The 57,671-nt window shown below is 63.1% G+C and carries 48 protein-coding genes, 1 tRNA gene and 1 pseudogene (2 of these 50 running past the window's edge); 22 read left to right on the forward strand and 28 right to left on the reverse strand.

Annotated features, from left to right (window positions below):
- The 13 genes from NKH49_RS13145 to NKH49_RS13205 all read left to right on the forward strand — a co-directional run.
- Positions 1-376 carry the end of an N-formylglutamate amidohydrolase gene (locus NKH49_RS13145; protein ID WP_352612948.1) on the forward strand. The gene continues 449 nt to the left of window position 1, outside the view, so the window shows 376 of its 825 coding nt (coding positions 450-825); the start codon falls outside the window, past its left edge; it ends in the stop codon at positions 374-376.
- Between the two features lie 22 nt (positions 377-398).
- The gene (locus NKH49_RS13150; RefSeq protein WP_352612946.1) at positions 399-1,961 is read left to right on the forward strand and encodes an amino acid permease; all 1,563 of its coding nucleotides are present in this window, start codon (positions 399-401) and stop codon (positions 1,959-1,961) included.
- A 100-nt stretch (positions 1,962-2,061) separates the two neighbouring features.
- Positions 2,062-3,432 carry a glutamine synthetase family protein gene (locus tag NKH49_RS13155; protein ID WP_352612944.1) on the forward strand — a complete coding sequence of 457 codons (1,371 nt, stop codon included), beginning with the start codon at positions 2,062-2,064 and terminating at the stop codon, positions 3,430-3,432.
- 180 nt (positions 3,433-3,612) lie between these two features.
- Positions 3,613-5,001: an aldehyde dehydrogenase family protein gene (locus NKH49_RS13160; protein WP_352612942.1), complete on the forward strand. Its 1,389-nt coding sequence runs from the start codon at positions 3,613-3,615 to the stop codon at positions 4,999-5,001.
- 42 nt (positions 5,002-5,043) lie between these two features.
- Positions 5,044-5,529, forward strand: coding sequence for a DUF2569 domain-containing protein (locus tag NKH49_RS13165; protein WP_352612941.1), 486 nt, complete (start codon positions 5,044-5,046; stop codon positions 5,527-5,529).
- Positions 5,530-5,567: 38 nt separating this feature from the next.
- Positions 5,568-6,740, forward strand: coding sequence for an iron-containing alcohol dehydrogenase (locus NKH49_RS13170; protein ID WP_352612939.1), 1,173 nt, complete (start codon positions 5,568-5,570; stop codon positions 6,738-6,740).
- A gap of 242 nt (positions 6,741-6,982) precedes the next feature.
- Complete coding sequence (locus NKH49_RS13175; RefSeq protein ID WP_352539376.1) at positions 6,983-8,089, forward strand: ABC transporter substrate-binding protein; 1,107 nt, start codon at positions 6,983-6,985, stop codon at positions 8,087-8,089.
- A 64-nt stretch (positions 8,090-8,153) separates the two neighbouring features.
- A complete protein-coding gene (locus NKH49_RS13180; protein ID WP_023675356.1) occupies positions 8,154-9,068 on the forward strand; it encodes an ABC transporter permease in 915 nt (304 codons plus the stop codon).
- Positions 9,065-9,856: an ABC transporter permease gene (locus NKH49_RS13185; protein WP_352539375.1), complete on the forward strand. Its 792-nt coding sequence runs from the start codon at positions 9,065-9,067 to the stop codon at positions 9,854-9,856. Before NKH49_RS13180 ends, NKH49_RS13185 begins: the two co-directional genes overlap by 4 nt.
- A gap of 23 nt (positions 9,857-9,879) precedes the next feature.
- Complete coding sequence (locus tag NKH49_RS13190) at positions 9,880-10,944, forward strand: ABC transporter ATP-binding protein (protein ID WP_352612935.1); 1,065 nt, start codon at positions 9,880-9,882, stop codon at positions 10,942-10,944.
- Positions 10,945-11,113: 169 nt separating this feature from the next.
- Positions 11,114-12,664 carry a cation:proton antiporter gene (locus NKH49_RS13195; RefSeq protein WP_352539373.1) on the forward strand — a complete coding sequence of 517 codons (1,551 nt, stop codon included), beginning with the start codon at positions 11,114-11,116 and terminating at the stop codon, positions 12,662-12,664.
- Between the two features lie 89 nt (positions 12,665-12,753).
- On the forward strand, positions 12,754-13,668 hold the full coding sequence (locus tag NKH49_RS13200) for an endonuclease/exonuclease/phosphatase family protein (RefSeq protein ID WP_352926280.1): 915 nt from the start codon (positions 12,754-12,756) through the stop codon (positions 13,666-13,668).
- Positions 13,669-13,675: 7 nt separating this feature from the next.
- Complete coding sequence (locus NKH49_RS13205; protein WP_352539371.1) at positions 13,676-14,521, forward strand: EamA family transporter; 846 nt, start codon at positions 13,676-13,678, stop codon at positions 14,519-14,521.
- Here NKH49_RS13205 and NKH49_RS13210 read toward each other — a convergent pair whose 3' ends face one another.
- From NKH49_RS13210 to NKH49_RS13270, 13 genes are all read right to left on the reverse strand, one after another.
- On the reverse strand, positions 14,522-14,833 hold the full coding sequence (locus NKH49_RS13210; protein WP_352612930.1) for a Dabb family protein: 312 nt from the start codon (positions 14,831-14,833) through the stop codon (positions 14,522-14,524). It abuts the gene before it with no gap.
- A gap of 10 nt (positions 14,834-14,843) precedes the next feature.
- A complete protein-coding gene (locus NKH49_RS13215; protein WP_352612928.1) occupies positions 14,844-16,472 on the reverse strand; it encodes a GMC family oxidoreductase in 1,629 nt (542 codons plus the stop codon).
- Between the two features lie 12 nt (positions 16,473-16,484).
- Positions 16,485-17,246, reverse strand: a complete 762-nt coding sequence (locus NKH49_RS13220) for a 3-ketoacyl-ACP reductase (RefSeq protein WP_352612926.1) — start codon at positions 17,244-17,246, stop codon at positions 16,485-16,487.
- Positions 17,243-18,763, reverse strand: coding sequence for a GMC oxidoreductase (locus NKH49_RS13225; RefSeq protein ID WP_352612924.1), 1,521 nt, complete (start codon positions 18,761-18,763; stop codon positions 17,243-17,245). Before NKH49_RS13225 ends, NKH49_RS13220 begins: the two co-directional genes overlap by 4 nt.
- A gap of 5 nt (positions 18,764-18,768) precedes the next feature.
- Positions 18,769-19,884 (reverse strand): ABC transporter ATP-binding protein, encoded by a 1,116-nt coding sequence (locus NKH49_RS13230; RefSeq protein WP_023675366.1) that lies wholly within the window; start codon positions 19,882-19,884, stop codon positions 18,769-18,771.
- 4 nt (positions 19,885-19,888) lie between these two features.
- Positions 19,889-20,833 (reverse strand): carbohydrate ABC transporter permease, encoded by a 945-nt coding sequence (locus tag NKH49_RS13235; protein WP_023675367.1) that lies wholly within the window; start codon positions 20,831-20,833, stop codon positions 19,889-19,891.
- Positions 20,830-21,789 (reverse strand): carbohydrate ABC transporter permease, encoded by a 960-nt coding sequence (locus tag NKH49_RS13240; protein ID WP_352469510.1) that lies wholly within the window; start codon positions 21,787-21,789, stop codon positions 20,830-20,832. The genes NKH49_RS13235 and NKH49_RS13240 overlap by 4 nt, the downstream gene beginning before the upstream one ends.
- Before the next feature lie 143 nt (positions 21,790-21,932).
- Entirely contained in the window at positions 21,933-23,186 is a 1,254-nt protein-coding gene (locus NKH49_RS13245) for an ABC transporter substrate-binding protein (protein ID WP_031194023.1), read from the reverse strand.
- Positions 23,187-23,245: 59 nt separating this feature from the next.
- The gene (locus NKH49_RS13250; RefSeq protein ID WP_352539369.1) at positions 23,246-24,757 is read right to left on the reverse strand and encodes an aldehyde dehydrogenase family protein; all 1,512 of its coding nucleotides are present in this window, start codon (positions 24,755-24,757) and stop codon (positions 23,246-23,248) included.
- A gap of 15 nt (positions 24,758-24,772) precedes the next feature.
- Positions 24,773-25,549 (reverse strand): enoyl-CoA hydratase/isomerase family protein, encoded by a 777-nt coding sequence (locus NKH49_RS13255; protein WP_352612922.1) that lies wholly within the window; start codon positions 25,547-25,549, stop codon positions 24,773-24,775.
- The gene (locus tag NKH49_RS13260) at positions 25,542-27,143 is read right to left on the reverse strand and encodes an acyl CoA:acetate/3-ketoacid CoA transferase (RefSeq protein WP_352612920.1); all 1,602 of its coding nucleotides are present in this window, start codon (positions 27,141-27,143) and stop codon (positions 25,542-25,544) included. The genes NKH49_RS13255 and NKH49_RS13260 overlap by 8 nt, the downstream gene beginning before the upstream one ends.
- Complete coding sequence (locus tag NKH49_RS13265; RefSeq protein ID WP_352612918.1) at positions 27,140-28,156, reverse strand: Gfo/Idh/MocA family protein; 1,017 nt, start codon at positions 28,154-28,156, stop codon at positions 27,140-27,142. The genes NKH49_RS13260 and NKH49_RS13265 overlap by 4 nt, the downstream gene beginning before the upstream one ends.
- Entirely contained in the window at positions 28,153-29,208 is a 1,056-nt protein-coding gene (locus NKH49_RS13270) for a LacI family DNA-binding transcriptional regulator (protein WP_352612916.1), read from the reverse strand. The genes NKH49_RS13265 and NKH49_RS13270 overlap by 4 nt, the downstream gene beginning before the upstream one ends.
- A 241-nt stretch (positions 29,209-29,449) precedes the next feature.
- Here NKH49_RS13270 and NKH49_RS13275 point away from each other — a divergent pair, with 241 nt between their 5' ends.
- A complete protein-coding gene (locus NKH49_RS13275) occupies positions 29,450-30,604 on the forward strand; it encodes a dihydrodipicolinate synthase family protein (RefSeq protein WP_352612914.1) in 1,155 nt (384 codons plus the stop codon).
- 162 nt (positions 30,605-30,766) lie between these two features.
- Positions 30,767-31,729, forward strand: coding sequence for a GDP-L-fucose synthase (gene fcl / locus NKH49_RS13280; protein ID WP_352612912.1), 963 nt, complete (start codon positions 30,767-30,769; stop codon positions 31,727-31,729).
- A gap of 66 nt (positions 31,730-31,795) precedes the next feature.
- Here fcl and NKH49_RS13285 read toward each other — a convergent pair.
- Both NKH49_RS13285 and cpdR read right to left on the reverse strand, forming a co-directional pair.
- Positions 31,796-31,870 (reverse strand) — tRNA-Val (locus tag NKH49_RS13285).
- Between the two features lie 104 nt (positions 31,871-31,974).
- Positions 31,975-32,337: a cell cycle two-component system response regulator CpdR gene (gene cpdR, locus NKH49_RS13290; protein WP_006199474.1), complete on the reverse strand. Its 363-nt coding sequence runs from the start codon at positions 32,335-32,337 to the stop codon at positions 31,975-31,977.
- Between the two features lie 153 nt (positions 32,338-32,490).
- Between cpdR and NKH49_RS13295 the strand changes: the two genes are divergently transcribed.
- Together NKH49_RS13295 and hisN are read left to right on the forward strand one after the other, a co-directional pair.
- A complete protein-coding gene (locus NKH49_RS13295; RefSeq protein ID WP_352612910.1) occupies positions 32,491-33,432 on the forward strand; it encodes an N-formylglutamate amidohydrolase in 942 nt (313 codons plus the stop codon).
- Positions 33,433-33,760: 328 nt separating this feature from the next.
- On the forward strand, positions 33,761-34,534 hold the full coding sequence (gene hisN, locus NKH49_RS13300) for a histidinol-phosphatase (protein ID WP_352926284.1): 774 nt from the start codon (positions 33,761-33,763) through the stop codon (positions 34,532-34,534).
- A gap of 145 nt (positions 34,535-34,679) precedes the next feature.
- Here hisN and NKH49_RS13305 read toward each other — a convergent pair.
- The 3 genes and pseudogenes from NKH49_RS13305 to NKH49_RS13315 form a co-directional block, all read right to left on the reverse strand.
- A pseudogene (locus tag NKH49_RS13305) lies at positions 34,680-34,937 on the reverse strand (styrene oxide isomerase); the annotation flags it as partial.
- 15 nt (positions 34,938-34,952) lie between these two features.
- Positions 34,953-35,138: a hypothetical protein gene (locus NKH49_RS13310; protein WP_352612906.1), complete on the reverse strand. Its 186-nt coding sequence runs from the start codon at positions 35,136-35,138 to the stop codon at positions 34,953-34,955.
- 138 nt (positions 35,139-35,276) lie between these two features.
- The gene (locus NKH49_RS13315; RefSeq protein ID WP_352469521.1) at positions 35,277-36,251 is read right to left on the reverse strand and encodes an alpha/beta fold hydrolase; all 975 of its coding nucleotides are present in this window, start codon (positions 36,249-36,251) and stop codon (positions 35,277-35,279) included.
- A 476-nt stretch (positions 36,252-36,727) separates the two neighbouring features.
- Here NKH49_RS13315 and NKH49_RS13320 point away from each other — a divergent pair, with 476 nt between their 5' ends.
- The gene (locus NKH49_RS13320; protein ID WP_023675381.1) at positions 36,728-37,192 is read left to right on the forward strand and encodes an Hsp20 family protein; all 465 of its coding nucleotides are present in this window, start codon (positions 36,728-36,730) and stop codon (positions 37,190-37,192) included.
- 90 nt (positions 37,193-37,282) lie between these two features.
- Here NKH49_RS13320 and NKH49_RS13325 read toward each other — a convergent pair whose 3' ends face one another.
- Complete coding sequence (locus NKH49_RS13325; RefSeq protein ID WP_352612903.1) at positions 37,283-38,335, reverse strand: threonine aldolase family protein; 1,053 nt, start codon at positions 38,333-38,335, stop codon at positions 37,283-37,285.
- A gap of 475 nt (positions 38,336-38,810) precedes the next feature.
- On the opposite strand from NKH49_RS13325, the gene gltB reads away from it, so the two are divergent.
- Together gltB and NKH49_RS13335 are read left to right on the forward strand one after the other, a co-directional pair.
- Positions 38,811-43,541, forward strand: a complete 4,731-nt coding sequence (gene gltB, locus NKH49_RS13330; RefSeq protein ID WP_352612901.1) for a glutamate synthase large subunit — start codon at positions 38,811-38,813, stop codon at positions 43,539-43,541.
- A 143-nt stretch (positions 43,542-43,684) separates the two neighbouring features.
- A complete protein-coding gene (locus NKH49_RS13335) occupies positions 43,685-45,139 on the forward strand; it encodes a glutamate synthase subunit beta (protein ID WP_352469525.1) in 1,455 nt (484 codons plus the stop codon).
- Positions 45,140-45,161: 22 nt separating this feature from the next.
- On the opposite strand, the gene NKH49_RS13340 is transcribed toward NKH49_RS13335, so the two are convergent.
- Both NKH49_RS13340 and NKH49_RS13345 read right to left on the reverse strand, forming a co-directional pair.
- Complete coding sequence (locus NKH49_RS13340; RefSeq protein WP_352539361.1) at positions 45,162-46,409, reverse strand: SGNH/GDSL hydrolase family protein; 1,248 nt, start codon at positions 46,407-46,409, stop codon at positions 45,162-45,164.
- A gap of 26 nt (positions 46,410-46,435) precedes the next feature.
- A complete protein-coding gene (locus tag NKH49_RS13345; protein ID WP_352612898.1) occupies positions 46,436-47,662 on the reverse strand; it encodes a lytic murein transglycosylase in 1,227 nt (408 codons plus the stop codon).
- Positions 47,663-47,869: 207 nt separating this feature from the next.
- Between NKH49_RS13345 and galU the strand changes: the two genes are divergently transcribed.
- A complete protein-coding gene (gene galU, locus NKH49_RS13350) occupies positions 47,870-48,775 on the forward strand; it encodes a UTP--glucose-1-phosphate uridylyltransferase GalU (protein WP_352469528.1) in 906 nt (301 codons plus the stop codon).
- Positions 48,776-48,907: 132 nt separating this feature from the next.
- On the opposite strand, the gene NKH49_RS13355 is transcribed toward galU, so the two are convergent.
- Entirely contained in the window at positions 48,908-50,647 is a 1,740-nt protein-coding gene (locus NKH49_RS13355) for an outer membrane beta-barrel protein (RefSeq protein WP_502907875.1), read from the reverse strand.
- Positions 50,648-50,824: 177 nt separating this feature from the next.
- On the opposite strand from NKH49_RS13355, the gene NKH49_RS13360 reads away from it, so the two are divergent.
- Entirely contained in the window at positions 50,825-51,826 is a 1,002-nt protein-coding gene (locus NKH49_RS13360; protein WP_352539488.1) for a KpsF/GutQ family sugar-phosphate isomerase, read from the forward strand.
- A gap of 7 nt (positions 51,827-51,833) precedes the next feature.
- Here NKH49_RS13360 and NKH49_RS13365 read toward each other — a convergent pair whose 3' ends face one another.
- The 6 genes from NKH49_RS13365 to NKH49_RS13390 all read right to left on the reverse strand — a co-directional run.
- A complete protein-coding gene (locus NKH49_RS13365) occupies positions 51,834-52,298 on the reverse strand; it encodes an NfeD family protein (protein WP_352469530.1) in 465 nt (154 codons plus the stop codon).
- 10 nt (positions 52,299-52,308) lie between these two features.
- Positions 52,309-53,259: an SPFH domain-containing protein gene (locus NKH49_RS13370; RefSeq protein WP_352612893.1), complete on the reverse strand. Its 951-nt coding sequence runs from the start codon at positions 53,257-53,259 to the stop codon at positions 52,309-52,311.
- 130 nt (positions 53,260-53,389) lie between these two features.
- On the reverse strand, positions 53,390-54,454 hold the full coding sequence (gene hemH, locus NKH49_RS13375) for a ferrochelatase (protein WP_352612891.1): 1,065 nt from the start codon (positions 54,452-54,454) through the stop codon (positions 53,390-53,392).
- 150 nt (positions 54,455-54,604) lie between these two features.
- The gene (locus NKH49_RS13380; protein WP_352612889.1) at positions 54,605-56,632 is read right to left on the reverse strand and encodes a 5'-nucleotidase C-terminal domain-containing protein; all 2,028 of its coding nucleotides are present in this window, start codon (positions 56,630-56,632) and stop codon (positions 54,605-54,607) included.
- A 293-nt stretch (positions 56,633-56,925) separates the two neighbouring features.
- The gene (omp10, locus tag NKH49_RS13385; protein WP_023720183.1) at positions 56,926-57,300 is read right to left on the reverse strand and encodes an outer membrane lipoprotein Omp10; all 375 of its coding nucleotides are present in this window, start codon (positions 57,298-57,300) and stop codon (positions 56,926-56,928) included.
- A 187-nt stretch (positions 57,301-57,487) separates the two neighbouring features.
- Positions 57,488-57,671, reverse strand: the end of a protein-coding gene (locus NKH49_RS13390) for a homospermidine synthase (protein ID WP_352448220.1). 1,262 nt of this gene lie beyond the right edge of the window; only the last 184 of its 1,446 coding nucleotides appear in the window; its start codon lies off the right edge, out of view; its stop codon occupies positions 57,488-57,490.

Consider the following 57,671-nt stretch of genomic DNA (forward strand, 5'->3'; position numbering starts at 1 on the left):
GCTGGTCTCGATCCATTCCTTCACGCCGGTATACAAGGGCAAGAGCCGGCCCTGGCACATAGGCATCATCCATGACGAGGATGGTCGGTTGGCGGCGCCGCTGATCGCGGCGCTGAAGCGGCTCGCCGGCGTAACGGTCGGCGTCAATGAACCCTATTCGCCGGCCGACCGCGTCTATTTCACACTGGAACGCCATGCCCGCTCGCGCGGGCTGGCCTGCGCAATGATTGAAATCCGCAACGACGAGATCGCCGGCGCAGCCGGGCAGCGGAAATGGGCGGATCTGCTCGCAGGTATTTTTCTCAATCTGGAGCCCGAAGCGGCCAAGGCCTCCAGACCAAGCGCCGTCGGAAAGTCAGTTCAATCGGCCAGCTAAGAAACCAAAAGGGGACTTTAAAATGGTAGCACCGGGTTACAGCGAAGTTGACAAGAAGGAGGACCTGAAAGTTCTCCACGGAATGGGCTATGCTCAGGAACTGTCGCGAAGCATGAGCCGCTTCTCGAATTTCGCGATCTCGTTCTCGATCATCTGCATCCTCTCAGGCGGCATCAATTCCTTCGCGCAAGCGACGTCGTCCATCGGTGGCGCCGGCGCTGGCATCGGCTGGATCGTCGGGTGCATGGTTTCGGGATTTTTCGCGCTCGCCATGGCCCAGATCGCCTCTGCATTTCCGACCGCCGGCGGCCTCTATCACTGGGCATCCATCCTAGGGAACCGTTTCACTGGCTGGCTCACCGCATGGCTCAATCTGCTCGGCCTGATCACCGTGCTCGGCGCCATCAACATCGGTACTGCTTTCTTCTTCGTCGGCACTTTCGGCGGAGCCTTCGGCATGACTGGCACGCCTGGTGAGATCGTCGGGTTTGTCGCCTTCATCACCGTGTTGCAGGCGCTGCTCAATCATTTCGGCATCAAATTGACGGCTATGTTGACGGACGCCTCCGGCTTCCTGATCCTGGCAACGACAGCCGTGCTGATCGTCGCCTGCCTGATGTTTGCTCCAGCGATCGACATCACGCGGCTGTGGACGTTCACGAACTATTCGGGTGATGCCGGCGGCGGTGTTTTCCCGCAGTCCGATTCCATGACGTATCTCTTCCTGCTCTGCCTGCTGCTGCCGGTGTACACCATCACTGGCTATGACGCGTCGGCGCATACTTCGGAAGAAACGTTGAGGGCGGCGCACTCGGTTCCGCGGGCAATCGTTTCGTCCGTAGTCTGGTCGTCGCTGATCGGCTGGGTGATGCTGTGCGCGATCGTACTGGCGATTCCGGATCTGGCGGCCGGCGCCAAGCAGGGCTGGAGCGTGTTCTTCGCCACGATGGACGCGATCTTGCCGGCGTGGCTGAAGACACTGCTCTATCTGGGCATCCTGATCGCGCAGTTCCTCTGCGGTCTGGCAACGGTCACCTCTGCCTCGCGCATGCTTTTCGCCTTCTCGCGTGACGGCGGCATGCCGGTCGGCTCGGCCTCGCTAGCCAAGGTCAGCCCGACCTGGCGCACGCCGGTCAATGCGATTTGGACGGCTGCTGTGCTCGAGGTAATCTATGTCTTTCTTGCCCAGTTCATCTCGGTCGGCGGCACGAACATCTATACCATCGTCGTCAATTCGACATTGGTGTTCCTGTTTCTGTCCTTCATCATTCCGATCGTGCTCGGCATGATGGCTTTCGGAACGGAAAAATGGCCGAACCCCGGCCCATGGAACCTCGGCGCCGGCCTGTTCAAGCTGTTTTGCATCCTGTCGGTCATCGGCATGGCGATCATCTTCTACATCGCCATCCAGCCGCCGAACGACAAAGTGCTCTATATCACCTTGGGCTTCATTGTGCTGACCGCCGTGCTTTGGTTCGGTTTCGAGAACCGCCGCTTCCAGGGTCCGCCCATCGGCGACCAGATCGCAAAGCGCCAGGCGGCGATCAAGGCAGCCGAGATAGCTGTCGGCGAGGCCGGCGCCTGACGCTCTCTGATGAGCATGGCCGGCATCGTGCCGGCCATGGGTTTCCGTTTCCTTTTCAAAGTGACAAGCCCGAAACGACAAGCGCTGGAGTGCCAAAGGAATGGCCGGAAATTTCTCGTTCGATCAGTTGAAGCAAGCGGTCTCCGGCGGCGAGGTCGACACGGTGCTGGCCTGCATCGTCGACATGCAGGGGCGGCTCGCGGGAAAGCGGTTCCTGGCCCGCTATTTCGTCGATTCCGCGCATGACGAGACGCATGGCTGCAACTATCTCTTGGCCGCAGACATCGATATGGAACCGGTGCCCGGCTACAAGGCGGCGAGCTGGTCGAAGGGTTATGGCGATTTCGTCATGAAGCCGGACCTTGCGACGCTGCGGCGCGTTCCGTGGCTGGAGAAGACGGCGCTGGTGATCTGCGACGTGCTCGACCACCATACCCATGATGACCTGGCGCATTCGCCGCGCGCCATGCTGAAGAAGCAGGTCAAGCGGCTGCAGGATCGCGGCTATATCGGCTATTTCGCTTCCGAGCTCGAATTCTATCTGTTCAGCGAAACCTACGATTCCGCCCGCAAGAAGCACTGGCAGGGCCTCGAGACGGCATCGCCCTATATCGGCGACTACCAGATCGGCATCACCACCAAGGAAGAAGGCGTGATGCGCCGGCTGCGCAACGAGATGGAGGCGGCCGGCATCCCGATCGAGAATTCGAAGGGCGAGTGGGGGCCAGGCCAGGAGGAGATCAATGTCCGCTACGCCGAGGCGCTCGACATGGCCGACCGCCACGTCATCCTGAAGAACGGCGCCAAGGAAATCGCCGAGTCCGAAGGCAAGGCGATCTCGTTCATGGCCAAGTACAATTACGGGCTCGCCGGCAATTCCAGCCACATCCATAATTCGCTGTGGAGCGCCGACGGGAAGACGCCGTTGTTCTACGACAAAAATGCCGAGTGGACGCTGTCGACGCTCGGCCAGCAATGGGCGGCCGGGCAGCTCAAATATGCCAAGGAATTCACCTGGTTCCTCGCGCCCTACATCAACTCTTACAAGCGCTTCCAGGCCGGCACCTTTGCGCCGACCAAGATCATGTGGAGCGAGGACAACCGCACCGCCGGTTTCCGTCTTTGCGGCGAGGGCACCAAGGGCATCCGCATGGAATGCCGCATCGGCGGCGCCGATTTGAACCCCTATCTGGCTTTCGCCGCGCTGATCGCGGCCGGGCTTGCAGGCATCGATGAAAAGCTTGAACTGCAGAAGCCCTTCGTCGGTGATGCCTACCAGGCCTCGCAGCTGCCTGAAATTCCAAAGACATTGCGCGACGCCACCGCGACGCTGGCGGAATCGAAAATGCTGAGGCAAGCGCTCGGCGACGATGTGCTGGAACATTACGTCCACACGGCACACTGGGAACAGTTCGAGTACGACCGCCGGATTACGGACTGGGAACTGCACAGGGGGTTCGAGCGGTATTGAATAATCTGGCAACGTTGGCGCCGCTCCTCACCCTCAGCCTCTCCCGTGAAGAACGGGGGAGAGGCGGCCCGGCGCTGAGCTTGTCCCTTCTCCCCGTCAGTATACGGGAAAAGGTGCCGGCAGGCGGATGAGGGGCGGCGCTAACCAACGACATTATTGTAGAATGCGAGGACCCAAGGCATGACCGAAACGGTCAAGATGAAATCCCCCGTCGACGGTTCGATCTATGCCGAACGGCCTCTTGCCACCGACCAGGCGATCGGTGCCGCGGTCGAACGTGCCAAGGCGGCGCAGGAGAAGTGGGCTGAGACGCCGGTCATCGAGCGCGGCAAATACATGCTTGCCATGCTGGAAGCGCTGGTCGCCATGACCGACGAGATCGTGCCGGAGATCGCCTGGCAGATGGGCCGGCCGGTGCGCTATGGCGGCGAGTTCGGCGGCGTCAGGGAACGCGTCAGCTACATGGTCGAGATCGCCGAGGCGGCCCTGAAGCCGGTCATGGCCTCCAATCCGAAGGACGGCTTTCGCCGCTATGTGAAGAAGGTGCCACTCGGCGTCGTCATGGTGATCGCGCCGTGGAACTATCCCTATCTCACCGCCGTCAACACCATCGTGCCGGCGCTGATGGCGGGCAGCGCTGTCATCCTCAAGCATGCGGCACAGACATTGTTGGTCGGCGAGCGGTTTCAGCAGGCGTTTGATAAGGCCGGCCTGCCCAAGGGCCTGTTCCAGAACCTCGTCCTGAACCACGCGCAGACCGAAAGGCTGCTCGGCTCCGGCAAGATCGACCATGTCAACTTCACCGGCTCGGTCGCCGGCGGCCGCGCCATCGAGAAGGCGGCGGCGGGCACCTTCATGACGCTCGGCCTCGAACTCGGCGGCAAGGATCCGGCCTATGTGCTGCCGGACGCAAAGATGGACCATGCCGTTGCCAATCTGGTCGACGGCGCTTTCTACAATTCCGGCCAGTGCTGCTGCGGCATCGAGCGCGTCTATGTGCATGAGACGGTCTACGATGAATTCGTCGAGGGCTTCATTGCCGAGACCAGGAACTACGTCGTCGGCAATCCGCTCGACCAGGCGACCACCATGGGGCCGATGGCGCAGGCGCGCTTCGCCGACCTGATCCGCGAGCAGAAGGCCGAGGCGTTGCGCAAGGGCGCCAAGGCGCACATCGATATGAAGGTGGCCAACGACAGGCAAGGTTCGCCCTATCTGGCGCCGGAAGTGCTGACCCAGGTCGACCACCAGATGAGCGTCATGCGCGAGGAAAGCTTTGGCCCGATCGTCGGCATCATGAAGGTGCGCAACGACGAGGAGGCGATCGCGCTGATGAACGACAGCCCCTATGGGCTGACGGCCTCGATCTGGACGCGCGACATTGAGCATGCGGCGGCGATCGGCGATCGTGTCGAGACCGGCACCGTGTTCATGAACCGCTGCGACTATCTCGACCCGGCGCTGGTCTGGACCGGCGTCAAGGACACCGGCAAGGGCGCGGCACTGTCGGCCATCGGCTACGACAATCTGACCAGGCCGAAATCATACCATCTGCGCGAGGTGATCTAAGGTGGCGATCGACAGGCATGCGATCGCTGTTGAGGGGGAGTAATGGCGGATACACAACAATCGGCGCTGCCAGATGGTGAGGGTCCCGAGGGTATCGGCGGATGGCTTGTCCTGCCGATGCTCGGGTTGATGCTCACGCCGATACTGGGGTTGGTACAACTGCACAATACCGACTATCTCGGCTTCGACTGGCAGGCCTTCAGTTTTTCTCAAGGTGCGCTGCTCGTTGCCGAACTGGTGACAGCAGGCGTTCTAAGCCTTACAGCCCCGGTCCTGTTATTGTTCTTCATGTTCAAGCGCTGGGAGATATTCCCGGGCTGGTACATGATTTGGGCAGTCGCGATGCCGGTATATGCCATCCTCGACCCATGGGCCGCGCATCTGGTTTTTCGCGAGAGCTTTCCAACCTTGGCTGATGCGTTCGACAGCGAAACGATGCGCGGAATTTACCGTTCCGTCTGGGCCGTAGCCATCTGGATTCCGTACATGATGCGGTCAGACCGTGTGGCCAATACCTTTGTGAATTGACGACATCCGAGAGCACGAAAGCAGTCAAGAAGGTCGAAATGACAAAACTCGTTTCCAAATGGAATTACCCGACGACCGTCCGCTTCGGCGCCGGACGCATCAAGGAGCTGCCGGAGGTGCTGGCGGCGACCGGCATCAAGCGGCCGCTGTTCGTCACCGATCCGGGACTGGCCAGGCTGCCGGTGGTGGCCTCGACGCTGAAGATCCTCGACGACGCCACGGTGCCCTATGGCGTATTTTCCGAGGTCAAGCCGAACCCGGTGGATTCCAACCTGACCGCCGGCATTGCCGTGTTCAAGAAGGGCAAGCATGACGGCGTCATTGCCTTTGGCGGCGGCTCGGCGCTCGACCTCGGCAAGCTGATCGCCTTCCAGGCCGGGCAGACACGGCCGGTCTGGGATTTCGAGGACGTCGGCGACTGGTGGACACGCGCCGATGCCGATGCGATCGCGCCGATCATCGCCGTGCCGACCACCGCCGGCACCGGCTCGGAAGTCGGCCGCGCCGGCGTCATCACCAATGAAGCGACCCATACCAAGAAGGTCATCTTCCATCCAAAGCTCTTGCCGGCGATCGTCATTGCCGATCCGGAGCTGTCGGTCGGGATGCCGGGCTTCATCACCGCCGGCACCGGCATGGATGCGCTCGCTCACTGTCTCGAAGCCTATTGCGCGCCGGGCTATCACCCAATGGCCGACGGCATCGCCGTGGAAGGCATAAGGCTGGTCTTCGAAAACCTGCCGAAAGCCTATGCCAACGGCAAGGATCTGGTCGCCCGCGCCAACATGATGAGCGCCGCTGCCATGGGAGCGGCCGCCTTCCAGAAAGGGCTTGGAGCGATTCATTCGCTGTCGCATCCGATCGGCGCGCTCTACGATAGCCACCACGGCATGACCAACGCCGTGTTCATGCCCTACGTGCTGGCCTTCAACCGCGAGGCGATCGAGCCGCGCATCGCCCGGCTTGCCGCCTATTGCGGCATCAAGGGCGGCTTCGACGGTTTTGCCAAGGCGATCATCAAGCTGCGCAAGGAGCTCAAGGTGCCGCATGCGCTGCCCGGCCTGATCAAGGGGCTCGACATGGACAAGAAGCGTAAGGGCCTGATTGCCGACATGGCGGTGGTCGATCCGACCGCCGGCGGCAACCCGGTCAAGCTGACCAAGAAGGCGGCGCTGACGCTGCTCGAAAACGCCATCGCCGGCACCGTCTGAGACAATTTTCGCATCGGAAATCGACTTGAGAAAAGAGGCAAAGGAAAGGGGGAAAGATGAAAGGCAGGATCGAAACTAGTTAGCCGGAAAAAGAATCGCGAAGCGATTGCTACAGCCGGTTAAAAAGAGTTTACTTTTTCATACTGCGGGGCATCGCTTTCACAAAGCTTTCATCTGGCTGTCACACGAAAACGATACCGCATCGCAGGCGTCCAACGGCGTCAGTTCAACGGAGAGAACACATGTTCAAATTCACGGGAAAACTGCTTTCCCTTTCGGCCGTCGCCCTGATGGCGACCTCTGCCATCTCGTCGGCCCAGTCCATGGATGAACTGGTCGCCGCAGCCAAAGCTGAAGGCCAGCTCACCACCATCGCGCTGCCGCATGACTGGTGCGGCTACGGCGCGGTCATCGACGGCTTCAAGGCAAAATATCCGGGGATCACCGTCAACGAGCTCAACCCCGATGCCGGCTCCGGCGACGAGGTCGAGGCGATCAAGGCCAACAAGGACAACAAGGGCCCGCAAGCGCCCGACGTCATCGACGTCGGCCTGAGCTTCGGCCCGACCGCCAAGAAGGATGGCCTGATCCAGGCTTATAAAGTATCAACCTGGGACTCGATCCCGGACAGCGCCAAGGATGCCGAAGGCTTTTGGACCGGCGACTATTACGGCGTGCTTTCGTTTCTGGTGAACAAGGACCTGGTCAAGGAAGCGCCGGCCGACTGGGCCGACTTGCTGAAGCCGGAATTCGCCAATACCGTGGCGCTCGCCGGCGACCCGCGTGCTTCGAACCAGGCCATCCAGGCAGTCTATGCCGCCGGGCTTTCCGGCGGTGCGGCTGCCGGCGAAGCCGCCGGCACGGCTGGTCTCGACTTCTTCAAGAAGCTCAACGCCGCCGGCAATTTCGTGCCGGTCATCGGCAAGCCCGCGACGCTTGCTCAAGGCCAGACGCCAATCCTGGTAACCTGGGATTACAACGCGCTTGCCGGCCGTGATACGCTGAAGGGCAATCCGCCGGTCGACGTCGTCGTGCCGAAGACCGGTGTCGTCGCCGGCGTCTATGTTCAGGCGATCAGCGCCTATGCGCCGCACCCGAATGCTGCCAAGCTGTGGCTGGAATATCTCTATTCCGACGAAGGCCAGGTCGGCTGGCTGAAGGGCTATTGTCACCCGATCCGCTTCAACGACCTCGCCAAGAATGGCAAGCTCCCGGCTGACGTGATGGCCAAGCTGCCGCCGGCCGAGTCCTATGCAGCCGCGGTGTTCCCGACGCTCGACGAGCAGGGCAAGGCCAAGGAAGCCATCACCAAGAACTGGGATGCCGTCGTCGGCGCCAACGTCAAGTAAGACTTGAGATCAGCCGGGCGGCTTAGATGGCCGCCCGGCATACCTCCAGGACGGTAGCCGGCGCATGACCGATATCTCGTTGTCCGATCACGCTGTTGCCGGGAAGACCGCGCCTCCTGCCGACGCCCGCAGCATGCGGCTGCCGACGCAATGGCTTGGCGTTGCGCCTTTCTTCATCTTCGCCATCATGTTCCTGATCCTGCCGACGCTCTATCTGATGCTGGGCGCATTCCGGAACGATGCCGGCGAATTCACTTTCGAAAACATAGCGGCCTTGGCGCAGCCGTCGATCGTTGCCGCCTACTGGATCTCAATCAAGGTCAGCCTCGCCTCGTCGCTGATCGGTGCTTTCGCGGGACTTGCCATTGCCATCGCCATCGTGCGCGGCGGGCTGCCGGAGTGGATACGCTCGGCGACACTGACCTTTTCCGGCGTGGCCTCCAATTTTGCCGGCGTGCCGCTGGCCTTCGCCTTTCTCGCGACGCTCGGCCGGCTCGGGCTCGCCACGGTGCTGCTCAACGTCTTGGTCGGCTTCAACATTTATGCCCATGGTTTCAACATCCTGTCGTTCTGGGGCCTGACGCTGACCTATGTCTATTTCCAGATCCCGCTGATGGTGGTGATCATCGTGCCGGCGATCGATGGGCTGAAGAAGGAATGGGGCGAAGCGGCGGCAACGCTTGGCGCGACCCAGGCGCAGTTCTGGCGCATGGTCGTCATTCCGGTGATCTGGCCAAGTTTCCTCGGCACCGTCATCCTCTTGTTCGCCAACGCCTTCGGTGCCATCGCCACCGCTTACGCTCTGACCGGCTCCTCGCTTAACATCGTCCCTATCCTGCTCTACGCGCAGATCCGCGGTGACGTGCTGCACAATGCCCATCTCGGCTACGCCATCGCCTTTGGCATGATCGTCATCACTGGGCTGGCCAATGTCTTCTACATCTGGTTCCGGACGCGCTCTGAGAGGTGGCTCAAATGAAGTCCGGCAGATTCTGGGCCTGGATCGTCTTCGCGCTGGGCGCGGCCTATTTCTTCATTCCGCTGATCGCGACCGTGGAATTCTCCATGCGCATGCGGCGCGGCGCGTATTCCTTCGATGCCTATCAGGTCGTGCTCGGCGATCCCCGCTTCCAGGCGACCTTCATCTATTCGGTGGTCGCCGCCATCTTCACCATCGTCCTTGGCGTGCTGGTGGTTGTGCCGGCGGCGTACTGGATTCGTCTGCGGCTGCCGCAGATCAGGCCCGTCGTCGAGTTCATCACGCTGCTGCCGCTGGTCATTCCGGCCATCGTTATCGTCTTCGGCTACATCAGAATGTACGGGTCGAACTCACCGCTGCCGTTCCTGGCCAGCGAGACAGGAGCCAATGCCTTGCTGGTCATCGGTTATGCGACACTGGCGCTGCCCTATATGTATCGTGCCGTCGACACCGGGCTTCGCACAATCGACGTACGGACACTGACCGAGGCGGCGCAGATCCTCGGCGCCGGCTGGGGCACGATCATCACTCGGGTCATCCTGCCCAACGTGCTGATCGCGGTGCTGTCGGGCGCCTTCCTGACCTTCGCCATCGTCATCGGCGAATTCACCATGGCCAGCCTGCTCAACCGGCCTGCTTTCGGACCCTATCTGCAGAACGTCGGCGCCAATCGCGCCTATGAGCCGGCGGCGCTTGCCATCATCGCCTTTGCCATTACCTGGGGCTGCATGTCGCTGATCCAGATCCTGTCGCGCTTCGCTCCGCGATCGGCGAACAGCCCGAACTGATCGAAAAGCCGAAAGAAAAAGCCATGGCCGAGCCATTCCTCTCAATCCAGCAGGTGCGAAAATCCTTCGGCGCCGCCATTGTGGTGCAGGATTTCAACCTCGACGTCGAGCCGGGCGAATTCGTCTCCTTCCTTGGCCCGTCGGGCTGCGGCAAGACGACGGTGCTGCGCATGGTCGCCGGTTTCGAGGAGCCATCCGCCGGCAAGATTGTCGTGGCCGGCAAGGACGTCACCCGGCTCAAGCCCAACCAGCGCAACATCGGCATGGTGTTCCAGGCCTATGCGCTGTTTCCGAACCTCACCGTGGCGCAGAATATCGGCTTCGGGCTGAAGGTCGCCGGTATGCCGAAGGCCGATGCCGACAGGCGCGTTGCCGAGATGCTCGACATCATCAAGCTGCCGCAGATGGGCGACCGCTATCCCTACCAACTGTCCGGCGGCCAGCAGCAGCGCATCGCGCTGGCGCGGGCGATTGCGCCCAAGCCGAAACTGCTGCTGCTCGACGAGCCGCTGTCGGCGCTCGATGCCAAGGTGCGCGTGTCGCTGCGCGAGGAAATCCGCTCGATCCAGAAGAAGCTCGGCATCACCACCATCTTCGTCACCCACGACCAGGAAGAGGCGCTGTCGATCTCCGACCGCATCGCCGTCATGTATGGCGGCAAGGCCGAGCAGGTCGGCACGCCGTTCGAGATCTACAACCGGCCGGCAACCAAATTCGTCGCCAATTTCGTCGGCACGCTGAACGTGCTCGAAGGCACGGTCACCGACGCCGCTTCGGGCAAGGTGCGCGTCAACTCGCAAGAGGTCTCGCTCAAGGGCAAGCTCAACGGCTCGAAATCCGGCGACACGCTGTCGCTGGCGTTGCGGCCCGAGGCGATCTCGCTCGGCCGACACCCCGGTCGCGATTCCAGCCTTTGGGGCGAAATCGCCGAGGTGCATTTCCTCGGCTCGGTCATCCGGGTTCGCGTCGGCATCGGCGGCAGCACGGTCTCGCTCGACACGTTCAACAGTCCGGCCACACCGCCGCCGGCCGTCGGCGAAAAGGCCGAGATTTCGTTCTCGTCGGGCGACATGCTGGTGCTGCATTAGGAGAAGAGTGAATAGTGAACAGTGAATAGTAAGAATGCGCTTTACGCGCCGAAATTCCTCTGCACGCAGCCATTCACCATTCACCATTCACCATTCACCATTCACCAGCAGCCAAAGCCGTCGTCGTTTTTGCAGTGCCAATCGCCCGGCTTCACCGCTACGATAAGGCATGGCGCTTTTTGAACTCACCCTTGTCCTGCTTCTCATCGCGGTCGCCCTGACCGCGTTGTCGCGGCGTCTGCAGATTCCCTATCCGTCATTGCTGGCGCTGGCCGGCGCCGGCATCGCCTTCCTGCCGTTTGCCCCGACCATCGAGATCGACCCGGGGCTGGCGCTCGCTCTGTTCATCGCGCCGGTTCTGCTCGACGCGGCCTATGACACGTCGCTGCGCGATCTCAACCGCTACAAGGTTTCGCTCATCCTGCTGGCGCTTGGCGCCGTCATCTTCACCACCGTGACGGTCGCGCTGGTCGGCTGGACGATGGCAGGCTTGCCCATCGCCGCCGCCATAGCGCTCGGCGCGATCGTAGCGCCGCCCGATGCGGTGGCGGCGGCGGCCGTGCTCGGACAGTTCAAGGTGCCGCACCGCATCACCGCCATCCTGGAAGGCGAGAGCCTTCTCAACGACGCCACGGCGCTGCTGATCTACAGGATGTCGGTTTCCGCAGCCGCCGGCACCATCCTGTTGAGCAGTGCCGTTCCAATGATCCTGCTGTCGACGGTCGGCAGCCTTGCCGCAGGCTATGTGCTCGGCCGGTTGTCTCTCGCCATACTCGGCCGCATCGACGACCCGGCGAGCGGCACCGTGGTGCAATTCGCCTCAACCTTCGGCGTCTGGATCCTGGCCGACAGGATAGGGCTTTCCGCCATCATCACGATCGTCGTCTACGCCATGACGATCGCACGTACATCGCCGCGCCGCATGCCGGCAAGGAATCGTGTCAGTTCCTACTCGGTCTGGGAGACGGCGGTGTTCGTGCTCAACGTGCTGGCCTTCGTTCTGATGGGCCTGCAAGCGCGGTCCATCGTCGGCCGACTTGCCGAGCAAGGACAAAGCGAGGCGTTCGTCTTTGCCCTGGCTGTGCTGGCCGTCGTCATCGTATCGCGGCTCGTCTGGGTTCTGGGCTGCGGCGCGATCCTCAGAGCGCTGGCACGTCTGGGCGACGAGGACAGGCGGAAGGACGCACCGACATTCCGCGGCGGCGTGCTCATCGGCTGGTGCGGCATGCGCGGCCTGGTGACGCTTGCGGCAGCCTTCGCCTTGCCGGCCGACTTTCCGGGCCGTGATCCGATCGTGCTCGCCGCTTTCACGGTCGTGCTCGGCACATTGGTGCTGCAAGGCGTCAGCCTGAAACCGTTGCTGCTTCTGCTCAATCTCGACCTCGACCGGACGGTCGACCGGGAGGTGGCGCAGGCGCGCGTCGCCATCATGCAGGCGGCGCTGGACGTGCTCAGCGGCAAGACATCGAGCGCGGCCGGGGCGGTGCGAGAGCAATATGCCGCCCAGCGCGCCATCGCCGAAAACCCCGAGGATGCCCAGGCGGCGACCGAGTATGACAGATTGCGTCTCTACGCCATCAAGAGCCAGCGCGATGCGCTGGAGCGTTTGCGCATCGACGGAACGATCGGCGACGAAGCCTACCACCGCCTTGAGGAAGAAATCGACTGGTCGGAACTGGCAGCATCCCCGCCCGGTCGGTTCCAGCCGCTGACCACTTAGCATCTGGCCCAAGCTCCCTCCGCCCGGCTGCACATTGCAAGGCTGTCAGCGAACGGCTACTGCCAGCAGGAAACTGAGCCGGATAAGCAATGAAGCTGGTCAGCTATAACATCCAGTACGGCTTCGGCAGCGATGGCCGCTACGACCTGGCGCGTTGTGCCAAGGTCGTGGCCGGCGCCGACATCATCGCCTTGCAGGAGGTGGAACGGCACTGGTTGCGCAGCAACGAGGACGACCAGCCGGAACTTCTTTCGCAATTTCTGCCCGACCACCATTGGGTCTACGGGCCGGCCTTCGACATGGATGCCAGCCACCGGCGTGAAGGCCGCATCGTCAACCGGCGGCGGCAATTCGGCACCATGGTTCTGTCGAAGCTTCCGATCGTCTGGTCGCGGCTGCATACGCTGCCGCTCAGGCGCACGCTGCGGCCGCTCAACACCCGCAATGCCGCACTCGAATGCATGATCCGCACCCCTGCCGGTCCGGTGCGGGTGCTGTCGTTGCATCTGGCGCATATCGCGGCCGAGGAGCGGCTGGAGCAGATCGACTATTTGCTCGCCGAGCATCGCCGCGCGCCGTCCGAGGGCGGCCCATGGAGCGGCGCCGACGACGAGCCGGCGCGCAACTGGAGCAATGGCGAACAGGAGCCAGAAAACCCCGTAGCGGCGATCTGGTTGGGCGACTTCAACATGGAGCCGGATAGCGCCGAGTACCGGCGCATTGTCGGCAGCGCGCCCTATCATCGCGGTGCCGCCTATCTCGACGGTTTTGTCGATGTCGCCGCCGTCGCAATGGAACCGACAGCGGATTTCCACACCCATGTGAAGACTATCGATGGCAGGCTGGCAAAGCGCCGGCTCGACCATTGCTTCGTCGGCGGCATGTTTGCCGGGCGCGTGCGCTCGGTCAGCGCCGATATCGGCCAAATCGCTTCCGACCATTTTCCGCTCTGGGTCGATATCGACCTGGAGACGCCGATCGTCATCGGGACGGGCGGCGGATGAACCGCCGATGAGCCTGTTTGTCTTTTTCGCGGTGCTCGCCGCCGCTTCCATGCATGCGATCTGGAACGCGCTGGTCAAGGTCCACCTCGACCGTTTCCTGTCGATCACACTGATGACGCTCGGCATGGGTGCCGCTGCGCTGGTGACGTTGCCTTTCGTCGAGGTGCCGAAGCCGGAAGTGTGGCCATACATCCTCGCCTCGGTTGTCTTCCACATGGGCTACAGGACGTTCCTGATCGGCGCCTACAAGGCCGGCGATTTCGCCCAGACCTATCCGCTGGCGCGCGGCACCGCGCCATTGCTGGCCGCTTTGGGGGGCGTTGTGGTGGTTGCCGAGATGCCGGCGCCGCTCGCCATTCTCGGCATCCTCTTGTTGTCGGCGGGCACGCTGGTGCTGTCGTTTCGCGGCGGCGCGCATTTGGAGAAATTGAACCTGCGCGCCGTCGGTTTCGCGTTGGGCACATCGATCTTCATCGCCAGCTACACGCTGTCGGACGGCAGCGGCGCGCGGCTGGCCGCCACCGCGTCGAGTTATGCCGCCTGGCTGTTCGTCTGCGATGCGCTGTGGGCGCTGGTGCTATGCGTCGTCTCTCGCGGCCCACAGGCGCTGCCGGTGCTGGCGCGCGACTGGAAGGCCGGAATCTATACCGGCGTGCTCAGCGGCGGCGCCTACTGGATCGTGATGTGGGCGATGACCAAGGCGCCGATCGCCTCGGTGGCGTCGCTGCGCGAAACATCGATCCTGTTCGCCATGATGATCTCGGTGTTCGCGCTCGGCGAGAAGATGACGGCATGGCGAGGTGCCGCGGTGCTTAGCATCGTTGCCGGCGTCGTTGCGCTGAGAATGGGATAGTCACGCGATCTCCAGATCAAACACCATCAGCCCGTCGGTGCCGCCTTCGAGCGCCGCGACCAGTTTTGCGCCGGCTCGCTGATGCGCTTCATGCTCCAGATAGGCATCGCGTGCCGCAGCGTCGCGAAAGTCGATGGTGAAGCCGTGCGTGAAGCCGCGGGCGAAGGGTTCCGGGCTGGTATTGGCGCTGAATTCGACCTTGCCCATGCCGTCGATCACGGCCCGCAACACTTCGAGATCGGCATGGATTGCCGCGCGCTCGGCGTCGGCGGCATCGTTGCGAAATCTGACGAAGACACAGTGCCTGATCATTCTTTGTCCCTCATGCCGCTCGGTTGGTGGAAAACACCGCCGGCGGCAGCGGCTCGCGGCCAAGGATCAGATCGGCGCCTTTTTCGCCAACCATGATCGTCGGGGCATTGGTGTTGGAGGAGGGGATGCGCGGCATCACCGAGGCGTCGCAGACGCGCAGGCCCTCGATACCGCGCAGCCTGAGATCTGGCGTTACCACGCTCATCGCATCGTGGCCCATGCGGCAGGTGCCGACCGGGTGGTGGTCGGTCTTGGAACTGCGGCAGGCGTAGTCGAACAGCTCGTCGCCGCTCTGCAGGTCGGGTCCCGGCAGTACCTCGCGCAGTACATAGGGCTGCAGCGCCTTCTGCCGCATGATCTCGCGCGCCAGCCTCAGCCCCTTGATCGACATGTCGCGGTCATAGGGATCGGACCAATAGTTCGGATCGATCAGCGGGCGGTCGGCCGGGTCGGCACTGTTCAGCCGCACGGTGCCGCGCGAGCGCGGGCGCAGGAAGGCCGAGTTCAATGTCACGCCCGGATTGTTCAGCTTCTCGACGCCGGCCTCGATGCCGGAGCCGAGGCCGAGATGCAGCTGGATATCGGGAGAGGCGGCGGTCGGATCGGCGTACCAGAAGCCGCCGGTCTCGAACAGGCTGGAGGCTACCGGGCCTTTCTTCAGGAGCAGATACTGCAGGCCGGCCCAAGCCGTCCAGTGCAGCTTGGCGTAGTTGTCGTAGGTGTGATCGCCGGTGCATTCGGCGATGACGAACAGGTCGAGATGATCCTGGAGATTGGAGCCGACGCCGGGCAGATCGTGCACCGGTGTCACGCCGACCGCCTCCAGATGGTCGGCCGGGCCGATGCCCGACTGCAGCAAAAGCTTCGGCGAGCCGATGGCGCCGGACGAGACGATCACCTCGCGCTCGGCGCGCAGGATCGTTGGCTGGCCGCCCGGCCTGTCGACGATCTCGACGCCAACGGCGCGGCCCTTGTCGACGACGATGCGTGTCACCAGAACGCCGGTCCTGACGGTGAGATTCTTTCGCTCGCGGATCGGCCGGAGATAGGCGACAGAGGCGGAGGAGCGCTTCGCGTCCTTCTGCGTCAGCTGATAGTAACCGACGCCCTCCTGGGCTACCCCGTTGAAGTCGGGATTGAAGGGGATGCCCATCTCCTGTCCGGCACGGAAATAGGCCTCGCAGATCGGCAGCGGCGCGATCGGGTTCGACACGCCGAGCGGGCCTTGGTCGCCGTGGAAATCGTTGGCATAACGTTGATTGTTCTCGGCGCGCTTGAAATAGGGCAGTACGTCGCGATAGCCCCAGCCAGCAAGGCCTTCTTCCTTCTCCCAGGCGTCGTAGTCGCGGGCGTTGCCGCGCGTGTAGATCTGGGCGTTGATCGAAGAGCCGCCACCGATCACCTTGGCCTGAGTGTATCGGAAGACGCGGTCTTTCGTATGCTTTTGCGGCACTGTCGACCAGCCCCAGGCGGCGATGCCCTTGGTCATCTTGGCAAAACCGGCCGGCATGTGGATCAGCGGATGCCAGTCCTTGCCGCCGGCTTCGAGCAGCAGCACCTGATGCGACGGATCTTCGCTCAACCGGTTGGCGAGTACGCACCCGGCCGGGCCGGCGCCGACGATTATGTAGTCGGTCATGGCGTCACCTGTTCATAGCCTCGGCACCGACAGCGCACCGTCGACATTGATGACCGAGCCGGTCGAAAAGCCGAACTTGCCGCCGGCGAGCGCCGCCACGGCGGCACCGATATCTTCGCTCTCGCCCCAGCGCATCGCCGGCACCAGCCCGCCGTCGATCAGCCCGTCATATTTGGCGGTCACACCGGCGGTCATGTTGGTGCGGATGATGCCCGGGCGCACCTCGAACACGGCGATATTTTCGGCGGCGAGCCGCAGTGCCAGGTTCTTCACCCACATCGAAAGCCCAGCCTTGGAGATGCAGTAATCGGAACGTTCCGGCGAGGCCATGGCGGCGCTGACCGAAGTGATGGTGATGATCGATCTCGCACCATCGCTTGGCAGGCCGAGCATCGCTTTGGCGACGGCCTGGCTGAGGAATACGGTGCCGCGCAGATTGATGCCGAGCACCCGGTCGAAATTTTCCGGCTTGAGCTCGAGCAGATCGCCGCGCAGGACAGTGCCGATGCCGGCATTGTTGACCAGGCAGTCGATGCGGCCGAAGGCGCTTGTCGCGGCATCAATCAGCGCTGCGTGGCCGTCGAGGTCGGCGATGTCGCAGCTGACATAGGCGAATTTCGCGCCGCGCCCGGTGATGTCGGCGGCGAGCCCGTCTGCGGCTTCGTCAGCAAGGTCGGCGACGAGGATGTCGAAGCCTGCGCCGGCCAGCGCCTCGGCACAGGCAAGGCCGATGCCGCGCGCGCCGCCGGTGACGATCGCTGCCGGGCGGCTCATGTTGCAAGCTCCGTCTTGCGGATATGATCGGCGACGCGCAGCGCCTGTGCGGCGATCGACAGCGCCGGATTGACGGCGGCCGAATTCGGCAGGAAGCCAGCATCGACGACGAACAAATTGCTGTGGTCGAAGGAGCGGCAGAACGGATCCAGCGGCGAGGTCGCTGGATCGTTGCCCATCTTCACCGTGCCGCACTGATGTGAGGGCGTGCGCTTGTCAAACGGACGTGACAGGACGATCGGATAGCCGCAGGCGCGGAAATTCTCGCGCATCACCTTGGTCAGTCCGTCGAGCGACTGCATGTTGGAGCGCCGCCACTGCATGACGATGTCCTTGCCGTCGACCATGATGCGGCTGTCGGGATCGGGCAGGTCCTCGCACATCAGATACCAGTCGACGGCGTGGCCGGCCATGAAATCCAGCGCGAATTTGGGCGCGCGCCTGACATTGGCCTTGAGGATGTTGCCGTCGACTTTGCCTAGAAGCTGGACGTTGCCGAGCGGTTTGCCGCCCTTGCCGTCGGACAGATAATAATCGTTCAGCATCAGCGTCTTCTGGTAGACGGACTTGTTCCTGCGGCGCGGATCGATCGCCAGCATGGCGCTCGAATTGTGGTTCATGAAGTTGCGGCCGACCTGGTCGGAACGGTTGGCCAGGCCTTTGCCACCTCCCTTGCCCTTGGAAGAAGGGGAAGGCGAACGCAGCAGGACGGCGGCTGAATTGACCGCGCCGGCCGACAGGATCACCAGCTTCGGCGCGACTTTCTTCAGCGCACCGTTCTGGCGGTAATGGACGGTCTCGATCGTCCTGGCGTCCGGCGATGCCTCGAGATATTCGACATGGGCGCCGGTCTCAAGCCGGATATTCTGATCGGCAAGGGCTGCTGCCAACGGCCCGGATTGCGCGTCGATCTTGCCGGTCCCGGTGTTGGGAAACGCGTCCCACGGCGTGCTGCCATCTTTCAGCCAGGCTTCGATGTCGACGCCGAGCGGCAGCGATGCCGGATGCAGGCCTAGGCTCTTCAACTCGGCGCGCGCACGCGCGATCGGCGGCTCGTCTGGTACCGGCCCGAAAGGGTAGGGCGTAGAGTGGAACGGCTCGGTCGGGTCTTCGCCGAGTGCACCGCGCACGCGAAAAAGCTGCTCGGCCCTGGAATACCAGGGTTCGAATTCCTCATAGGAAAACGGCCAGGCCGGCGAGATGCCGCCATAGTGCTCCATCTCCGAAAAGTCTTCCCTGCGGTAGCGGATCAGCACAGCGCCGTAGAATTTCGAATTGCCGCCGACATAGTAGTAATTGCCCGGGTTGAAAGGCGCTCCGCCGGCCTCGAGCCACATCTCCTTCGGCCGATAATGACCATCGACGAAGATCGCGCGGGTGTCGCGTGTGTGCGGCGTTGCCGGCAGGGCTTCGCCGCGCTCCAGCATCAGGATCGAGGCGCCACTGCCGGCAAGGCCGGAGGCGATCGTGGCGCCGCCTATGCCGGAGCCGATGATGACGATGTCGGGATTTGTCATGGCCGTTAGACGATGCGTTTCTCGGTCGCCGGATCGAAGAACACCGCCTTGGTCAGGTTGAAGGCGAGCGGCGTGACCGTGCCGGGCTGGATTTTGGCATCGGCGCGCAGCCGCGCCACCACCGCCTTGCCGCCGAGATTGGTGACCGCGAACGTATCCGAGCCGGCCGGCTCGATGACCTCGATGTGACAGTCGGCGCGGGCGATGTTCGAGGCGTTGCGTTCGGCACCCTCGGGATCGGTCAGTGCTTCCGGGCGGACGCCGAAGATGATCGGTTTTCCCTGGAATGCCGACAGGCCGGCCGGCGCATTGCCCAGCGGCAGCGAGATCGGCTGGCGCGCCTCGCGCTCCATGACGACGGAGAAGCCGCTGCCGTTGCTGCCGATCGTCGCCGGGATCAGGTTCATCGCCGGCGAGCCCATGAAGTCGGCAACAAACAGGTTGACCGGATTGTTATAGATTTCGGCTGGCGTGCCGAACTGCTGCACCTCGCCGTCGCGCATCACCGCGATCTTGGTGGCCAGCGTCATCGCCTCGATCTGGTCGTGGGTGACGTAGACGATGGTGGTGCCGGTGGTGGCGTGCAGGCGCTTGATCTCGATGCGCATGTCGACACGCAGCTTGGCGTCGAGATTGGACAAAGGCTCGTCGAACAGGAACAGCTTTGGATCGCGCACCAGCGCCCGGCCCATGGCGACGCGCTGGCGCTGGCCGCCGGAGAGCTGGCTTGGCTTGCGCTTCAGCAAATGGCCGATCTGCAGGACCTTCGCCACCTTGTCGATCGCCTTCTGGCGCTCGCCGGCCGGCACGCCGCGCATCTCCATGCCGAAGGCGATATTGCCGGCAACCGTCATGTTCGGATAGAGCGCGTAGCTCTGGAAGACCATGGCGATGTCGCGCTTGGAGGGGTGGAGATCGTTGATCGTGCGTCCGTCGACGCGGATTTCCCCTTCGGTGATGGTTTCCAGGCCGGCAATAGTGTTGAGCAGCGTGGACTTGCCGCAACCGGAAGGCCCGACCAGCACGAGGAAGCCGCCCTTTTCCAGGTCGAGGTCGATGCCTTTCAGGATCTCGACCGCTCCGAAACGCTTCTTCAGCCCGTCAATTTCCAGAAAAGCCATGCGATTATCCTTTGACGGCGCCGGCCATCAGGCCGCGCACGAAATAGCGGCCGGCGAGCACGTATACGAGGAGCGTCGGCAGCGCGGCGATCATCGCCGCCGCCATGTTGACGTTGTATTCGACGACGCCGGTCGAGGTGTTGACGACATTGTTCAGCGCCACCGTCATCGGCATCACGTCGCCTGAGCCGGCATAGGCGGAAGCGAAGAGGAAGTCGTTCCAGATGTTGGTGAACTGGTAGATCACCGTCACCACGATGATCGGCAGCGAGTTGGGCAGCATGATGCGCCGGAAGATCTGGAAGAAGCTGGCGCCGTCGATCTGCGCCGCCTTCACCAGCTCGTTCGGAAACGCTTCGTAATAATTGCGGAAGAACAGGGTGGTGAAGCCGATGCCGTAGACGACGTGAACGAACACCAGGTTCACGGTCGGATTGCCGAAGCCGAAGGTGAGGCCGGTCGCGTTCTGCAGCTTGACGCCGAACCGGCCGAGGCTGCCGAGGATCGTTGCCATCGGCAAGAGGACGGACTGGAACGGAATGAAGCAGGCAAACAGCATCAGCCCGAACACCAGCGTCGCCCCGCGAAAGCGCCACTTCGTCAGCACATAGCCGTTGAGCGCGCCGAGCAGGGTCGAGATGATGACGGCCGGAACCACCATCTTGATCGAGTTCCAGAAATAACCCTTCATGCCGACGCAGGTGAGACCCGAGCAAACCTCGCTCCACGCCCTTATCCAAGGTGCGAAGGTCGGCTCCTGCGGCAGCGCCAGCATGTTGCCGTTCTGGATTTCGTCCATGGTCTTGAACGAGGTCACAAGCATGACGAACAGCGGCATCAGATAGAACAGCGCGAACAGCGCCAGCAGCCCGTAGATGACAATACGGTTGACCGTCCTGGCGCTGATACCGCCAGTGCTCTGGCGAGCAGGAGTGGCCACGGCGCTCATCGCGGCTTCTCCCGAAGCTCGGAATAGAGATAGGGAACGATGATCGCGGTGATGGTCATCAGCATGATCACGGCGCTGGCCGAGCCGACGGCCATCTCGTTGCGCTTGAAGGTGTACTCATACATGAAGTTGGACGGCAGCCAGGCCGAACCGCCCGGCCCGCCGCTGGTCAGCGCGACCACCAGATCGTAGGATTTGATGGCGAGATGCGCGAGGACGATCAAGGCGGACAGGAAGATCGGCCGCAGCAGCGGGATGACGATGCGACGGTAGAGCTGGAAGGTGGTGGCGCCGTCGATCTGCGCCGCCTTCAGGATCTCGCCGTCGATGCCGCGCAGGCCGGCCAGGAACATCGCCATGATGAAGCCCGACGCCTGCCAGACGCCGGCGATGACCACCGTGTAGATGACGAAATCCTTGTTCTTGATCCAGTCGAAATGGAAGCTCGTCCAGCCCCATTGGTGCAGTGTCTGCTCGAGGCCGAGGCCGGGGTCCAGAAACCATTTCCAGGCAACGCCGGTGACGATGAACGACAGTGCCATCGGGTAGAGGTAGATCGGCCGCAGCACACCTTCGCCGCGGATCTTCTGGTCGAGCAGGATCGCCAGGAACAGGCCGAGCGCCAGGCAGATGGAAATGTAGAGGAAGCCGAAAATCCCCATATTGGTGATCGACGTGTACCAGGAGGACGGCGGATCGCTTTCGAAAGTCCAGCGCCATAGCCGCTGATAGGCGCGTGGCCCGGTGATCGCATAGGAGGGAAAGGTCTTGGAATTGGTGAAGGACAGATAGATCGTCCACAGGATGAAGCCGTAGACGAAGACGATTGTGGCGGCGAAGCTCGGCGCCAGCACGAGCTTCGGCAGCGCATTCTGAAGGCGCGAGCGCACCGTGGCGCCCGGACGGGCATCGTGCTCCGGCGTCAGCGTGATACTGGTTTCAGCAACTGTGCTCATCTGTCCATTCCGTATGGCGGGTCCGGAATTCTGCTGTCTCGGGCTCTGCGGCACGAAAGCGTGCCGGTCGGCGCAACCGCAAAACCTCGCCGCAGGGGATCTCCCCGGCTTGCGCCGGGGAGATCATTCACATGGGCGGGTGCTTACTTGGCGTCTTCGATCGCGCTGACCAGTTGGGTCACGGCCTCGTCCGAGGTCTTGATCTGGCCGTGCACGAATTTCGAGACGACATCCTTGTAGGCGTTGGCAACCGCGGGAGGCGCGCCATAGCCCTGCGCCAGCGAACCGAACAGCGTGCCGCCTTCATTGGCGGCCTTCAGGTCGGCCATGCCCTTCTTGCCGCAAGCGTCGAAGTCGGTGTCCGGCACGTCGGTGCGGGCCGGGACAGAGCCCTTGACGACGTTGAAGGCCGACTGGAAGCTCTTCGACAGCGTGGCGGTGGCCAGGGCGATCTGGGCGGCCTTGCGGTCCTCCGGAACGTTGAACATGCCGAACATGTCGGAGTTGTAGACGACGCTGCCGTCGGTGCCCGGGAAGCGGTAGCACAGGAAGTCGGTGCCCGGGACCTTCTTGGCGGCGTTGAATTCGCCCTTGGCCCAGTCACCCATCACCTGCACCAGCGCATCGCCCTTGATGACCATGGCGGTGGCGAGGTTCCAGTCCCGGCCCGAGAAGTTCGGGTCGACATAGGTGACGAGCTTGGCGAGATTGTCGAACGACTTCTTCATCGTGTCGGACTTCAGCGACTCCTCGTCGAGGTCGTTGAAGGCCTTCTTGTAGAACTCAGGCCCGCCGGTCGACAGCACGACTGAGTCGAACATTGTCGCTTCCTGCCAGTTCTGGCCGCCCAGCGCGAGCGGGATGACGCCCGCCGCCTTGGCTTTGTCCAGCAACGCAATGAAGTCGTCGAAGGTCTTGGGCTCGGTGCCGCCGATCTTGTCCATCACCGCCTTGTTGATCCATAGCCAGTTGACCGAGTGGACATTGACCGGAGCCGCGACCCACTTGCCGTCATAGACGGAGAATTTCTGCAGGGCCGCGGGAACGGACTTGTCCCAGCCTTCCTTTATCGCCGTCTCGGTCAGGTCGCCCATAACGCCGGCTGCGGCGTAATCGAGCACGGTATAGCCAAGCATCTGCGAGGCGGTCGGGTAGTTGCCCGCTGCCACCATCGCCTTCAGCGCGGTCATGGCAGCGTCGCCGCCGCCGCCGGCCACCGGCACGTCCTTCCAGGCAAAGCCTTCCTTGGCCAGATCCTGCTTGAGCACGTTCAGAGCGGCAGCTTCGCCGCCCGACGTCCACCAATGCAGCATCTGGACTTCCTTGACGTCCTCGGCATGGGCCGCGAACGCAACGCCCGATGCGAGAGCCGTCCCGATAAGCAGTTTGCGCAACATGTACTTCCTCCCTTGTTGAACTTACACGACCGGCGGATGCCCGCCGGGTTCTTCCCAACTCAGCCGACCCACCATCCGGTGCGCTGGCCGCGATGAAACTGGATTGTCTTTTCCTCGGTATAATCCTCGACGGCGCGCTTGCCGAGTTCGCGTCCGAGACCGGACTGCTTGTAGCCGCCGAAAGGCAGCTCGGGGTAACCCTCCATGAACGTGTTCACCCAAACGGTTCCCGAACGCACATTCCGCGCCACCGACATGCAGGTATCGATGCTGGCGCTCCACACGCCCGCCGACAGACCATAGGGCGTGTTGTTGGCGATGTGCAACGCCCTTTCAATCGATTCAAAAGTCAGCACCGAGAGCACCGGACCGAACACTTCCTCGCGTGCAATGGCCATGTCTTCGGTGACATCGCGAACGATGGTCGGATCAAGATACTGGCCGGCGCTCGAAGCAAGCTGATTGCCGCCGCTACAGATCCGGCCGCCGCCGTTTTCCGCTGCCGTCACGTAGCCGGTGACCTTGGCCATATGGTCGGCGGAGATCATCGCGCCGACCTTGGTGCGGTCGTCGAGCGGGTCGCCGACAACCACCTTGGCGGTGAGGGCATTGACGGCGCCGAGGAACTCGTCGGCGATCGCCTCATGGACGATCAGCCGGCTGCCGGCATTGCAGCATTCGCCGGCATTGAAAAAGCCGCCGAACACCGCCGCGTCGGCGGCGGCCTCGAGGTCGGCATCGGGAAAGACGATCTGGCCGTTCTTGCCGCCGAGCTCCATCGCGACTTTCTTCAGCGAGTTGGCGGCAGACGCCATGGTCATCTTGCCGACGCGGGTGGAGCCGGTGAACGACACCATCTCGACCAGCGGATGGCTGACCATCGGTGCGCCGACATCGGCGCCCAACCCGGCAAGGATGTTGACGACGCCATTCGGCAGGCCGGCCTGCATCAGGATCTCGCCGAGCACAAAGGTCGAGGCCGAGGTCATCTCGCTCGGCTTGACCACCGCCGTGCAGCCGGCGGCGAGCGCGAAGGGCAGCTTCTGGCTGACGATAAGGAACGGGAAATTCCACGGCGTGATGATGGAGACGACGCCGATCGGTTCGCGCAACACGACGCCGAGCATGGCATCGCCGAGATTGGCGTAGCTTTCGCCGTGAAGCGTGCGGGCAAGTGCCGCGGCATAACGCCAGATATCGACGGCGCCGCCGATCTCGCCGCGCGCCTGCGCAATCGGTTTGCCGGATTCCAGTGCGTCGAGCCGGGCAATCTCGTCCAGCCGCGCCTCGATCAGGTCAGCAGCCTTGAGCAGGATCGCGGCGCGCTCGGCGGCCTTCATGCGCGGCCACGGGCCGGTCTCGAAGGCCCTGTGCGCGGCCTGTACCGCAGCCTCCACGTCCGCCGCGCCGGCTTGTGCATAGCGCGAGACGGTGAAGCCGTGGCCAGGGCTGCTGCGCTCCAGCGTGCGGCCGTCCTGGGCGTCGACGAACCTGCCGCCGATCAGCAGCCGGTAGCTTTTCGGCGCTGCGGCTGCCTCGGCGGGTATGGCGATGTTGAGGGGTGCGTTCATGTGATTTCCAGGTTCCTAAGATCTTGAGAACGCCGGCTTCTGCTTGGCCTTGAAAGCCTCGACGCCGGTCCTGAGATCGCTTGTCAGCGCGATGAAGCCGCTGGCCAGCGCTTCGGTCGCGGCAGCACTCTCTTCGCCCTCCGCGATGGCAATCATCAGCTTGGCGGCTTCGGTCGCGAGCGGGCCGCGCTCGGCGATCTTGCCGGCCCAGGCCTTGGCTTCAGCGAACGCCTTACCGGTCTCGACCACCCGGTCGACAATCCCCAGAGCAAGAGCCTCGGTAGCCAGAAACACTTCGCCGCCGAGCGCCATCCGCCGCACTGCCTGCGCGCCGAAGCGGCGCACGGCGCGCTGGGTGCCGGACCAGCCGGGAACGACGCCGATCGAGGTTTCGGGGAACCCCAGCTTCACCTGTGTTTCCGCCACGCGGAAGTCTGCAGCGGCCGCCAGTTCCAGCCCGCCGCCCAGCGCATGGCCGGCAAGCACGGCGATGGTCGGCTGCCGCAGCCGCGCCAGTCGGTCGAAGACGCGATGGCCGTAGCGCACCCATTGCACCTGGAAATCGGCGGCGCTCATTTCCGCCCAAGCCTCGACATCGCCGCCGGCGCAAAAGCCCTTGCCTTCGCCGCAGATCAGCACGACGCGGACGCCGGTTGCTGTCTCGGCCTCGTCGAGTGCCGCTTCCAGCGCCCGCAGCATCGGAATATCGAGCGCGTTGAATTTCTCCGGCCGGCGCAGTGTGACAATGCCGATGGGGCCGTCGGTTTCAAAGATTACCAGACGCTCAGCCATGTGCGCCTCCAAGCGATGCGCCGCCATTGAGCGACAGGCCGATCGGCCGGTCCCGGTAGAGCGCATCCGGTGTAATTTTCAGCTCGTTGGCGACGGCGAGCGGGATCTCGGCCTGCGCCAGCACATCGCGCTCAAGGTCGATGCCCGGCGCCAGCTCGGTCACCATCAGCCCTGCCGGCGTCAGCTTCATCACGCAGCGCTCGGTGACATAGGTGATGTCCTGTCCCTGGGCGACGGCACGCTTGCCCGAGAAGGAGATATGCTCGACCTCGCCGACGACTTTCTTGACCTTGCCCTCCTGGTCGATGCGAATGCCGCCACCGGCAAGCGACAGCTTGGCGCCGGCGTTAAAGAAACCGGAAAAGACGATCTTCTTCGCCCGCGCGGTGATGTCGACGAAGCCGCCGGCGCCGGCGGTGACGTGGGGCCGCGCCGAAAGCTTCGAGACATTGACAGAGCCGTGGCGGTCGATCTGCAGGAAGGACAGCAGCGAGGCGTCGAAGCCGCCGGCCTGGAAATAGATGAACTGGTGCGGCGAGGGCATGAAGGCGTCGGCATTCGACGAGCAGCCGAACTTGAAGTCGAGCAGCGGCACGCCGCCGACCGCGCCCTGTTCGATGACCCAGGTGACCTTGCCGTGCTGGCCTTCCTCGAGCAGAATGCGCGGCACATTGGCCGAGATGCCGAAGCCGATATTGACCGCCATGCCGTCGGCAAGCTCCATGGCGACGCGGCGCGCAATGACCTTCTGGACGTTCATCTCGGCGTTGCGAAAGCTCGACAGCGGCCGGAAGATCTCGCCGGAGATGGCCGGATCGTAAGGCGTCAGCGTCGTCTGCAACTGGTCGGGCGCCACCACGATATGGTCGACCAGCACGCCGGGCACGCGCACATCGTGCGGCTTCAGCGTGCCGTTCTCGACGACGCGCTTGACCTGCGCGATGACGATGCCGCCATTGTTGCGGGCGGCCAGCGCCTGTTCGAGGCCGCCGAGATAGGCACCCTCATGCTCATAGGTAAGGTTGCCGCGCTCGTCCGCCGTGGTGGCGCGGATGATCGCGACCTGCGGTACGATCGAGCGGAAATAGAGCCATTCCTCGCCGTCGAACTGCTGCACCGAAACGATCGGCTCGCTGGCGGCAGTATTCATGGCGCAACCCTGATGGCGCGGGTCGGCAAAGGTATCGAGCCCGACCTTGGTCAGCACGCCGGGGCGCTTGGCCGCGGCTTCGCGGTGCATGTCGAACAGGATGCCGGATGGCACGTTGTAGGCGGCGACCGTATTGTCGCCGATCATCTTCCAGATCTGCGGCGGTTCCGACGATGACGGCCCGGACGGATAGGAGCCGCACAAAGTGCGCTTCAACAGGCCGGGCTTGGCTACATGGTCGATGCCCTTGATGCCGTACATGTCACCGGCGGCGATCGGGTGCAGCGTCGTGATGTCCTTGGGATGGCCGTCGGCGTCGAAGCGCTCGCCGATCGCGGCAAGCACCGCATCCGGGCAGCCGAGGCCGCTCGACGACGACACGGAAACGACCACGCCATCCCTGATCAGGCCGGCAGCCTCAGCCGCGGAAACGAGCTTGCTCACGCTGCGCTCCCGAGCTTCGGGTCGATGGCAACGGCCTTGCCAGACCTGGCCGACTGCAATGCCGCTTCGGCTGATGTCAGCGACCAGACGCCGTCCTCGCCGGTGGCGGAAGGCTGGCCCTCGCCGCGGATCGCCGCGTGGAATTGGCGCAGCGAACGGGCATAGAGGTCTTCGCGGTCGAAGCTCAATTCCTCCTCACCCTGTGCCGTGCGAAGCAACACCGAGCCGACTGGCTTCTGCGTCATCACGTCCTTGGCGATCAGCGAGCCTTCGCTGCCATGCACCTCGAAGCCGGTGCCGGCGAATTTGGTGGTGAAGCCCTCATGCGATTGGGCAATGATCCCCGATCCGAAGCGCCAGAGGCACATGGCGCCGTCTTCCAGCCCGCCGGCGGCCATGCCGGCCGACTGCGTGAATGCCGAGATCTCGACGGGATCGTCGCCGAGCACGAAGCGCAGCGTGTCGGCATCGTGGACGGTGATGTCGAGCACCACGCCGCCGCCGGCGTCCGGCCTGGTGATGCGCCAGCCCTGCAGGTTTTCCGGCAGATAGACGGAGTGGAAGACGCGCGCGGCGATCGGCCTGCCGATGCGGCCGGCAGCGATCGCTTCGCGCATCGCCCGATGCGAGCCGGCATTGCGCAGGTGGTGATTGGTGCCGAGCACGACGCCGGCGGCCCTGGCCGCCGCGACCATCTTGCGCGCGTCGGCGCTGGTCAGCGCCAGTGGTTTTTCGCAAAGCACATGCTTTCCCGCCTCGATGGCGGCGAGTGCCTGTTCGAGATGCAATTCGTTGGTGGTCGAGATGTAGACGGCGTCGATGTCGGAGCCGAGCAATTCATCAATCGTCGCGACCGCCGCCGGAATGCGGTTTTCCAGAGCATAGGCGGTAGCCCGCTCCGGGCTGGAGCTCATCACTGCGGCGATCTCGCCGTCCGGCTGCGCGCGGATGGCGCCGATCATGAACTGTCTTGCGATCGTGCTGGCGCCGATCAGCCCCCAACTGACGGTCATGCCGCGTCTCCCATTCCTGCGCAGCCATGCTCCTTGCGATCGGGGCCGCAGCTTTCCCTGACCACGAGGTTGACGGCGCCGATATGATCCTCGGCGCGCGTGGTGCGCGATTGGATCATCTTCAGCACGACATGGGCGGCGCGCTCGCCGAGGCCGGCGGTGTTCACCGCGACGCTGGTCAGCGCCGGCATATAGTGCTCGGCCTCGGCGACGTCGTCGAAGCCGACGACGGCAAAGTCCGCGCCGGGTTCCAGGCCGCGCTTGCGCAGCGCCAGCAAGACGCCGAAGGCGACCGCATCGTTGAAGCAAAGGGCCGCGGTCGGCGGCGCGGCCATGGCAAGTGCGGTTTCCAGGCAGGCAATACCGCCCTTGCGGCTGGTTTCGCCCTCGAAGACCAGCCTGTCGGCCGGATCGATGCCGAGCGCTTCACAGGCCTCGCGAAAGCCGCCCAGGCGTTCGTGATAGACGACAAGGTCGGACGAGCCGCCGAAGAAGGCCAGCCGGCTGTGGCCCTTGCCGATCAGATGGGCGGTGGCAAGATAAGCGCCGCGATGATTGTCGGGCGTGATCACCGGGATGCGGCTTTCGGGAAGCCGGCGCATGACGAAGACGACCGGAACGCCTGCGGTCTCAAGGCGACGGAACGCGCCAGGCGTGGTGCCGCGCGCCGGCGACACGACGAGCCCGGCGACACCCTGCTCCATCAACGATTTCAGAACCTCTTCCTGGCGCACCGGGTTTTCGGCCGTATTGGCGATGAAAGGCACGACGCCGGCCGACTGGAAGACGCGCTCCATGCCGACCGCGAGCTCGGCGAAAAACGGATTGGTGAGATCGTTGATGACCATGCCGATGACGTTGGAATGGGCCTTGCGCAGATTGGCGGCGCCGCGGTTGTAGACGTAGCCGACGTCCTCGATCGCCTTGCGCACCTTGAGCACGGTTTCGGGCCGGATCAGCCCGCTGCCTTGCAGCACCAGCGATACCGTCGATTTGGACACGCCCGCCTCACGGGCGATGTCGAGTATCGTTGCCTTGGCCCGGCTGGCCATCCAGATCTGTCCTCCCGGTGGTTTCTTGTGCGATTTATTGGAACGATCTAATCCCTGCGGCGCATTTGAGTCAATCGCGTTTTTGCGAAGCCGGGAAAAATGCGGCTCGGCGGCGCAATTCTCCCGCAAGCAGGGCTTTCGGCTACTGCGATGCAGCAATTTTCGCTGCACGAGGCAGGGGGCAAAATATCTTGATTTGTTGGAACGTTCCATTTAATAGGCATTGGTAGGGGAGAGAGCCATGGACATCACCTTGCCCGGGGAAGGCGCCAGCCGTGTCCGCTACCGGCTTGTCGGCCAGCCGGTGCAGCCGGTGGCCGGCGCTCGCTTCTCGCGCATCGCCTACGCCGCCGCCCATGTCGTTGCCGATCCCCTCGCCATGACCGATCCGTGGTCGAGGCCCGCGGTCGACTGGGACAAGACGATGGCGTTTCGCCGTCACCTCTGGCGGCTTGGCTTCCGTGTCGCCGAAGCGATGGACACCTCTCAGCGCGGCATGGGTTTCGACTGGGCGAATGCCAAGGAATTGATCCGCCGCTCGATCGCCGAGGCGCGCAGCGTCGAAGGCGCCGATCTTGCGTCGGGCGCCGGCACCGACCATCTGGCGCCGGGGGGCGCCAGCAGGCTAGATGATGTCATCGCGGCCTATGAAGAACAGCTCGGCTTCATCGAAGGGCTTGGCGGCAAGGCGATCATGATGGCCAGCCGGGCGCTGGCGGCGGTCGCCAAAGGCCCCGACGACTATATCGGCGTCTACGACCGCATCCTGTCCCAGGCCTCCGGCAAGGTCATCCTGCACTGGCTGGGCGACATGTTCGACCCGGCGCTGAAAGGCTACTGGGGCAGCAGCGACTTCGAAACTGCGCTGGAGACGGTGGTCGCGATCATCGAACGCCATGCCGGCAAGGTCGAAGGCATAAAGATATCGCTGCTCGATGCCGGCAAGGAGATTGCGCTCAGGGATCGGCTGCCCGAGGGCGTGCTGATGTTCACCGGCGACGATTTCAATTACCCCGAGCTGATCGCCGGCGACGGCGACAGACATTCGCACGCGCTGCTCGGCATTTTCGATGCCATCGCGCCGGTCGCCAATGCGGCGCTGGCAAAGCTGGCCGACGGCGACCGCGCGGGCTACGACGCGCTGATGGCCCCGACAGTGCCGCTGTCGCGCAAGATCTTCGAGGCGCCGACCGAATACTACAAGGCCGGCATCGTCTTCATGGCATGGCTGAACGGCCATCAGGAGCATTTTTCGATGGTCGGCGGCATGCAATCGGCGCGCGGCGTCCGTCACTATGCCGATGTCTTTCGCCTTGCCGACCAGGCAGGGTTGCTGGCCGACCCCGGGCTTGCCATTGCCAGAATGACAAGCCTGTGCGCGGTAGCGGGCGTCTGATCGCGAGCGCTACAGTGTCCGATCCAAAGGTTGCTTCGGATGGCTTTGCGATTTGCCTTGTCTGGGCAAATCTGTATGCGGTATGCGTCCGGCAACAGAGAAGCCGATCCGGCGCTCCGCCGGCCAACTGGCATAGCTGCCGTTCTGCATTGGGGTAAGCTGATGACCTTCGACCTTCAGGGTAAGCGCGTTTTCGTGGCCGGACATCGCGGCATGGTCGGCTCGGCCATCCTGCGCAGATTGGCCGACGAGGATTGCGAGGTCCTGACCGCCTCGCGCGCCGAGCTCGATCTTCTCGACCAGGCCGGCGTGCGGCGTTGGATGTCAGACCGCAAGCCGGATGCAGTGGTGATGGCGGCGGCCAAGGTTGGCGGTATCCTGGCCAACAACAGGCTTCCGGTCGATTTTCTGCAGGACAATCTCGTCATGCAGAACAATGTCATCGACAGCGCCTTCCGCAACGAGGTGCAGAAGCTGCTGTTTCTCGGTTCATCCTGCATCTATCCCAAATTCGCGGCGCAGCCGATCTCCGAGGACGCCTTGCTGACAGGGCCGCTCGAACCCACCAACGAATGGTATGCGATCGCCAAGATCGCCGGGCTGAAACTGTGCCAGGCCTATCGGCGCCAGTACGGCGTCGACTACATCTCGGCGATGCCGACCAATCTCTACGGCCCGGGCGACAATTTCGACCTCAATTCCAGCCATGTCGTGCCCGCTCTGATGCGCAAGGCGCACGAGGCCAGGCGCGCCGGCCGCAAGAGCCTGGAGGTGTGGGGATCAGGCACGCCGATGCGCGAATTCCTGCATGTCGACGACGCCGCCGACGCGCTGGTCTGGTTGCTGAAGAATTATTCGGGCGACAGCCACATCAATGTCGGCTCGGGGGAAGACATCACCATTGCCGATCTTGCCCGCACCATCGTGTCGGTCGCCGGCGCCGATGCCGCAATAACATTCGATGCGACGAAGCCGGACGGCACGCCGCGCAAGCTGATGGACGTGTCGCGTCTGTTCGCCACCGGCTGGCGCCCGCGCTACTCGCTGCGCAGCGGGTTGGAACAGACCTATGCCTGGTTTCTGGAGCACGTCGAGACCGGCGATCTGCGCCTCGGTGCGGCCTGAGGCCGGTATAGGCAGGGAACGTCAGTCAACGAAAAATACCGACGGCCAATTGAGGGATTATCTGGATGGTGGGCGTGACAGGGATTGAACCTGTGACCCCTGCAATGTCAATGCAGTGCTCTCCCGCTGAGCTACACGCCCATCCGAAGCCGCGCATACACCATTTTTGGTTCGGCACGTCAATAGCGGGAAAGGGGAAAGAATGGCTGGCTTGCCGGGTCGGTCAAGACGCGAGAAAAAACGCGTCAGGCGGCCTGCAGCATCTTTTCGACTTCGTTGACGAGGTCGCGCAGGTGGAACGGCTTCGATAGCACCTTGGCGTCTTTCGGCGCCTTGGAATCAGGGTTCAGTGCGACGGCGGCGAAGCCGGTGATGAACATCACCTTGAGGTCGGGATCGATCTCCGTGGCGCGACGGGCGAGCTCGATGCCATCCATCTCGGGCATGACGATGTCGGTCAAAAGCAGCGAAAAAGGTTCCTCGCGCAGCCGCTCATAGGCACTGGCGCCATTGTCGAAATCGCTGACCTGATAACCGGCGCGCTCCAGCGCCTTGACGAGGAACCGGCGCATGTCGTCATCGTCTTCCGCCAGCAGAATGCGTGCCATCTTGTCCCGTCCGAATCACCCAACCGACAATGCCGTGCGGCAAGCCCGTTAACCATGCTGTATATGAGGAGGTGACGGTAAACATCAAGTGAACGTTGGCCGCACAATCCTGATTTGGCTGGCGCTTCGGCGGCTGGACATGCGGGCGGCGAGGTGGCACTTTCCTATCATGATGCATTGGTATTCCCGGGTTCGTCCAAATTGAAAACGGCAGCCGAGGATTTTTCGGTCGTTCCACCCTTCGAAATCCGATCGGGCGCCGAACAGCGCGTTCCCTTCCTCTTCAACTCGCCGCATAGCGGCCGCTACTATCCGGACCGGTTCATGGCTATGGCCAAGCTGGACCGCAACGCCATCCGCCGCTCTGAGGACTGCTATGTCGAGGAATTGTTCGGCGGCGCCGTCGCGCTCGGAGCGCCGATGCTGGCGGCAAACTTCCCGCGCGCCTATCTCGACGTCAATCGGGAGCCGTGGGAACTCGACCCGCGCATGTTCGCCGAACCGGTGCCGTCATTCTGCAACATCCGCTCGGCGCGGGTGGCCGGCGGGCTCGGCACCGTGCCCAAGCTGGTCGGCGAGGGGCTCGACATCTATTCCGGCCGCTTGCCGCTGGCGGAAGCCGTGGCGCGCATCGAAGCGGTCTACAAGCCCTATCACGAGACGCTGAAACGGCTTTTGACCAGAACCCATGCGCGCTTCGGCTACGCCGTGCTGATTGACTGCCACTCGATGCCGGCAAGCATAAGGGTCGGCGACAGCGGATTGCGGCCGGATTTCATCGTCGGCGACCGTTTCGGCATCTCGGCCGCGGCGGCGTTGACCGAGACGGCGATCGGCCTGCTCACCGGCATGGGCTACAGCGTCGCCCACAACAAGCCCTATGCCGGAGGCTTCATTACCGAGCACTATGGCCGCCCCGTGCGCCATCTGCATGCGCTGCAGATCGAGGTCAATCGCGGGCTCTACATGAATGAGCGGACGTTCCAGAGATCGGCTGGTTTCGACGCACTGGCCGACGATCTGGCGCGGTTTTCGGCCGAACTGATGGCGATGCCCGATCACAATTTCATGGATCTGCCGCTGGCCGCCGAATAGCCGCGGAATCGCGGTACCCGCCGCTCATGCGGCAGCGTAAAAAAAGACCGCATCGTTTGCACGACACGGTCGAAGTCTAGGGAGGAAACGCCCAAGGAGGGCATGGACAGGAACCCCTGTCCGAGAACAAACGTATTGTGCGCTGCACAAATGTCAAGGCGCGTTCCGGCTTTTTTAATTCACTGTGAAGTGGAAACTGCATTTCCATGACGGCGGCGTTGCATTCGAGCAACAGTTGGCACCATGCGAAAGGCTCCGAACGCCCTTGTTTCGGCATAAATCCGTAGGCAAACGGGTATCTCCAAACATGCTGGAGCGGGAGAATCAGTTGGACATCAACATCGAGTTCATGCGGCGCATTGCGCGTGCCGCCGCAGCCGAGACCTTGCCGCGCTTCCGCAACCAGGGCGCGGTCACCAACAAGGAGCGCGGCAGCTTCGACCCGGTCACCGAGGCCGACCGCGAGGCCGAGCGCGCCATCCGGGCGCTGATATCAGCGCAATACCCCGATCACGGCGTTCTCGGCGAGGAACATGGCAGCGAAAACATCTCCAGCCGGCATGTCTGGGTGATCGATCCGATCGATGGAACGCGCGCCTTCATTTCCGGCCTGCCGGTATGGGGCACGCTGGTCGGGCTGACGGTCGACGGCGATGCCGTCGCCGGCATGATGTCGCAGCCCTTCACCGGCGAGTTGTTCTACGCCAATGCCTCCGGCTCGCATTATGAAGGTCCCGGTGGCCCCCGAAAACTCGCTACGCGCAAGACGACGAATCTCGCCGAGGCGACGCTGTTCACCACCACGCCGGCGCTGTTCAAGGGAGACGCGCGCCTGCGCTACGACCTGTTCGAGCAACAGGTCCAGCTCGCCCGTTACGGCACCGACTGCTATGCCTTCGCGATGGTGGCGGCGGGCAGCGTCGATATCGTTGCCGATCCCGGATTGAAACCGTACGACATCGTCGCGCTGATCCCGATCATCGAGAAGGCAGGCGGCGTTGTCACCACCTTCGAAGGCGGCCCGGCGGAAAACGGCGGCGACATCCTGGCGGCGGCGACACCGGAGCTGCACGCAGCCGCGATGGCGGCGCTGCGCGGCTAAGCATCCGGTGCACCCACGCGTCTGTTTTGCGCAAATCCGACGGAAACCGCGGTACGGTCCTAAAGCAAAGCGCGCCGCGTTTGAGTGAACTCATGTGACGCGCTTGTTTTATGCATGTTATCGCAAAACCGCTGCGCGACATGCATTAGCTGTCGGCAGGCCAAGCGTCCGAGAGACGCAGGCCCCACAAAATGAGCACGAAAGAGATGAGGCCGGTCGGCGCGGACGAATACGCCACACCTTTGATCACAGCTTCCTGAAAGGCACTTCCGTGGAAGGCTCCGGCCGCCAACGGCATAGTCTCGTTGCCGGCCGCCCAAGCGCTGGCGATCACGTAGGCGGCCAGGATCGCCAAAGCCGAATAGATCAGCAGCCAGAAAGCAATCCGCGACGTCGCCGCGCCGAGATTGAGCCTAGATCATGTGAGGCCTAGAGCCAGCAAGAGAACGCCCTCCAGGGCGCTGAGCGTGTGCGCGGACAGTCCGAGCCGCGGTGCGGCGAGATACGGTATTGCAAACCCTTCGAATGACGAAAACAGCAGCAGCGCGACGCCAATCTGCAGTAGCCGATGCCCCTGACGTGACAGCGTGTTCGATGCGTTCATGGTCCTTTTTCTCCCGGCGAATGGCCTCCATTCTCTTTGGCAGCAACCTAGCGCTCGATGCCTTAACGGGAATAAGGGGGCACGCTGCGTCGGACAAGCGACCCGTGCGGGCTTTGTTGGCGGGCGCCGGCGAAGCGGTCAAACAGCGTCGCCGGTTCCGGGGATGAAGGCATCGAATGCCGCAAGCAACTGCTCGCGATAGAGGTCGGCTTCCTGGAGGATCTCATGGCGGGCGCCGTCGATCATCACTAGCGAGCCGACGCGCAGACGTCTCGCATAGGCTTCGACTGCCCTGGTCGAGACGACCTGGTCGGCGCCGGCGGCGATCATCAGCAAGGGCACCTGGATCTTGGCCATGAAATCCGGGTCGCTGACGATCAAGGATGCCTCGGTGGCCGCCTTCAGCCAGCGGATCGTCGGTCCGCCGAGCGCCAGCTGCGGATAGGTTTCGTAGATCAGCGTGTTGCGCCGATAGCGTTCCGGGTCGCTGGTCAGCTTGTTTATGGCGAAGGGCACCGATTCCTTGGGCCGCGGCCCCCATGCGGCATAGAGCCGGCCAAGGCCGAGAAGGCAGAACAGCGAACAGAGGCGGCGGACGGTTTTTACCGAAACCGGCAGGTCCGGCACGGTGAAGAACGGTGCGATCAGCACCATGCGGCGCACGCGGTTCGCCATCGAGGGCGCGGCGAGCAGCGCAATCACCGCGCCGGCCGAGTGGGCCAGTATGTAGTAGGGTCCTCGGCAATCGGGCAGCACGATCTCCTCGAAGAACTGCTCCAGATCGCCGGTGTAATCGAAGAAGCTCCGGACGAAGCCGCGCTGTCGGTCGCCGATCAGCCGGTCGGAAGCGCCCTGTCCGCGCCAGTCGAGGGTTGCCACGCCAAAGCCCCGGTCGGCAAGGTTGCGAATGGTCTCGAAATACTTCTCGATGCACTCGTTGCGGCCGGTCAGGACGACGACGGTGCCCTTCATCGGGCGGGCAACCGCGGCAAACAGCCCATAGCGGATCTTCTTGCCGTCGCGCGTGGTGAAGAAGCCGCCGGCCGCGTTTTCCGGCAGCGGATTGCCCGGAGTTTCCTGGAAGAGAGGGGGCTGGTGGAGAAGATCGGTCATGCGGTTTTTGGTTGGTGTCGGTGCCGGCGTGGGCGCAAGTCAGGCATAAACGCCCATGCGCCAAAAGCAAAGGAATTCGGGACGCCGGGGAGGTCGACCGCCAGGCAGCGAACAAGTAAGGCCGGAAGCAGCCTTGGCGTGCTTCCGGCCTCTGTCGACCGGGAGGAAGGGACGTTACACCCGGTTCGGCCTCGTCGTGTCGCCTTTTCCGGCGACCTGTTCGTGATCTCGAGAACAGTTTTAGTGCCGCCCGGCTGAACGCTCGCCGAAGCCACGGTTCATCTGCCGTTCATCGGCATCGGGACGTGGGCCGGGGACCGGTCCCGTTCGGACGCGGGAAAATCTTGAAATGCCGTCGCCGGCTTCCCAAATTTGGCATGCGGTCGCCAATGTCGGGGCCGCTGGCCCATCCGGAACGCCGTCACGGGTTTCGCACCGGCCATACGCAACCTTGTTGCTCAACAGGAGAACACACTATGCGTCACGTTGATTTTTCCCCGCTCTACCGTTCGACCGTCGGTTTTGACCGGTTGTTCACCATGCTCGATTCGCTTGCGCAGCCGGAAGGCCAGACGTATCCGCCTTACAACATCGAGCGCACGGGCGAGGATGCCTATCGCATCTCGATGGCTGTGGCCGGCTTCTCGGAAGATGAGATTTCGATCGAAGCTCACCGCAATGTGCTGACCGTCAAGGGTGAGCGCAAGGAGGAAGGCAATGGCGAAGGCTCCGAACTGCTCTATCGCGGTATCGCCAGCCGAGCCTTCGAGCGCCGCTTCCAGCTTGCCGATCACGTCGAGGTTGTCGGCGCCGCGCTGAAGAACGGCCTGCTCTTCGTCGACCTCAAGCGCAACATCCCCGAAGAGCTGAAGCCGCGCAAGATCGCGATCACCTCGGCTCCGGCCAAGGCCAAGCAGATCGAGGCCAAGACTGCCGCCTAAGCCAGGCAGCTAAACTCCGGGACGCCAACTCCCCGGGAAGAAAGGGCGGTGCAGCAATGCGCCGCTCTTTTTGCTGGTGGGCAAGGCTTGCTATCCGGCGAGCAGGTAGCCGAAACGGTCGACCTCGTCGGGCGTGGTCGCGAAGCTGGTGACAAACCGATAGAGCGCTTCGTCTTCGCCAATGTAGCCGTCGTAGCCGAGCGGCCTGTGCCAGTCGTGGAAGGCCGCCCCTGCCGCTTGCATTCTTTCGGCCTCGGCCTTTTTCATGACTGCGAAGACCTCGTTCGCCTGCGGCAGCCAGGCCAGCCGGGCCGAAGGGGAATCTTCTATCGCCGCGGCAAGCCGTGCCGCCATCGCATTGGCGTGCCGTGCTGTGTCGAGCCACAGCCCACCCCTGAAATAAGCATCGAATTGCGCGGCGATGAAGCGCGATTTCGAGAACAGCTGGGCCGCGCGCTTACGCAAAAAGGCCAATTCCTTGGCTCGCTCGAGGTCGAACAGCACGATCGCCTCGGCGCACCAACAGCCATTCTTGGTGCCGCCGAAGGAGAGGATGTCAACGCCATGCTTCCAGGTCATTTCGGCCGGCGTCGTTTCCAGCGCGACGAGCGCATTGGCAAAGCGGGCCCCATCCATGTGCAGCGGCAGTCCATGCTGCTTTGCGATCGCCGAAATCCTGGCGATTTCGTTCAGTGTGTAGACGGTGCCGACTTCGGTCGACTGGGTGATCGAAACGGCAACCGGCCGCCCGGAATGGACGTTTTCGGGTGCGAAACGGTCCACCGCCCGTTCCAGATTGCCGGCATCGATCCTGCCGAGTGCGCCTTCGACTGTACAAAGCCGCGAACCGCCGGTGAAATATTCCGGTGCACCGCATTCGTCCTCGATGATGTGCGATTCGCGATGGCAGAAGGAAATGCCGCCTGGCTTGTTATAGGTAGTCAGCGACAGCGAATTGGCAGCGGTGCCGGTGGCGACGAAAAACACCGCGACTTCGCATTCGAAGATCTCATTGAAGCGCCGGTAAACTGCCTTGTCGAGGACGCCGTCGCCATAGGCGGTGGAGAAGCCGTCGGCATGGGCCGACAGGCCGGCAGCGATACGGGGATGGGCGCCTGCCCAATTGTCGGAAGCGAAAATCATGCGTCTGCCTATGCTGGGGAAATCGGTGCGAGCTTGGCCGCTTTCGCATGCCGGCCGCAAGTGGCAGATACCGAAAATCCGCTAAAGCCAGCGAAACGCATGAGCGTAGATGCAGCGACTGAAGGTTACGCTGACACTGCGTTCCGCGCAATTTTCTGTCGCGAAAGCTTCAAGAATTTTGTGAATCGGTCTTGTGTGCATCCAAAATTTCTGTCATAAAAATTTAGGACAGTAGTGCTGTCTTATTTTGTCGCACAAAACTGGCCGCATTGGCATATGATTGCGCCTCTGCGGCCATTGCCGCGAGCGACAGCTAGACAGTCTGGCTCCGGCCTGTACGAATACCATATGCGAACCATGCGGAAAGCCGCACGGTCGGCAAGAATTTCGCAAGACGTGCCGCAGATTGAAAGGGGAGCCACGCGCTTCCCGACGGAAACCAGCGCCCGAAGGGGACGGAACGGAGGACAGGACGATGACGGATATGACGCCATCTGCGACGAAGGCCGCGCAGACGACAGCGGCAGCCGTCAAAAATCCGTCCCCGACCAATATTGGGCGAACCAACACCGGCTATGCTGCGCACGGCCTCTATGATCCGCGCAACGAGCATGATGCCTGCGGCGTCGGCTTCATCGTCAACATGAAGGGCGTGAAGTCGCACCAGATCGTCGAGGACGGCCTTGCCGTGCTCGAAAACCTGACGCATCGCGGCGCGGTCGGCGCCGATCCGCTGATGGGCGACGGCGCCGGCGTGCTGGTGCAGCTGCCGGACCGCTTCTTCCGCGAGGAGATGGCCAAGCAAGGGGTCGAACTGCCGAAGCCCGGCCACTACGCCGTCGGCCACGTGTTCATGCCGCGCGACCCGGAGCTGCAGGCGCATATCGAAGGCATCATCGCCGAGGTGGCGCAGCTCGAGGGCCAGCCGCTGCTCGGCTTTCGCGACGTGCCAGTCGACAATTCATCGCTGTCGAAGGCGCCCGACATCGCCGCTTCCGAGCCGGTGCACCGGCAGGTGTTCCTGGGCCGCGGCGCCGAGATCGAGAACGACGACGATTACGAGCGGCGGCTCTACATCCTGCGCAAGGTCATCTCCGGTCGCATCCATGAGGAGACCAAAGGCGTCGATAACGGCTTCTATGTCGTCTCGATGTCGTCGCGGACCATCGTCTACAAGGGCATGTTCCTGGCCTATCAGGTCGGCGCCTACTACAAGGACCTCACCGACCCGCGTTTCGAGACGGCGCTGATCCTTGTCCACCAGCGCTTCTCGACCAACACGTTCCCGTCGTGGAAGCTGGCGCATCCCTACCGCATGGTCGCCCACAATGGCGAGATCAACACGCTGCGCGGCAACGTCAACTGGATGGCGGCGCGGCAGGCTTCGGTCGATTCCGAACTGTTCGGCAACGACATCTCGAAGCTGTGGCCGATCTCCTATGAAGGGCAGTCCGACACCGCCTGCTTCGACAACGCGCTCGAATTCCTGACGCAGGGCGGCTATTCGCTCGCCCACGCCATGATGATGCTGATCCCGGAAGCCTGGGCCGGCAACAAGCTGATGGGTCAGGACCGCAAGGCCTTCTACGAGTATCACGCAGCGCTGATGGAGCCGTGGGACGGGCCAGCGGCGGTTGCCTTCACCGACGGCCGCCAGATCGGTGCCACGCTCGACCGCAACGGGCTGCGGCCGGCGCGCTACATCGTCACCGATGACGACCGCGTCATCATGGCTTCGGAAGCCGGCGTGCTGCCGGTGCCGGAGGAAAGGATCGTCAAGAAGTGGCGGCTGCAGCCCGGCCGCATGCTGCTGATCGACCTGGACAAGGGCCGCATCGTTTCCGACGAGGAGATCAAGTCGGAGATCGCGACCAGGCATCCCTACAAGAGCTGGCTCGCCAACACACAGCTCATCCTCGAGGATCTGAACCCGGTTGAGCCGCGCGCCCTGCGCAGGGATGTCTCACTGCTCGACCGCCAGCAGGCGTTTGGCTACACCCAGGAGGACACCAAGCTGTTGATGTCGCCGATGGCGACCACCGGCCAGGAAGCCGTCGGCTCGATGGGTACCGACACGCCGATTTCGGCAATGTCGGACAGATCGAAGCTGCTCTACACCTATTTTAAGCAGAACTTCGCACAGGTCACCAATCCGCCGATCGACCCGATCCGCGAGGAGCTGGTGATGAGCCTGGTGTCCTTCATCGGGCCGCGGCCCAACATCTTCGATCTTGTCGGCAATTCGCGCCGCAAGCGGCTCGAAGTGCGCCAACCGATCCTGACGAACGGCGATCTGGAGAAGCTGCGCTCCGTCGGCCACACCGAAGACCGTTTCGACACCAAGACGATCGACATCACTTACGGTTCGAATGAAGGCGCGGCCGGCATGCAGGGCGCCATCGACCGGCTGTGCGAGCGCGCCGAGGCGGCGGTCGCCGGCGGCTACAACATCATCATCCTTTCGGACCGTCAGCTCGGGCCGGATCGCATTGCCATTCCGGCGCTGCTGGCAACGGCGGCCGTGCACCATCATTTGATCCGCAAGGGATTGCGCACCTCGGTTGGGCTCGTCGTGGAATCCGGCGAGCCGCGCGAGGTGCATCATTTCTGCTGTCTCGCCGGCTACGGCGCCGAGGCGATCAATCCCTATCTCGCTTTCGACACGCTGCTCGACATGCACAAGCGTGGCGAATTGCCAGCGGAGGTCGATGCCTACGAGGTCGTCTCCCGCTACATCAAGTCGATCGGCAAGGGCATCCTCAAGGTGATGTCCAAGATGGGCATCTCGACCTACCAGTCCTATTGCGGCGCGCAGATCTTCGACGCCATCGGGCTCAAGTCGGATTTCGTGCAGAAGTACTTCACCGGCACGGCGACGCTGATCGAAGGCGTCGGGCTGGACGAGATCGCCGCCGAAACGGTCAGCCGCCACACCGACGGCTTCGGCAACGACCCGGTGCTGCGCAACAGCCTCGAGGTCGGCGGCGAATACATGTTCCGCATGCGCGGCGAGGCCCATATCTGGTCGCCCGACGCAGTGGCGACCTTGCAGCACGCCGTGCGCCAAGGCTCGTGGGAGACGTTCAAGGACTATTCCGCCCAGATCGACAGCGAGACGGCGCAGGCGCAGACCATTCGCGGCCTGTTCAAGATCAAGCTTGCGCAAGAGACCGGGCGCAAGAAGGTCAAGCTCGACGAGGTGATGCCGGCGGCCGATATCGTCAAGCGCTTCTCGACCGGGGCGATGTCCTTCGGCTCGATCTCAAGGGAAGCGCACACGACGCTGGCGCGCGCCATGAACGCCATCGGCGGCAAGTCGAACACCGGCGAGGGCGGCGAAGAGGCCGATCGCTATCTGCCACTGCCGGGCGGCGGCAAGAACCCCGAACGCTCGGCGATCAAGCAGGTCGCCTCGGGACGCTTTGGCGTCACGGCGGAGTATCTTGTCAATTCCGACATGATGCAGATCAAGGTCGCGCAAGGGGCGAAGCCAGGCGAGGGCGGCCAGCTGCCGGGTCACAAGGTCGATGCGACCATAGCAAAGGTCAGGCACTCGACGCCGGGCGTCGGCCTGATCTCGCCGCCGCCGCATCACGACATCTATTCGATCGAGGATCTGGCGCAGCTCATCTACGACCTGAAGAACGTCAATCCGGCGGCCGACGTATCGGTCAAGCTGGTCTCGGAAGTCGGCGTCGGCACGGTTGCGGCCGGCGTCGCCAAGGCGCGTGCCGACCACATCACCATATCAGGCTATGACGGCGGCACCGGTGCCTCGCCGCTGACCTCGCTCAAGCATGCCGGCAGCCCGTGGGAGATGGGCCTTGCCGAGACGCACCAGACGCTGGTGCTCAACGGCCTCAGGTCGCGCGTCGCGCTGCAGGTCGATGGCGGCCTGCGCACCGGGCGTGACGTCATTATCGGCGCACTGCTCGGCGCCGACGAGTTCGGCTTTTCGACCGCGCCGTTGATCGCGGCCGGCTGCATCATGATGCGCAAGTGCCATCTCAACACCTGCCCCGTCGGCGTCGCGACACAGGACCCGGTGCTGCGCAAGCGCTTCAAGGGCACGCCCGAGCACGTCATCAACTTCTTCTTCTATGTGGCGGAAGAGGTGCGGGCGCTGCTTGCCGAGATGGGCTACACCCATCTCGACCAGATCATCGGCGACACCGACCTTCTGGAAAAGCGCGAGCTGATCCAGCACTGGAAGGCACGCGGGCTCGACTTCAGCAAGATGTTCTACAAGCCCGATGCGCCGCACGAGGCGGTGCACTGGACCGAGCGGCAGAAGCATCCGATCGACGACGTGCTCGACCGCAAGCTGATCGAACTCGCAAAGCCGGCGCTCGAAGCCAGGCAGCCGGTCAGTATCGAACTGCCGATCCGCAACGTCGACCGTTCGACCGGCGCCATGCTGTCGGGCGAGGTGGCAAAGCGCTTCAAGCACAAGGGCCTGCGCGAGGACACGATCTCGGTCAAGCTCACCGGCACGGCCGGCCAGTCCTTTGGCGCCTTCCTGGCGCGCGGTGTCTCGTTCGAACTGGTGGGCGCCGCCAACGACTATGTCGGCAAGGGCCTGTCGGGTGGCCGCATTGTCATCCGCCCGCCGGAGAACACGAAAATCGTTGCTGCCGAATCCATTATTGTCGGCAATACCGTGCTCTACGGCGCAACCGAGGGCGAGGCCTATTTCTGCGGCGTTGCCGGCGAGCGTTTTGCCGTGCGCAATTCGGGTGTCGCCGCCGTCGTTGAAGGCGTCGGCGACCATGGTTGCGAATACATGACTGGCGGTATCGTCGTCGTCATCGGCCAGACCGGCCGCAACTTCGCCGCCGGCATGTCGGGCGGCGTCGCCTACGTGCTCGACGAGGCGGGTGATTTCGCCGAACGCTGCAACATGGCGATGGTCGAGCTGGAGCCGGTTCCGGAAGAGGACGACCTGATGGAAAAGCTGCTCCACCATGGCGGCGATCTCGACCATAAGGGCCGTGTCGACGTATCCGGCGATATGACCAGCCATGACGAGGAGCGGCTCTACCAGCTGATCTCCAACCACGTCCACTACACCGGCTCGGTACGAGGTCGCGAAATCCTCGACGACTGGGCGACTTTCCGGCCGAAATTCCGGAAGATCATGCCGGTCGAATACCGCCGCGCGCTGATCGAGATGGAGCGGATGCGCATGAACGTGGCGGCGGAATAGATTTGGAAATTGCCGGGAGGCCATGCGTCCCGGCAACCATCTTCATCAACAATCCTGACCTCGGACTGAAGGTTGCCACAGCTGCCTTATGAGGTTAACGGGTGCGTCGCCAGGCGTGCCTTCCGGACAGCAGGGACTGGACTATGGGCAAGGTAACAGGGTTTCTCGAGATCGACCGGCAGGTGCACAAGTACCAGCCGGCTTCCGACCGCATCCGGCATTTCCGCGAGTTCACGCTGCCGATGTCGGACAAGGAGGTCGAGAAACAGGCCGCGCGATGCATGGATTGCGGCATTCCTTATTGCCATGGACCGACCGGCTGCCCGATCCACAACCAGATCCCGGACTGGAACGACCTCGTCTACAATGGCGACTGGGAAAACGCGATCCGCAACCTGCATTCGACCAACAATTTTCCGGAATTTACCGGCCGCATCTGCCCCGCACCTTGCGAGGAAGCCTGCACGCTGAACCTCGAGGATATTCCGGTCGCCATCAAGACCATCGAGCAGGCCATTGCCGACAAAGCCTATGAAACCGGCCATATCCGGCCCTATCCGCCGGAACGGAAGACCGGCAAGCGCGTCGCGATCATCGGCTCGGGGCCGGCAGGCATGGCGGCTGCCCAGCAACTCGGCCGCGCCGGCCATGACGTTCACGTCTATGAGCGCGAGAGCCGGCCGGGCGGGCTGATGCGCTACGGCATCCCCGATTTCAAGATCGAGAAGCATTATATCGACCGGCGCATCGAGCAGATGCAGGGCGAAGGTGTCAGCTTCCATTGCGGCGTCAATGTCGGCGTCGACAAGCCGGTCGCCGAACTGCTCGCCGAATATGACGCCGTGCTCTATTGCGGCGGCTCCGAAACGCCGCGCCCGGCCAACATCCCGGGCGACGATCTCGACGGCGTGCACGACGCCATGCCGTATCTGGTGCAGCAGAACAAGCGTATCGGCGGCGAGCCGATCCAGTCGGTGGCATGGCCGTCGCGCCCGATCGTCGCCGGCGGCCAGCACGTCGTCGTCGTCGGCGGCGGCGACACTGCCTCAGACTGCGTCGGCACCGCCTTCCGCCAGGGCGCGGTACGCGTCACCCAGCTCGACATCCGGCCGCAGCCGCCGGAAAAGGAGGACAAGCTGTCGGTCTGGCCCTACTGGGCGACCAAGATGCGCACGTCATCGTCGCAGGCCGAAGGCGCCGAGCGCGAATTCCAGGTGGCGACGCTTGAATTCATCGGCGAAGACGGCCAGCTGACCGGGGTCAAATGCTGCGAGGTCGACGAAAAGCGCAAGCCGATCGCGGGCACGGAATTCGTCATCCGCGCCGATCTCGCGTTCATCGCCATCGGCTTTGCCGGGCCAGCCGCTCGCGGGCCGATCTCGGAACTCGACGGGCAGATGAAGATCGTCACCGACAGCCGCCGTTCGAAGAATGTCGAGGCCAATGACCGGGACTACAGGACCAGCGTCGAAAGGCTCTATGCGGCGGGCGACGTGCGGCGCGGCCAGTCGCTGGTCGTCTGGGCGATCCGCGAGGGTCGCCAGGCGGCGCGCGCCATCGACGAGGCGCTGATGGGATCGAGCGTGCTGCCGCGCTGAGCCCGTTCCGAAGAGGTTCTGTTTACTGGCGGATCGCCGTCGTCGTATCGGATGCGGCCGCCGTCGCAGGCTGTGTCTTGGGCGGCCAGGAGAAATCGTCGGCGCGGCCCGGTGAGGCGTCGGGCGCCTTGCCCTCGACGATCAGCCTTTCGCCCGGCAAATTCTTGTCAGCTTTTGCCGGCGGGGCGGCGCCGAGAAGTTCCGAGCCGCCGTCCAGCGCCGGATCGCTGAGCAGCATCGGCACGGTGCGATCGACAGCTATCGGTGCCGCGGCAGGTGCCGGCGCCTCGACGGGAGCGCCGGCCGGGGCAGAAGCCGTCACCACGCTTCCTGGCGCGGCCAGCCCCAGGATCTTCATCAGCTGCTTTTCGGTATAGAAGGCGAGCTTGCGCTTGCCGGCCTTCGACATGTTGATGCCGTCGTCGGAGCGCAGGCGCACCGATTGGCCGTTGATGTCCGGTCCGCTGGTGATGAAGGCGCCGTTCTCGTCGACGAACCCGTCCCAGACGTCGACGAATTCGCCGCCGTGGCTTTCGGCGGACGAGCGGAAGATGTCGTTGAAGGCCAGCATGTCGGAGGTCATTTTCGAGACCCGGAAGGCCGGCATGCCGACCCACAGATACGGCACCTTGGTTGCGGCGATGGCCTTGCCGAACGCATCGGTCCGGCGCTCGTATTCCTTGGTCCAGTTTTCGGATCGCGGCTGCTCGCGTACATCGCCGACGCGCATCTGCTGCCGGTCGTTGGATCCGAGCATGACGACGACGGCTGCCGGTTTTTCGGCAGCGATCAGCGACTTGACCTGTTCTGGCCAGTTGTAGACATCGTCACGCACGAAGCCGGACGATCCGTTGGCACGGACGACGATCCTGACGCCAGTGTTTTCGGCAAAGGCGGCGTCGAGCCCCTCAGCCAGCCCAGACGCCATGAAATCGCCGACCACCAGAACGACGCGTGCATCCGGCGCCTTCTCGACTACTGGGGTTGTCGGCTCGGCCGGCGGCGGCCGGCTAACTGACCGGGGCTTTCTCAGCTTGGGCCTGGGCTTTGTTCTCTGGAATTCTCTCTGGAATTCGGGCGGCGGCTGCTCAAACCGCTCGCTTCTGCGCGGAAACAACAGGTCGCGCAGCGACCAGCCACGACTTTCCGGCTCCTGCGCCATGGCCGCGGTATGAAAGGCACTGGCGCCGCCGACCGCCAGAACGGCGATCGCCAGAACGAGGATCGGCACGCGACGAACGATTAACCGGATGCGCGCAGCCGAAACCAATCACCCTCTCCATCCCGCAACCGGCTCTAGTTCTGCCTGAGCCATTTGAGCACTTCCTTGCTCGGATACCCGTCCTGGGTCAAGCCAGCCTTTGCTTGGAAGGCCATGATGGCGGTTTTCGATCCGTCACCGATCTTGCCGTCGAACTTGCCGTCGTAATAGCCGTGCTCGGAAAGTCGCTTCTGAAGCTCCTGCCTTTCCTCGAAGGAGAGCTTGGTAAACGGTCGCTTCCAGTCCTGCACAAGCCCGCCATAGCCGGCAATTTCGTCGGCAAGAAGGCCCACGGCGAGCGCATATTTGTCGGCATTGTTGTAACGCTTGATGACCGAGAAATTCTTGATCATCAGGAAAACCGGCCCGCCGCTGCCGCCGGGCAGCTTCAACGTCGCTTTGTCCGCACCGTTCTTGAACGGCTTGCCGTTGGCACGGCTGACCCCCAGCGCCTGCCATTGCGACAGCGACTTCGAGCCTCCGGGCAGCTTCTTGCCGTCCGGAAGGCTGACCTCATAACCCCAGGTCTTGCCTGCCTGCCAGCCGTTCTTCCTCAGCAAATTGGCGGCTGTCGCCAGTGCGTCGGGAATCGAATTCCAGATGTCGCGCTTGCCGTTGCCGTCCATATCGACCGCATAGGACTGGTAGCTGGTGGGGATGAACTGGGTATGGCCCATCGCGCCGGCCCATGAGCCGCTGAGATGGCTTTCGTCGATGTCGCCGGTCTGCAGGATCTTCAGCGCCGCGATCAGCTGGGTGCGGGCAAATTTCGCTCGCTTCGGATCGGCATAACCAAGCGTCGCCAGCGAGCGCACGACATTGCGCATGATATCATCGCGCTTGAGGGTTTCGCCGTAGTTCGATTCCATAGACCAGATGGCCAGCAGGATGTAGCGGTCGACGCCGTATCTTGCCTCGATCCTGTCCAGCCAAGGCTTCCATTTCCTTGCCATCTGCTGGCCGACGGCGACCGACTGGTCATGGACGCGGTTGTCGAAATAATCCCAGGCGGGTGCGGTGAATTCGGGTTGAGTACGGGCCTTTTCCAGTACCACCGGGTCAGCATCGTTGATGCCCTTGAATGCCTGGTCGTAGACGGAGCCGGAAACGCCGCTCGCCACGGCGGTAGCACGGAAGCTGGCGACCCATTGGCGGAAGCCGGCATCGGCAAAAGCCGGCCCGCTGGGCATGAGCAAAGCAAGCGAGAGGCTGGCGGCCGTCAGGACGCTGGTGAAGCGCCTTGCGGCGTTGCGAACGGACATCTTTTCCTCCTTCTTCATCTCAGGAAGACTATTCATCGCCGAACCCGGTTAGCATTTGGTTTACCATAGGTGCCGTGCGGGATAAAAAGATGCGTCAATGCTTTACCAGCTGAGATTTATGACCCGCCGTTCAGTAATCCTCGATTTCGGCATGAAAATGTCTCGAATCGGGATTGCCGAACAGGCATGCAAATGGATAATTGGCACATGAAGAGAGTTCGCAAGGCAGTGTTCCCGGTTGCCGGTCTCGGCACGCGCTTTCTCCCTGCTACCAAGGCCATTCCCAAGGAAATGCTGACGGTCGTCGACAGGCCGGTCATCCAGTATGTGGTCGATGAGGCGCGCGATGCCGGGATCGAGCATTTCATCTTCGTGACCGGCCGCAACAAGGCGGTCATCGAGGATCACTTCGATGTCCAGTTCGAGCTCTACGACACGCTTGCGCAGCGCGGCAAGGACGACCAGCTCGCCCGCCTGCAGCGGCTGCAACCGGCGCCGGGGCAGACCAGCTTCACCCGCCAGCAGGTACCGCTCGGCCTTGGCCACGCCGTCTGGTGCGCGCGCGAGCTCGTCGGCGACGAGCCCTTTGCGCTGCTATTGCCCGACATGATCATGCAGTCGGAAAAAAGCTGCATGAAGGACATGGTCGAGCTTTACGCCGAGACCGGCAACAACATCGTCGCCGTGCAGGAATGCGATCCGGCCGAGGCGCACAAATACGGCATTGTCGGCCGCGGCGAGGACGCGCATCACGGTTTCCGCATCACCGGCATGGTGGAAAAGCCGAAGACCGGCACGGAGCCGTCGAACCTCTACATCAACGGGCGCTATATCCTGCAGCCGGAGATATTCAAGATACTCGAAGGTCAGGAAAAAGGCGCCGGCAACGAGATCCAGCTCACCGATGCAATGCTGAAGCTGCAGAAGCAACAGCCCTTCTACGGCTACCACTACCGCGGGCGGACGTTCGACTGCGGCTCGCCCGAAGGCTTCGTCGAGGCCAACGTTGCCTTCGCACTGTGGCGCAGAGACATGAATGCCAGCATGGCCGGTGTCATTCGCACGCTTCTCGACGAACTCGCGCCGTCAGAACGCCGCGGCATAGCCTTGTAGTTTCAACACCGGTTGCCGCGCTGATCGGCTAAAGCGCGCCGCGTTCGACCGGCCTCATGCGACGCGCTTTAGGTTCTTGTTTTAGGCAAGTCGTTATCGCAAAACCGCTGCACACTTTTGCGCGACATGCATTTAGCGCTGCAACTTCAAGCCGACGAAGATACTGTTGGCCGTGTAGTCGCGCCCAATCAGGTTGCTGGTCAGTTTTTCAGTCCTGGCGCGGGTGGTGAGCCCGGTGTAGCGGGTCAGCCACCACGTCAGCCCAGCCTCGGCGCTCAGCGTCAAATCATGATCGTCGGAGCCGGTATAGTCGCGCCATTCGAGGCCGAGAGCGGCATTTCCGGTCAGGTTAGCGCGGATCTGCCGCTCGCCGGTGAGGCTGCCGGAATAGAGCATGTCGCCGCTTTCGCCCGCATTCGTCGTGTTCTCGGCGGTCGTCTGTGCGGTGAGCCCGATCGTGGTGCCGCGTTCCGGCGACCATTTGAGATCGGCATTGACCGTCGCGCCCGAAATAGCCGGCAGGGCATCGTCGTCGATAGCTTCGCGCAGCCAGCCGACCGAGAACTCGCCGGTAAGCTTCTCGCGGAGATCGAGCTCGACGCCGGCCCGTGCGCCAAGCCTGGTCGAGGAGCGCTGGAAGCCGTTTGGATCGACGCGCAAATCATAAGCGCGCCGGCCGATCTCGATTTCGGTGAACGGGGTGATGGCAGGCGAGATCTCGTAACCGGTACGCAAAATGGCCGTGTAGAGCGTCGAGTCGCGGCCCTTCTGCGACAGCGATCCGCCGGACGAAAGCTTGGCGTCGCCAAAGATGTCGTGCTCGACCGCGCCGGTCAGCGCGAAGCGCATCTTGCCGGTATCCTTCTCGACGGCGAGACTGCCGTTCACGGTCTGGCGCACCGGCTGGCCAACGGCGCCGACGACCGCGTCCGGCGCCGAGGCCGATTCGGGCACGGCCTCATAGCCCAGCTTGGCGATGGCGCGCAGATCATTGTCGAGATCGATGTTGAGTGTGCCGTCGACGTGGCCTTGCGCCTCGTGAATGTCATAGCCGGACAAGGTTTCGCGGAAGATGCCATAGCCCTCAACCGTCGCCGAATTCTCCCTCCAGTCGGAGACGGCGTTGAAGCGCAGCGTCGTTTCCGACAGCAAGGCCGGCTTGCCGAGGCTGCTCGAATCGGCGTTTGTCGAAGACGTCAGGCCTTGCTCGAGCGTCGGCCGGATTACGAAAGAGCCGAGCTTGATGCCGGTGGCGGCGAACGGGTCGTCCTCGTTCTTTTTGTTCTGGCCTTCGATGGCTTCGGTGCGCTCGGCGCCGGGGTCGAGCCTGAGCCTCTCGGCGGAATCGATGGTGACGGCACGGCGGTTGACCGTATCCTGCTCGTCTATAGCGGCGGTATCGGTGTCATCGGTCGCCGCCGCGGCTGCAGTCGCGGCTCTCTTGCGCTTCTGGCTGTCAGCGGTCTCGTCTTCGGCGTTGGCCGCATTGGCGGCGCGTGGCGTCGCGCTTGGCCGCCGTCGGGGTGGCGGAGCAGGGTTGTCGGGAAATGGGTCGCCGCTGGCCGCTGGTTGATCGAAAGTGCCGCCGGTTGTGGCCGCCTCGCCCGTGCCGTCGTCAGGCAACGCCCCTTGGCTGGCCGGGCGATAGGTAGGCAGCGGCGTATTGTCGTTGGCGGTTGCAGCAGCCTGCGCGGCTTGGGTTCCGGCTATGCTCGATTGCCTGATCTTGTACTGCTGTTCGTCCAGGATTGTCGATTCCGAAACCTCGCCGCGCAGCTCGGTTTCCTGGGCGCAAAGCAGTGCCGGCCGCGACAACGCAAAGACACTGGTTGCCAGCAGCAAAGCGCAGACCGCCTTGCCCTTTCGTCCCATTTTGTTTTGAGGCTGAAACCCGGACATCGGCACCACTGCTTGCGCGGCGCACGCGCGCCATACTTACGAAACCGTAAATGGGGATGGTTAACGGAGCGTTGAGGCATGGCCCGTCAGGAGGTTCCGGACGGCAATTCCGTTGGACAGGCGCGCGCCGAAGCGCTAATCGCATCGTCCATGGACGTGAAATCCCCAGACAGGAAGCGGCATGACGGGCAGGCCGCGATTGCCTCGGCGCTGAGAACCGTGGCGACGGAACAGGCCGGCGTCGCGGCACTGGCAGACGCTCTCGAAAACGGGCTGGCCGAGCCGTTCGCACGAGCCGTCGGCATGGTGTCGCAGATCGATGGCCGCGTCATCGTCACCGGGGTCGGCAAAAGCGGCCATATCGGCTCGAAGATCGCCGCAACGCTCGCCTCGACCGGCACGCCGGCCTTTTTCGTCCACCCTGCCGAAGCCAATCACGGCGACCTTGGCATGATCGCCAGAAACGACGCCATAATCGCGCTTTCGTGGTCGGGCGAAAGCCTTGAGCTCAAGGGTATCATCGCCTATTCGAGGCGCTTCTCGATCCCGCTGGTCGCGGTCACCGCGGGTGAAAAATCGGCTCTGGCGCGCGCGGCCGACGTTGTGCTTCTGCTGCCGCGAGCACCGGAAGCCTGCCCGCACGGGCTTGCGCCGACGACCTCGACACTATTGCAAATGGTAATGGGCGATGCGCTGGCCATCGCGCTGCTCGAGGCACGCGGCTTCACCCCGGACCATTTCCGCACGTTCCATCCCGGCGGCCAGCTCGGAGCCAACCTGACGCAGATCCGCGAGATCATGCATGTCGGCGACAGGCTGCCGCTGGTGTCGTCAGGTACCGGCATGCGCGAGGCAATCCTCGAATTGTCGCGCAAGGGGTTTGGCTGCGTGGCCGTGACTGCCGCGGACGGCAAGCTGATCGGCATCATCACCGATGGCGACATCAGGCGCCATATCGGCAGCGATCTCCTGGCAATGAGCGTCGATCAGGTGATGACCAGAGAGCCGAAAATGGCTTCGCCCGACACGCTTGTTGCGACGGCGCTGCAGACAATCAACGACTCGGCTATCACCAGCCTGATGGTGGTCGAAGGCAGGCGGCCGATCGGGCTCGTCCATCTACACGACCTGCTGCGCATCGGTGCTGCCTAGCGGGCTTCTAGACCGCCTCGACCGTCAGTTCCAGGTCGGTATCAGCGGCGCCCGTCACGCGCACTTGCGTGCCGGCCGGCATGTCAGGACCGGAGACGCGCCACAACGTGTCGCCCAGCTTTATGCGGCCGCGCCCGTCCTTGATCGGCTCGGCAAGGGTCGCCGTCCGGCCGACCATCTGTGCGCCGCGACGGTTGAGCAGGGGCTGGTCGGTTTCATCATGGCGTCCGCCCACCAGCCGCTTGCCGACATAGGCCGAGACCAGCGACAGCGCGAGGAAGGCGAGGACCTGGACTTGCCAGGTCCAGAAACCGGCATCCCAGATGAGCAGTGAGACGACGCCTATCAACAGCGCGGCAATGCCGATCCACAGCATGAAAATGCCCGGCGCGATGACCTCCATTACCAGCAGGACGAAGCCGAGGACCATCCAGCTCCACGGGCCGAGTTCGGAAACAATGCGGCCGAGCATGGCTGTGGCCTCAGCTTTCGCTCGGGCGAACGACCGGCGGGCGGGCGGCCTGTCGTGCGGCACCGGCGGTGCCTTCGCTTCGGAAAACTTCCTTGGCGATTTCGCCAATACCGCCGAGCGTGCCGATCAGCGATGAGGCCTCCATCGGCATCAGCACGAGCTTGCTGTTTGTCGCTGAGCCGATCCTGGTCAGCGCTTCGGTGTATTTCAGCGCGACGAAGTAGTTGAGCGCCTGCACGTCGCCTTTGGAAATCGCCTCCGACACCACCTGCGTGGCGCGTGCTTCAGCCTCGGCCGAGCGCTCGCGCGCCTCGGCATCGCGGAAGGCGGCTTCCTTGCGGCCTTCGGCCTCCAGGATCTGCGATTGCTTGAGGCCTTCGGCGGCGAGGATCTGCGCGCGCTTATTGCGCTCGGCCATCATCTGTCGGCCCATCGATTCGACGAGATTGGCCGGCGGGTTGATGTCCTTGATCTCGACACGAGTGATCTTGATGCCCCAGGGATGCGCCGCCTCGTCAACGACGCGCAGCAGGCGCTCGTTGATGGCGTCGCGGTTCGACAAAAGTTCGTCGAGGTCCATCGAGCCCATCACGGTGCGGATGTTGGTCATCGTGAGATTGAGAATCGCATTCTGCAGGCCGGAGACCTGGTAGGCGGCCTGCGCCGCGTTGAGCACCTGATAGAAGGCGATGCCATCGACGGCAACGGTGGCATTGTCGCGGGTGATGATCTCCTGCGTCGGTACGTCGAGCACCTGCTCCATCATGTTCATCTTGGCGCCGACACGGTCGACGAAAGGCACGATCAGGTTGAGGCCCGGGTTCAATGTCTTGGTGTAACGGCCAAAACGTTCGACGGTATAATTATAGCCTTGCGGAATTGTTCGGATGCCCTTGATAAGCACCAGCACGACAAGGGCGACAAGAACAAGAAGCGCGATATCAAAACCACTGAAACCCATTTGGCTCTCCCCTCAAAGGCCGGCCATGTTGGATATTCCACGCGACCGATTCCACCAAACACTTAAGTGTGTTTCAGCAATGTTACAATCAGGTGATCACGGATTGCGGGTGCATAGACGGGTGATCTGTTCAGGCCCAGCCGGACAGCTCGCGCCGCACCATCGCCTCGATCACCGCCATGCCCTCGGCACTGTCGTTGAGGCAAGGGATGTGTGCGAACTTTTCGCCGCCGGCATGATGGAAGGTCTCGGACGCTTCCCTGCCGATCTCGTCCAGCGTCTCGATGCAGTCGACGGAAAATCCTGGATTGACGATGGCGACCGATTTCACGCCTTCGCGCCCTAGTCTTTCGACCGTCTTGTCGGTGTAGGGCTGCAGCCACTCCTGCGCGCCGAAGCGCGACTGGAAGGTGGTAATCAGCTTGTTTTCATCCCAGCCGAGCTTTTCGCGCAGCAGTCGGGTCGTCTCGAGGCAATGGGCCTGGTAGGGGTCGCCCTTGTCGGAATAGGGTTTCGGAATGCCGTGATAGGAAGCAATGACAATTTCCGGTTCGAATCCGAGGCTCGCCAGATGCTTTTCGACCGAACGGGCGAGCGCCTCGATATAGGCCGGCTCGTTGTAATAGGGTGGCACGCTGCGAATGGCCGGGGCGCGGCGCATCTTCATCAGCGCGCGAAACAGCTGGTCGTTGGCAGTCGCAGTCGTCGTCGCCGAATATTGCGGATAGAGCGGGAAAGACAGGATGCGGTCGCAGCCTTGCTCGACCAGTCTCTCGGCCACGCTCTCGGTCGAAGGGTTGCCGTAGCGCATCGCCCAGTCGACGACGACATTGGGTAGCTCGCCGAGCGCGAGCCCGAGCTTCTCGGCCTGGGCGCGGGTGTAGGTTCGCAGCGGCGACTCGTTGCGCTCCCGGTTCCATATCCTGGCGTAGTTGGCCCCTGATTTCTTCGGCCGGGTGGTGAGGACCACGCCGTAGAGGATCGGATACCAGATCGCCTTGTTGAGCTCGATGACGCGCGGATCGGACAGGAACTCCCGGAGGTAGCGCCACATCGGCTTGAAGCCGGTGCCGTCCGGGGTGCCGAGATTGATCAGCATCACACCGACCTTGCCGGTCCTGACCAGAGGGCGCCCTGCCGACGGCGAGGCGGCAGTCTCCTCGGCTTTGATTTCAGCAGGGTTGGCAAGCGTCATGAGGTTCTCCAACACCGCGAACCAACGGTGTCGCGGCGAAAGTAGCGATGCCGCGCCGGTTTTCAAATGCTGCGTCTGGCCGCACCTTATCCCAGAAATGCAACACCCGCCCGGTCTGCCGGGCGGGTGCATTGCGTTCCTGCGGCCGGATTACTTCGAGGCCGCCGGGATCGTCAAGGTTGCGCCGACCGGAAGGCGGCGTGGCTCGTAGGCTTTGTTGGCATCGGAGATTATTTTCCATTTGGTGCCGTCGCCATAAGCCTTCACCGCGAGATCCCAATAGGTATCGCCGGCGACGATTACATGGCTGCTTTCGGCCGGTGCCGGCTCAGCCGGAGCAGGGGTCGCCGGAGCCGGTGTGGCCGGAGCCGCAGGTGCCGCCGGCTGGGCCGGCTCGGCGGGTGCGGATGCCGGCGCTGTTTCAGCCGGGACGGCCGGCGGCGTCTTGGAAATGTCGCCGGAGCCGGCCGGCATTTCGGGCACTGCCGGCTCAGCAGGCTTTGCCGGCGCAGCCTCAGCAGGTTTTGGCGGTTCGGCAGGGTTGGCAGGTTCTGCCGCCGGGGCCACGGTCGCGGCGATCTCGATGATGCGGCCGTCGAGCTTCGGCGTATAGGGCCGGTGCGCGCCCAGGTAGTCGGCGACGACCTGTTCCAGCCCCGGGCCGTAATCATAGGCGTTCTTGGCCTTCTCGGCGAACACCTTGTAGCCGTCGCCGCCCTGGCGGACATAGTTGTTGGTGGCGACCAGGTAATCCTTGTCCGGCTTAATCGGTGTCCAGGCGCCGCCTTCCATGACCTCGACCGATTTGACGCGTCCGTTAGGCGGCGCCGATTTGTCGAACGCATATTTCAAGCCGGCAACCTGCGGGAAGCGCCCGGCGCCGTCCTCGACCTGGCTGAGGCCGCTTTCGAGGCCGGCAACCAGATCCTTGCCGGAGATCTGGAAGGTCGCCAGCGTGTTCTGAAACGGCAGGACGGTGAGAACCTCGCCCATGGTGACGGTGCCCTGGTCGATCGAGGCGCGCAAGCCGCCGCCATTCGAGATGACGATCTCGACACCTTGGTCCTTGACCCGGTCGAGGACGGCGTCGGAGACCAGATTGCCCATCTCGCATTCGCGGGCGCGGCAGTTTTCGCGACTGCCGTCGATCGCCTTGGTGGTCTCCGCGACTTCCTTGTTCTTCAAAGCCTCGATCGGCGCGCCGAGTTCCTTGATGCGGGCAAGCACGGCGGGGTCGGGTGTGATCGATTTGTCGAGATGGATGGGATCGCCGCTTGCCTCCTTGACGACGCCATTGTCGTCGAACACGACCTTGAACTCGCCGAGATATTTCGAATAGGACGCCGCCTGGACGACCGGCACTTTGTAACCGTCCGGATTGTCGACCATCGTCGGATATGGGCCCTCCGCCTTGGGGTCGGTGTTGGACAGCAGCGAATGGCTGTGGCCGCCGACCACCACGTCGATCCCGGGGATCTTGGCGATCACGTCGCGCTCGCGCTTGTAGCCGATATGGGTGACCGCGATGATCTTGTTGACGCCCTCTCGCTTCAGTTTCTCGACCTCAGCGGTGATCGACTTGACGTCGTCTTCGATGGCAATGTTCGGGCCAGGGGTGGCAAGCTCCGGCGTGTCGTTGGTGACCGCGCCGACGATGCCGATCTTCTGGCCGCCGACCTCGACCACGATCGACGGCTTGACGCGGTCGCCGAGCTTGGATTGCGCATTGGCCTTCACATTGGCGCCGAGCACCGGAAACTGGATCATGTCGAGAAACGGCGCCAGCGCCGACTCGCCATCGTCGAACTCATGGTTGCCGAGAGCCTCGGCATCGAATTTCATCTGGTTGAGGAATTCGCCTTCGGTCTTGCCTTTGTAGGTCGTGTAGAAGAGCGAGCCCTGGAAATTGTCGCCGGCGCTGAGCAGCAGCACGTTCTGGCCTTCCAGCTTCTTGCGCTCCTGCGCGATCGCGGTGACCAGGCGGGCGGCGCCGCCGACGCATTCGCCCTTGGTCTCCTCCTCGGCCGAGCAGGTCGATTCGTACTTGTTGTTGCTCTCGATGCGGCTATGCCAGTCGTTGATGTGCAGGATGTTGAGCGTGTAGTCGGCAAAGGATACCCCTGCCGACAGGCCAAGCGCCGATGCCGACAGCGCGGCGATGGCAGCAATCTTCTTCATTCTCGTCTCCCGGATAACTTGAGTACAGCGCCGCGCGTCATTTGGGACGCGCAAAGGACGCTGTACCAATTTTTATTTTGCGCATGATCCTTTCCGAAAATCGACTCCGATTTTCGGGGTCATGCGCAGAGGCGTTTAACGCTCTTGTTTGACTGGGATGTAACAGCCCTCTTGGGCTATGTTCACATCGCGTTTCAGTCGATGCAAGCGGAAATCGGCATCAGCTTTGCCGGCGCAAGAAGACGGCGGCTTGAAGCCGCCGCCCTTGTGCAAAGTAAATTCGGAATCGGATTTCAGGTGCGCCTGGTCAGCACAAAATTCTGCCCGCTCGCGCTGGTGCAATTGAGCTGGCTGGTGGAGACCATCAGGCAGTTGAAGCTGATCGGCGTCTGGCGGATCAGCGACGTGCCATGGATCTCGACCGAGGTGCCGCCGGTCATGGTGTAGCTGCCATCGGCAAGCTTCTGGCCGGTGTCGGTTGCGACGGTCGCGAAGCTGCCGCCCTTGAAGGTGGACAAGCCCGTGCCCTGCGCGTCGATCCAGGAGCCTTCAACCCCCTTGGCCGTGATCACCGGCGGCTCGCCTGGGCCGGTTGTCGTGCAGGCCGCCAACGCGACCGTAGCGGCCGCGGCAATGCCAGCCGAAAGCAGTCTTTGCGCAATCGTCATCTTCAAGATCCTCTCCTCTCGCATCGGCCCGAAAATCGATCCGATTTTCGGAAAGCACGATGCGCACATTCAAAGTGCTAGAGCGTACTTTGTGCGTCCAAATGGACGCACGTGGCTCTAGGCCGCCCCTCTTCAATCGCCCGATTTCCGGGCGATTGCAAGCTGGCCGAGTGTCGAGGCAACGCTGCTATCGAACGAGGATGTTGCGGAATTGCCACGGGTCTTTGGTATCGAGATCCTCGGGAAACAGACCAGGCCGATTGTCGAGCGGTGTCCAGTCGGTATAATAGCTCCTGACCGGCCCGAGATAGGGGCCCTGCACGTCGAGGCAGCGCTTGTAATCCATCTCGTCGGCCTCGACGATGCCGGCC

Source organism: Mesorhizobium sp. M1088, from assembly GCF_040318575.1.
Classification (GTDB): domain Bacteria; phylum Pseudomonadota; class Alphaproteobacteria; order Rhizobiales; family Rhizobiaceae; genus Mesorhizobium.

What these genes read in the sequence shown, in the direction of transcription:
- NKH49_RS13150 (WP_352612946.1), top strand. Translation starts at nt 399, where the DNA reads ATGGTAGCACCGGGTTACAGCGAAGTTGACAAGAAGGAGGACCTGAAA.
- NKH49_RS13155 (WP_352612944.1), top strand. Translation starts at nt 2,062, where the DNA reads ATGGCCGGAAATTTCTCGTTCGATCAGTTGAAGCAAGCGGTCTCCGGC.
- NKH49_RS13160 (WP_352612942.1), top strand. Translation starts at nt 3,613, where the DNA reads ATGACCGAAACGGTCAAGATGAAATCCCCCGTCGACGGTTCGATCTAT.
- NKH49_RS13165 (WP_352612941.1), top strand. Translation starts at nt 5,044, where the DNA reads ATGGCGGATACACAACAATCGGCGCTGCCAGATGGTGAGGGTCCCGAG.
- NKH49_RS13170 (WP_352612939.1), top strand. Translation starts at nt 5,568, where the DNA reads ATGACAAAACTCGTTTCCAAATGGAATTACCCGACGACCGTCCGCTTC.
- NKH49_RS13175 (WP_352539376.1), top strand. Translation starts at nt 6,983, where the DNA reads ATGTTCAAATTCACGGGAAAACTGCTTTCCCTTTCGGCCGTCGCCCTG.
- NKH49_RS13180 (WP_023675356.1), top strand. Translation starts at nt 8,154, where the DNA reads ATGACCGATATCTCGTTGTCCGATCACGCTGTTGCCGGGAAGACCGCG.
- NKH49_RS13185 (WP_352539375.1), top strand. Translation starts at nt 9,065, where the DNA reads ATGAAGTCCGGCAGATTCTGGGCCTGGATCGTCTTCGCGCTGGGCGCG.
- NKH49_RS13190 (WP_352612935.1), top strand. Translation starts at nt 9,880, where the DNA reads ATGGCCGAGCCATTCCTCTCAATCCAGCAGGTGCGAAAATCCTTCGGC.
- NKH49_RS13195 (WP_352539373.1), top strand. Translation starts at nt 11,114, where the DNA reads ATGGCGCTTTTTGAACTCACCCTTGTCCTGCTTCTCATCGCGGTCGCC.
- NKH49_RS13200 (WP_352926280.1), top strand. Translation starts at nt 12,754, where the DNA reads ATGAAGCTGGTCAGCTATAACATCCAGTACGGCTTCGGCAGCGATGGC.
- NKH49_RS13205 (WP_352539371.1), top strand. Translation starts at nt 13,676, where the DNA reads ATGAGCCTGTTTGTCTTTTTCGCGGTGCTCGCCGCCGCTTCCATGCAT.
- NKH49_RS13210 (WP_352612930.1), bottom strand. Translation starts at nt 14,833, where the DNA reads ATGATCAGGCACTGTGTCTTCGTCAGATTTCGCAACGATGCCGCCGAC.
- NKH49_RS13215 (WP_352612928.1), bottom strand. Translation starts at nt 16,472, where the DNA reads ATGACCGACTACATAATCGTCGGCGCCGGCCCGGCCGGGTGCGTACTC.
- NKH49_RS13220 (WP_352612926.1), bottom strand. Translation starts at nt 17,246, where the DNA reads ATGAGCCGCCCGGCAGCGATCGTCACCGGCGGCGCGCGCGGCATCGGC.
- NKH49_RS13225 (WP_352612924.1), bottom strand. Translation starts at nt 18,763, where the DNA reads ATGACAAATCCCGACATCGTCATCATCGGCTCCGGCATAGGCGGCGCC.
- NKH49_RS13230 (WP_023675366.1), bottom strand. Translation starts at nt 19,884, where the DNA reads ATGGCTTTTCTGGAAATTGACGGGCTGAAGAAGCGTTTCGGAGCGGTC.
- NKH49_RS13235 (WP_023675367.1), bottom strand. Translation starts at nt 20,833, where the DNA reads ATGAGCGCCGTGGCCACTCCTGCTCGCCAGAGCACTGGCGGTATCAGC.
- NKH49_RS13240 (WP_352469510.1), bottom strand. Translation starts at nt 21,789, where the DNA reads ATGAGCACAGTTGCTGAAACCAGTATCACGCTGACGCCGGAGCACGAT.
- NKH49_RS13245 (WP_031194023.1), bottom strand. Translation starts at nt 23,186, where the DNA reads ATGTTGCGCAAACTGCTTATCGGGACGGCTCTCGCATCGGGCGTTGCG.
- NKH49_RS13250 (WP_352539369.1), bottom strand. Translation starts at nt 24,757, where the DNA reads ATGAACGCACCCCTCAACATCGCCATACCCGCCGAGGCAGCCGCAGCG.
- NKH49_RS13255 (WP_352612922.1), bottom strand. Translation starts at nt 25,549, where the DNA reads ATGGCTGAGCGTCTGGTAATCTTTGAAACCGACGGCCCCATCGGCATT.
- NKH49_RS13265 (WP_352612918.1), bottom strand. Translation starts at nt 28,156, where the DNA reads ATGACCGTCAGTTGGGGGCTGATCGGCGCCAGCACGATCGCAAGACAG.
- NKH49_RS13270 (WP_352612916.1), bottom strand. Translation starts at nt 29,208, where the DNA reads ATGGCCAGCCGGGCCAAGGCAACGATACTCGACATCGCCCGTGAGGCG.
- NKH49_RS13275 (WP_352612914.1), top strand. Translation starts at nt 29,450, where the DNA reads ATGGACATCACCTTGCCCGGGGAAGGCGCCAGCCGTGTCCGCTACCGG.
- fcl (WP_352612912.1), top strand. Translation starts at nt 30,767, where the DNA reads ATGACCTTCGACCTTCAGGGTAAGCGCGTTTTCGTGGCCGGACATCGC.
- cpdR (WP_006199474.1), bottom strand. Translation starts at nt 32,337, where the DNA reads ATGGCACGCATTCTGCTGGCGGAAGACGATGACGACATGCGCCGGTTC.
- NKH49_RS13310 (WP_352612906.1), bottom strand. Translation starts at nt 35,138, where the DNA reads ATGAACGCATCGAACACGCTGTCACGTCAGGGGCATCGGCTACTGCAG.
- NKH49_RS13315 (WP_352469521.1), bottom strand. Translation starts at nt 36,251, where the DNA reads ATGACCGATCTTCTCCACCAGCCCCCTCTCTTCCAGGAAACTCCGGGC.
- NKH49_RS13320 (WP_023675381.1), top strand. Translation starts at nt 36,728, where the DNA reads ATGCGTCACGTTGATTTTTCCCCGCTCTACCGTTCGACCGTCGGTTTT.
- NKH49_RS13325 (WP_352612903.1), bottom strand. Translation starts at nt 38,335, where the DNA reads ATGATTTTCGCTTCCGACAATTGGGCAGGCGCCCATCCCCGTATCGCT.
- gltB (WP_352612901.1), top strand. Translation starts at nt 38,811, where the DNA reads ATGACGGATATGACGCCATCTGCGACGAAGGCCGCGCAGACGACAGCG.
- NKH49_RS13335 (WP_352469525.1), top strand. Translation starts at nt 43,685, where the DNA reads ATGGGCAAGGTAACAGGGTTTCTCGAGATCGACCGGCAGGTGCACAAG.
- NKH49_RS13345 (WP_352612898.1), bottom strand. Translation starts at nt 47,662, where the DNA reads ATGTCCGTTCGCAACGCCGCAAGGCGCTTCACCAGCGTCCTGACGGCC.
- galU (WP_352469528.1), top strand. Translation starts at nt 47,870, where the DNA reads ATGAAGAGAGTTCGCAAGGCAGTGTTCCCGGTTGCCGGTCTCGGCACG.
- NKH49_RS13355 (WP_502907875.1), bottom strand. Translation starts at nt 50,647, where the DNA reads ATGGGACGAAAGGGCAAGGCGGTCTGCGCTTTGCTGCTGGCAACCAGT.
- NKH49_RS13360 (WP_352539488.1), top strand. Translation starts at nt 50,825, where the DNA reads ATGGACGTGAAATCCCCAGACAGGAAGCGGCATGACGGGCAGGCCGCG.
- NKH49_RS13365 (WP_352469530.1), bottom strand. Translation starts at nt 52,298, where the DNA reads ATGCTCGGCCGCATTGTTTCCGAACTCGGCCCGTGGAGCTGGATGGTC.
- NKH49_RS13370 (WP_352612893.1), bottom strand. Translation starts at nt 53,259, where the DNA reads ATGGGTTTCAGTGGTTTTGATATCGCGCTTCTTGTTCTTGTCGCCCTT.
- hemH (WP_352612891.1), bottom strand. Translation starts at nt 54,454, where the DNA reads ATGACGCTTGCCAACCCTGCTGAAATCAAAGCCGAGGAGACTGCCGCC.
- NKH49_RS13380 (WP_352612889.1), bottom strand. Translation starts at nt 56,632, where the DNA reads ATGAAGAAGATTGCTGCCATCGCCGCGCTGTCGGCATCGGCGCTTGGC.
- omp10 (WP_023720183.1), bottom strand. Translation starts at nt 57,300, where the DNA reads ATGACGATTGCGCAAAGACTGCTTTCGGCTGGCATTGCCGCGGCCGCT.